At 60.0% G+C, this 56,805-nt stretch carries 58 protein-coding genes and 3 tRNA genes (2 of these 61 cut by a window edge); 31 read left to right on the top strand and 30 right to left on the bottom strand.

The window, feature by feature from the left end; all coding sequences use genetic code 11:
- Nucleotides 1-202 carry the 3' end of a YhgE/Pip domain-containing protein gene (locus G6N83_RS06955; protein ID WP_165140629.1) on the top strand. The gene continues 1,610 nt to the left of window position 1, outside the view, so only the last 202 of its 1,812 coding nucleotides appear in the window; its start codon lies off the left edge, out of view; it ends in the stop codon at nt 200-202.
- A gap of 31 nt (nt 203-233) precedes the next feature.
- Here the strand turns inward: G6N83_RS06955 and G6N83_RS06950 are convergent, their stop codons facing one another.
- Nucleotides 234-1,082 (bottom strand): SDR family oxidoreductase, encoded by an 849-nt coding sequence (locus tag G6N83_RS06950; protein ID WP_165140627.1) that lies wholly within the window; start codon nt 1,080-1,082, stop codon nt 234-236.
- Nucleotides 1,083-1,181: 99 nt separating this feature from the next.
- On the opposite strand from G6N83_RS06950, the gene G6N83_RS06945 reads away from it, so the two are divergent.
- Both G6N83_RS06945 and G6N83_RS06940 read left to right on the top strand, forming a co-directional pair.
- Complete coding sequence (locus G6N83_RS06945; protein ID WP_165140625.1) at nt 1,182-1,571, top strand: winged helix-turn-helix transcriptional regulator; 390 nt, start codon at nt 1,182-1,184, stop codon at nt 1,569-1,571.
- Complete coding sequence (locus tag G6N83_RS06940) at nt 1,540-3,012, top strand: phytoene desaturase family protein (RefSeq protein ID WP_241246114.1); 1,473 nt, start codon at nt 1,540-1,542, stop codon at nt 3,010-3,012. The genes G6N83_RS06945 and G6N83_RS06940 overlap by 32 nt, the downstream gene beginning before the upstream one ends.
- Nucleotides 3,013-3,015: 3 nt before the next feature.
- Here the strand turns inward: G6N83_RS06940 and mnhG are convergent, their stop codons facing one another.
- The 7 genes from mnhG to G6N83_RS06905 all read right to left on the bottom strand — a co-directional run bounded on the left by mnhG (nt 3,016) and on the right by G6N83_RS06905 (nt 10,359).
- Nucleotides 3,016-3,345: a monovalent cation/H(+) antiporter subunit G gene (gene mnhG, locus G6N83_RS06935; protein WP_165143233.1), complete on the bottom strand. Its 330-nt coding sequence runs from the start codon at nt 3,343-3,345 to the stop codon at nt 3,016-3,018.
- A 35-nt stretch (nt 3,346-3,380) separates the two neighbouring features.
- Nucleotides 3,381-3,644 carry an MrpF/PhaF family protein gene (locus G6N83_RS06930; RefSeq protein ID WP_165140621.1) on the bottom strand — a complete coding sequence of 88 codons (264 nt, stop codon included), beginning with the start codon at nt 3,642-3,644 and terminating at the stop codon, nt 3,381-3,383.
- A complete protein-coding gene (locus tag G6N83_RS06925; RefSeq protein WP_165140619.1) occupies nt 3,641-4,213 on the bottom strand; it encodes a Na+/H+ antiporter subunit E in 573 nt (190 codons plus the stop codon). Before G6N83_RS06925 ends, G6N83_RS06930 begins: the two co-directional genes overlap by 4 nt.
- Entirely contained in the window at nt 4,210-5,772 is a 1,563-nt protein-coding gene (locus tag G6N83_RS06920) for a Na+/H+ antiporter subunit D (RefSeq protein WP_165140617.1), read from the bottom strand. Before G6N83_RS06920 ends, G6N83_RS06925 begins: the two co-directional genes overlap by 4 nt.
- Nucleotides 5,769-6,299, bottom strand: a complete 531-nt coding sequence (locus tag G6N83_RS06915) for a Na(+)/H(+) antiporter subunit C (RefSeq protein ID WP_165140615.1) — start codon at nt 6,297-6,299, stop codon at nt 5,769-5,771. Before G6N83_RS06915 ends, G6N83_RS06920 begins: the two co-directional genes overlap by 4 nt.
- Entirely contained in the window at nt 6,296-9,229 is a 2,934-nt protein-coding gene (locus tag G6N83_RS06910; protein ID WP_165140613.1) for a Na+/H+ antiporter subunit A, read from the bottom strand. The genes G6N83_RS06915 and G6N83_RS06910 overlap by 4 nt, the downstream gene beginning before the upstream one ends.
- A gap of 83 nt (nt 9,230-9,312) precedes the next feature.
- Entirely contained in the window at nt 9,313-10,359 is a 1,047-nt protein-coding gene (locus tag G6N83_RS06905) for a LacI family DNA-binding transcriptional regulator (protein WP_165140611.1), read from the bottom strand.
- Nucleotides 10,360-10,429: 70 nt separating this feature from the next.
- Between G6N83_RS06905 and G6N83_RS06900 the strand changes: the two genes are divergently transcribed.
- From G6N83_RS06900 to G6N83_RS06885, 4 genes are read left to right on the top strand one after another with little or no spacing between them, the layout of a single operon-like run.
- On the top strand, nt 10,430-11,674 hold the full coding sequence (locus G6N83_RS06900; protein WP_165140609.1) for an MFS transporter: 1,245 nt from the start codon (nt 10,430-10,432) through the stop codon (nt 11,672-11,674).
- A 54-nt stretch (nt 11,675-11,728) separates the two neighbouring features.
- Nucleotides 11,729-12,424 carry an endonuclease NucS gene (nucS, locus tag G6N83_RS06895; protein WP_165140607.1) on the top strand — a complete coding sequence of 232 codons (696 nt, stop codon included), beginning with the start codon at nt 11,729-11,731 and terminating at the stop codon, nt 12,422-12,424.
- Between the two features lie 21 nt (nt 12,425-12,445).
- The gene (locus G6N83_RS06890; protein WP_165140605.1) at nt 12,446-13,132 is read left to right on the top strand and encodes an HAD hydrolase-like protein; all 687 of its coding nucleotides are present in this window, start codon (nt 12,446-12,448) and stop codon (nt 13,130-13,132) included.
- Between the two features lie 22 nt (nt 13,133-13,154).
- On the top strand, nt 13,155-15,236 hold the full coding sequence (locus G6N83_RS06885) for a bifunctional lysylphosphatidylglycerol flippase/synthetase MprF (protein ID WP_241246113.1): 2,082 nt from the start codon (nt 13,155-13,157) through the stop codon (nt 15,234-15,236).
- Between the two features lie 60 nt (nt 15,237-15,296).
- Here G6N83_RS06885 and G6N83_RS06880 read toward each other — a convergent pair whose 3' ends face one another.
- On the bottom strand, nt 15,297-15,503 hold the full coding sequence (locus G6N83_RS06880) for a cold-shock protein (RefSeq protein WP_165140603.1): 207 nt from the start codon (nt 15,501-15,503) through the stop codon (nt 15,297-15,299).
- A gap of 274 nt (nt 15,504-15,777) precedes the next feature.
- On the opposite strand from G6N83_RS06880, the gene G6N83_RS06875 reads away from it, so the two are divergent.
- On the top strand, nt 15,778-16,431 hold the full coding sequence (locus tag G6N83_RS06875) for a GntR family transcriptional regulator (protein ID WP_208379735.1): 654 nt from the start codon (nt 15,778-15,780) through the stop codon (nt 16,429-16,431).
- Nucleotides 16,432-16,481: 50 nt separating this feature from the next.
- Here G6N83_RS06875 and G6N83_RS06870 read toward each other — a convergent pair.
- Nucleotides 16,482-16,565 (bottom strand) — tRNA-Leu (locus G6N83_RS06870).
- Between the two features lie 182 nt (nt 16,566-16,747).
- Here G6N83_RS06870 and G6N83_RS06865 point away from each other — a divergent pair.
- The 7 genes from G6N83_RS06865 to pknB all read left to right on the top strand — a co-directional run bounded on the left by G6N83_RS06865 (nt 16,748) and on the right by pknB (nt 25,623).
- Nucleotides 16,748-17,491 (top strand): FhaA domain-containing protein, encoded by a 744-nt coding sequence (locus tag G6N83_RS06865; RefSeq protein WP_165140601.1) that lies wholly within the window; start codon nt 16,748-16,750, stop codon nt 17,489-17,491.
- Nucleotides 17,488-18,021 carry an FHA domain-containing protein FhaB/FipA gene (locus tag G6N83_RS06860; protein ID WP_165140599.1) on the top strand — a complete coding sequence of 178 codons (534 nt, stop codon included), beginning with the start codon at nt 17,488-17,490 and terminating at the stop codon, nt 18,019-18,021. The genes G6N83_RS06865 and G6N83_RS06860 overlap by 4 nt, the downstream gene beginning before the upstream one ends.
- Before the next feature lie 12 nt (nt 18,022-18,033).
- The gene (locus G6N83_RS06855) at nt 18,034-19,272 is read left to right on the top strand and encodes a Stp1/IreP family PP2C-type Ser/Thr phosphatase (protein WP_165140597.1); all 1,239 of its coding nucleotides are present in this window, start codon (nt 18,034-18,036) and stop codon (nt 19,270-19,272) included.
- A complete protein-coding gene (locus G6N83_RS06850; protein ID WP_165140595.1) occupies nt 19,269-20,660 on the top strand; it encodes an FtsW/RodA/SpoVE family cell cycle protein in 1,392 nt (463 codons plus the stop codon). Before G6N83_RS06855 ends, G6N83_RS06850 begins: the two co-directional genes overlap by 4 nt.
- Complete coding sequence (locus G6N83_RS06845) at nt 20,657-22,114, top strand: peptidoglycan D,D-transpeptidase FtsI family protein (RefSeq protein WP_165140593.1); 1,458 nt, start codon at nt 20,657-20,659, stop codon at nt 22,112-22,114. Before G6N83_RS06850 ends, G6N83_RS06845 begins: the two co-directional genes overlap by 4 nt.
- Complete coding sequence (locus tag G6N83_RS06840) at nt 22,111-23,853, top strand: serine/threonine-protein kinase (protein WP_165140591.1); 1,743 nt, start codon at nt 22,111-22,113, stop codon at nt 23,851-23,853. Before G6N83_RS06845 ends, G6N83_RS06840 begins: the two co-directional genes overlap by 4 nt.
- Before the next feature lie 78 nt (nt 23,854-23,931).
- Nucleotides 23,932-25,623 (top strand): Stk1 family PASTA domain-containing Ser/Thr kinase, encoded by a 1,692-nt coding sequence (gene pknB, locus G6N83_RS06835; protein WP_165143227.1) that lies wholly within the window; start codon nt 23,932-23,934, stop codon nt 25,621-25,623.
- A 4-nt stretch (nt 25,624-25,627) separates the two neighbouring features.
- Here the strand turns inward: pknB and G6N83_RS06830 are convergent, their stop codons facing one another.
- From G6N83_RS06830 to G6N83_RS06820, 3 genes are read right to left on the bottom strand one after another with little or no spacing between them, the layout of a single operon-like run.
- Nucleotides 25,628-26,260: an anthranilate synthase component II gene (locus tag G6N83_RS06830; RefSeq protein WP_165140589.1), complete on the bottom strand. Its 633-nt coding sequence runs from the start codon at nt 26,258-26,260 to the stop codon at nt 25,628-25,630.
- A gap of 10 nt (nt 26,261-26,270) precedes the next feature.
- Nucleotides 26,271-26,426: a hypothetical protein gene (locus tag G6N83_RS06825; protein WP_165140587.1), complete on the bottom strand. Its 156-nt coding sequence runs from the start codon at nt 26,424-26,426 to the stop codon at nt 26,271-26,273.
- Entirely contained in the window at nt 26,426-27,223 is a 798-nt protein-coding gene (locus G6N83_RS06820; protein WP_165140585.1) for a class E sortase, read from the bottom strand. Before G6N83_RS06820 ends, G6N83_RS06825 begins: the two co-directional genes overlap by 1 nt.
- Nucleotides 27,224-27,277: 54 nt before the next feature.
- Between G6N83_RS06820 and G6N83_RS06815 the strand changes: the two genes are divergently transcribed.
- Nucleotides 27,278-27,517 carry a cell division protein CrgA gene (locus G6N83_RS06815; protein ID WP_165140583.1) on the top strand — a complete coding sequence of 80 codons (240 nt, stop codon included), beginning with the start codon at nt 27,278-27,280 and terminating at the stop codon, nt 27,515-27,517.
- 88 nt (nt 27,518-27,605) lie between these two features.
- Here G6N83_RS06815 and G6N83_RS06810 read toward each other — a convergent pair whose 3' ends face one another.
- Together G6N83_RS06810 and G6N83_RS06805 are read right to left on the bottom strand one after the other, a co-directional pair.
- Complete coding sequence (locus G6N83_RS06810) at nt 27,606-28,487, bottom strand: rhomboid family intramembrane serine protease (RefSeq protein WP_165140581.1); 882 nt, start codon at nt 28,485-28,487, stop codon at nt 27,606-27,608.
- A gap of 9 nt (nt 28,488-28,496) precedes the next feature.
- Nucleotides 28,497-29,054: a peptidylprolyl isomerase gene (locus G6N83_RS06805; protein WP_165140579.1), complete on the bottom strand. Its 558-nt coding sequence runs from the start codon at nt 29,052-29,054 to the stop codon at nt 28,497-28,499.
- A 102-nt stretch (nt 29,055-29,156) separates the two neighbouring features.
- On the opposite strand from G6N83_RS06805, the gene G6N83_RS06800 reads away from it, so the two are divergent.
- Together G6N83_RS06800 and G6N83_RS06795 are read left to right on the top strand one after the other, a co-directional pair.
- A complete protein-coding gene (locus G6N83_RS06800) occupies nt 29,157-29,741 on the top strand; it encodes a DNA helicase (protein ID WP_165140577.1) in 585 nt (194 codons plus the stop codon).
- An 8-nt stretch (nt 29,742-29,749) separates the two neighbouring features.
- Nucleotides 29,750-30,244, top strand: coding sequence for an aminoacyl-tRNA deacylase (locus G6N83_RS06795; RefSeq protein ID WP_165140575.1), 495 nt, complete (start codon nt 29,750-29,752; stop codon nt 30,242-30,244).
- Here the strand turns inward: G6N83_RS06795 and G6N83_RS06790 are convergent, their stop codons facing one another.
- From G6N83_RS06790 to dnaA, 10 genes are all read right to left on the bottom strand, one after another.
- Complete coding sequence (locus G6N83_RS06790; protein WP_165140573.1) at nt 30,245-30,673, bottom strand: NUDIX hydrolase; 429 nt, start codon at nt 30,671-30,673, stop codon at nt 30,245-30,247.
- A 73-nt stretch (nt 30,674-30,746) separates the two neighbouring features.
- A tRNA-Ala gene (locus G6N83_RS06785) sits at nt 30,747-30,819 on the bottom strand.
- 12 nt (nt 30,820-30,831) lie between these two features.
- Nucleotides 30,832-30,905 (bottom strand) — tRNA-Ile (locus G6N83_RS06780).
- Nucleotides 30,906-30,989: 84 nt separating this feature from the next.
- Nucleotides 30,990-31,394 (bottom strand): DUF3566 domain-containing protein, encoded by a 405-nt coding sequence (locus G6N83_RS06775; protein WP_165140571.1) that lies wholly within the window; start codon nt 31,392-31,394, stop codon nt 30,990-30,992.
- Nucleotides 31,391-33,943 carry a DNA gyrase subunit A gene (gene gyrA, locus G6N83_RS06770; RefSeq protein ID WP_165140569.1) on the bottom strand — a complete coding sequence of 851 codons (2,553 nt, stop codon included), beginning with the start codon at nt 33,941-33,943 and terminating at the stop codon, nt 31,391-31,393. Before gyrA ends, G6N83_RS06775 begins: the two co-directional genes overlap by 4 nt.
- A gap of 29 nt (nt 33,944-33,972) precedes the next feature.
- Nucleotides 33,973-36,009: a DNA topoisomerase (ATP-hydrolyzing) subunit B gene (gene gyrB, locus G6N83_RS06765; RefSeq protein ID WP_165140567.1), complete on the bottom strand. Its 2,037-nt coding sequence runs from the start codon at nt 36,007-36,009 to the stop codon at nt 33,973-33,975.
- A 123-nt stretch (nt 36,010-36,132) separates the two neighbouring features.
- On the bottom strand, nt 36,133-36,621 hold the full coding sequence (locus G6N83_RS06760) for a DciA family protein (protein WP_165140565.1): 489 nt from the start codon (nt 36,619-36,621) through the stop codon (nt 36,133-36,135).
- A complete protein-coding gene (gene recF / locus G6N83_RS06755) occupies nt 36,614-37,759 on the bottom strand; it encodes a DNA replication/repair protein RecF (protein ID WP_165140563.1) in 1,146 nt (381 codons plus the stop codon). The genes G6N83_RS06760 and recF overlap by 8 nt, the downstream gene beginning before the upstream one ends.
- A 36-nt stretch (nt 37,760-37,795) precedes the next feature.
- Nucleotides 37,796-38,944: a DNA polymerase III subunit beta gene (dnaN, locus tag G6N83_RS06750; protein ID WP_165140561.1), complete on the bottom strand. Its 1,149-nt coding sequence runs from the start codon at nt 38,942-38,944 to the stop codon at nt 37,796-37,798.
- A 349-nt stretch (nt 38,945-39,293) separates the two neighbouring features.
- Complete coding sequence (gene dnaA, locus G6N83_RS06745; protein ID WP_241246326.1) at nt 39,294-40,634, bottom strand: chromosomal replication initiator protein DnaA; 1,341 nt, start codon at nt 40,632-40,634, stop codon at nt 39,294-39,296.
- A gap of 382 nt (nt 40,635-41,016) precedes the next feature.
- On the opposite strand from dnaA, the gene rpmH reads away from it, so the two are divergent.
- The 9 genes from rpmH (at nt 41,017) to G6N83_RS06700 (ending at nt 46,501) form a co-directional block, all read left to right on the top strand.
- Entirely contained in the window at nt 41,017-41,154 is a 138-nt protein-coding gene (gene rpmH / locus G6N83_RS06740; RefSeq protein WP_165140557.1) for a 50S ribosomal protein L34, read from the top strand.
- A gap of 8 nt (nt 41,155-41,162) precedes the next feature.
- Nucleotides 41,163-41,498: a ribonuclease P protein component gene (gene rnpA, locus G6N83_RS06735; protein WP_165140555.1), complete on the top strand. Its 336-nt coding sequence runs from the start codon at nt 41,163-41,165 to the stop codon at nt 41,496-41,498.
- Between the two features lie 17 nt (nt 41,499-41,515).
- A complete protein-coding gene (gene yidD / locus G6N83_RS06730) occupies nt 41,516-41,854 on the top strand; it encodes a membrane protein insertion efficiency factor YidD (RefSeq protein ID WP_241246325.1) in 339 nt (112 codons plus the stop codon).
- A gap of 54 nt (nt 41,855-41,908) precedes the next feature.
- Nucleotides 41,909-42,931 carry a membrane protein insertase YidC gene (yidC, locus tag G6N83_RS06725; RefSeq protein WP_165143225.1) on the top strand — a complete coding sequence of 341 codons (1,023 nt, stop codon included), beginning with the start codon at nt 41,909-41,911 and terminating at the stop codon, nt 42,929-42,931.
- Nucleotides 42,932-42,943: 12 nt separating this feature from the next.
- A complete protein-coding gene (locus G6N83_RS06720) occupies nt 42,944-43,447 on the top strand; it encodes a Jag family protein (protein ID WP_165140551.1) in 504 nt (167 codons plus the stop codon).
- 23 nt (nt 43,448-43,470) lie between these two features.
- Complete coding sequence (gene rsmG, locus G6N83_RS06715; RefSeq protein ID WP_165140549.1) at nt 43,471-44,091, top strand: 16S rRNA (guanine(527)-N(7))-methyltransferase RsmG; 621 nt, start codon at nt 43,471-43,473, stop codon at nt 44,089-44,091.
- Between the two features lie 127 nt (nt 44,092-44,218).
- Nucleotides 44,219-45,160: a ParA family protein gene (locus G6N83_RS06710; protein WP_183408460.1), complete on the top strand. Its 942-nt coding sequence runs from the start codon at nt 44,219-44,221 to the stop codon at nt 45,158-45,160.
- Nucleotides 45,160-46,110, top strand: coding sequence for a ParB/RepB/Spo0J family partition protein (locus G6N83_RS06705; RefSeq protein ID WP_165140544.1), 951 nt, complete (start codon nt 45,160-45,162; stop codon nt 46,108-46,110). The genes G6N83_RS06710 and G6N83_RS06705 overlap by 1 nt, the downstream gene beginning before the upstream one ends.
- A 43-nt stretch (nt 46,111-46,153) precedes the next feature.
- Nucleotides 46,154-46,501 (top strand): tryptophan synthase subunit alpha, encoded by a 348-nt coding sequence (locus G6N83_RS06700; protein ID WP_165140542.1) that lies wholly within the window; start codon nt 46,154-46,156, stop codon nt 46,499-46,501.
- A 60-nt stretch (nt 46,502-46,561) separates the two neighbouring features.
- Here G6N83_RS06700 and trxA read toward each other — a convergent pair whose 3' ends face one another.
- The 4 genes from trxA to G6N83_RS06680 all read right to left on the bottom strand — a co-directional run bounded on the left by trxA (nt 46,562) and on the right by G6N83_RS06680 (nt 51,839).
- On the bottom strand, nt 46,562-46,885 hold the full coding sequence (trxA, locus tag G6N83_RS06695; RefSeq protein WP_165140540.1) for a thioredoxin: 324 nt from the start codon (nt 46,883-46,885) through the stop codon (nt 46,562-46,564).
- A gap of 79 nt (nt 46,886-46,964) precedes the next feature.
- Nucleotides 46,965-47,948: a thioredoxin-disulfide reductase gene (gene trxB, locus G6N83_RS06690; RefSeq protein ID WP_165140538.1), complete on the bottom strand. Its 984-nt coding sequence runs from the start codon at nt 47,946-47,948 to the stop codon at nt 46,965-46,967.
- Nucleotides 47,949-48,033: 85 nt separating this feature from the next.
- Nucleotides 48,034-49,626 carry a murein biosynthesis integral membrane protein MurJ gene (murJ, locus tag G6N83_RS06685; protein ID WP_165140536.1) on the bottom strand — a complete coding sequence of 531 codons (1,593 nt, stop codon included), beginning with the start codon at nt 49,624-49,626 and terminating at the stop codon, nt 48,034-48,036.
- Nucleotides 49,623-51,839 (bottom strand): DUF6049 family protein, encoded by a 2,217-nt coding sequence (locus G6N83_RS06680; protein WP_165140534.1) that lies wholly within the window; start codon nt 51,837-51,839, stop codon nt 49,623-49,625. Before G6N83_RS06680 ends, murJ begins: the two co-directional genes overlap by 4 nt.
- Nucleotides 51,840-51,957: 118 nt before the next feature.
- On the opposite strand from G6N83_RS06680, the gene G6N83_RS06675 reads away from it, so the two are divergent.
- From G6N83_RS06675 to G6N83_RS06665, 3 genes are read left to right on the top strand one after another with little or no spacing between them, the layout of a single operon-like run.
- Nucleotides 51,958-53,499: a N5-glutamine methyltransferase family protein gene (locus G6N83_RS06675; RefSeq protein ID WP_165140532.1), complete on the top strand. Its 1,542-nt coding sequence runs from the start codon at nt 51,958-51,960 to the stop codon at nt 53,497-53,499.
- Nucleotides 53,499-54,926, top strand: a complete 1,428-nt coding sequence (locus tag G6N83_RS06670; RefSeq protein WP_165140530.1) for a CCA tRNA nucleotidyltransferase — start codon at nt 53,499-53,501, stop codon at nt 54,924-54,926. The genes G6N83_RS06675 and G6N83_RS06670 overlap by 1 nt, the downstream gene beginning before the upstream one ends.
- A gap of 17 nt (nt 54,927-54,943) precedes the next feature.
- Nucleotides 54,944-55,585, top strand: a complete 642-nt coding sequence (locus G6N83_RS06665) for a TMEM175 family protein (protein WP_165140528.1) — start codon at nt 54,944-54,946, stop codon at nt 55,583-55,585.
- A 12-nt stretch (nt 55,586-55,597) separates the two neighbouring features.
- Here the strand turns inward: G6N83_RS06665 and G6N83_RS06660 are convergent, their stop codons facing one another.
- On the bottom strand, nt 55,598-56,575 hold the full coding sequence (locus G6N83_RS06660) for a hypothetical protein (RefSeq protein ID WP_165140526.1): 978 nt from the start codon (nt 56,573-56,575) through the stop codon (nt 55,598-55,600).
- 191 nt (nt 56,576-56,766) lie between these two features.
- Between G6N83_RS06660 and rpsF the strand changes: the two genes are divergently transcribed.
- On the top strand, nt 56,767-56,805 hold the beginning of the coding sequence (gene rpsF, locus G6N83_RS06655) for a 30S ribosomal protein S6 (RefSeq protein ID WP_165143223.1). 318 nt of this gene lie beyond the right edge of the window; only the first 39 of its 357 coding nucleotides appear in the window; it begins with the start codon at nt 56,767-56,769; the stop codon falls past the right edge of the window.

Raw genomic sequence — 56,805 nt, 5'->3', positions numbered from 1 at the left:
GCTTCACCACGTGCTGCCGATGGGCTACGTCGTCGACGCCATGCGCCAGGTGATGTACGGCGGAAATCCCGACCGAGTATGGGTGGACGTCAGCATCCTGGCCGCATGGCTCGTCGGCGCACTGATCCTCTCAGCTATCGGGGTCACCCGGATGACACACAAACGCACCCTGCGTGACCTGCAACCGAGTCTCATCGGGTGAGTCCACGCAGGGTGCGTGTGAGGAATGTCAGCTACGCGCGCAGACTCTCGACGAGCGATGCGGTCGGACGACCGATGAGCTGCGAAAGAGTGTGGTCGGGTGCCACGAGAGCGCCGGCGGCGATACCGGCATCGAGCGCAGCGACAAACCCAGCGGTGCCCTCATCGAGGCCCGCAGCTTCGAGAGCCGCGACGTGGTCGGCGGTCGAGATGGCCGTGTAGACGACTTCACGACCGATGATCTCCGACATGGCCTGGGCAAGCTCTGCGTATGACCAGGCGACATCGCCACCGAGCTCGTAGATCGCGCCCGCGTGTCCGTCACTGAGCACGACAGCAGCTGCGGCATCAGCGTATTCGGCGCGCGTTGCGCTCGAGACCCGTCCGTCACCAGCGCTTGCGACAAGTGTGCCCGTTTCGCGTGCGCGCTCGAGGTCGGCGGCGTAATTCTCGATGTACCAGCTGTTACGAAGGATAACGGCGGGAAGACCGGATCCCGCGATCGCCTTTTCCGTCTCGACGTGCTCGGCAGCAAGCGGCAATGGGCTGTCGGGTCCGCCAAGGAGGCTCGTATAGACGAAGAGCGAAACACCGGCAGCCACAGCCGCGTCAATCACGGCCTGGTGCTGGGCAACGCGCTGACCCACAGCCGAACTCGACACGAGCACAACCTTGTCGACACCATCGAACGCAGCGACCAGAGAAGCGCTATCGCTGTAATCAAGGGCCACGACGCGCACACCCTGAGCGGCGATGTCATCCGCCTTCTCGACGGTTCGCGCTCCCGCCACGATTTCAGCTGGATTAGCTCCGCGCGCTAGGAGGCTGTCAACAACGAGGTGCCCGAGCTGTCCGCTGGCACCAGTCACGAGAATGGTCATAATAAAATCCTTCCGAGGAAATCGGTACAGAGAGTGCAGCATCCGCGAGGCATCAGACATTCCGATCTGGGGGTACCCACCTTTTGGTAAGGTACTCACGTGTCCATCAGTTTTGCGGAAATTCAAGCGTCTCGGCCAGGATCTTTTTCTGTCGCGTGCCCCACGCGCACGGTTCTCGACCACGTCATGAGTCGATGGGGTGTCTTGGTTCTCTGCGCACTCTCGAACGGCACGCGTCGCTGGAGCGAGCTGCGACGCGAAGTTGATGGCATCAGCGAGAAGATGCTCGCGTCCACGCTTCGCACACTGACATCCGATGGAATCGTCGCACGTGCCGCGCTCGCCACAGTTCCGCCCCATGTGGAGTACCGCCTGACAGATACCGGCCGCGAATTGATGGAACGCATGCTTCCTCTCATCGAGTGGATCTCCGCGAACGCGGACGACATCGTCGGCGATGTCGAGAATGCAGATGCCGTCGTCTACTGACGCGAATGTCGTCGGCTCGGGCCCGAACGGACTGGCCGCGGCTGTCACTCTCGCACGTGCCGGCTACACGGTGCGGGTCTACGAAAAGGCCGACACGATCGGCGGCTCCGCACGCACGCTTCCCTTGACTCAACCGGGATTTCAACACGATCTCGGATCCGCGGTTCACCCCCTCGCTCTCGCATCACCGTTCTTCCGCGCGTTCGGGCTCGCATCCCGCATCGACCTCCGCGTCCCCGACATTTCTTTTGCCCACCCGATCGTTGCGGGACGAAGCGCCGTTGCGTACCGCAGTCTCGACCACACTGCGTCACAACTCGGCCGCGATGGCCGGGCATACCGACGGCTTCTCGCCCCTCTCGTGGCGAAAGCACTCGAGATTGCGCGGTTCACGGGGTCTCCGCTGCTCCAGGTTCCCGAGACACCCGGCGTTGCAGCGCAATTCGGCCTGCGTTCACTGCAGCAAGGTACACACTTGTGGAATGCGGGCTTTCGCGACGAAGACGCCCGAGCGCTCCTTTCAGGAGCGGCCGCGCACACCATTTTGCCGTTACCCTCACTCGCCAGCGCTGCGGCAGGTCTCGCTCTGACCACCCACGCCCATGCTGGTGGGTGGCCGGTACCGGTAGGCGGCAGTCAGGCGATCATCGACGCTCTCGTCGCAGATCTCGAGGCGCACGGCGGCACCGTGATCACGGGCGTTGACGTTCACTCGCTCGATGACCTTCCGGCATCCGAAATCACGATCCTCGACGTCACGCCCCGCGCATTCGTGGCTCTCGCAGGAGATCGGATGCCGCCGGCGTACCGTCGCTCGCTCGCACGCTTCCGCTACGGCAACGGTGTCGCCAAAGTAGATTTCGCCCTGCGTGCGCCGGTTCCGTGGACAGATCCCGTGCTTCGAAACGCCCCTACCCTCCACCTTGGCGGAACACGCGCACAGATTGCGCGCGCAGAAGATGCTGTTGCACGAGGTGGGCACCCGGCATCCCCCTATGTTTTGGTGTCGCAACCCTCCGTGCTCGATTCCACACGAGCACCCGCCGGTGCTGCGACCCTGTGGGCGTACACGCACGTTCCCGCCGGATCGACCCTGGATCGCCGCGAGGCTGTCGTCACCGCGATCGAGCGCTTCGCGCCGGGCTTTCGTGACGTCATCATCGACGCGGCAAGCCTCAGCGCCGCCCAGGTAGAAGCCAGCAATCCCAATCTCATCGGGGGCGACATTGGCGCGGGCGCCCCGACTCTTTCTCAGCTGATAGCTCGGCCTCGACTCGCGCGCGACCCGTGGCGAACTCCACTTGACGGCGTATACCTGTGCGGAGCATCAACCGCGCCGGGGCCCGGAGTTCACGGGCTGTCTGGGTGGTATGCGGCTCAGAGCGCACTTCGCACGCACGCACAACTCGGTTCCCCTGATTTGCTGCCGCGCGAGAAGTAGACGTCAGTTCGGTGGAGAATCGTCCACGATCGCCGAATCGCGCAGCTCGTCGACGACGAGATCCGCTTCCGGGATTGCGCCATTGCGGTAGGCCTGCCGCCCGACCATGTGCGCTGAAAGCGGCGCCGTGGCAAGTTGCATCATGATCACCGGAACGAGAAACGCAACGACCGGCCAGGACCGCTGTGAAAGCGCGACCGCGAGGCAGACGAGCACGAGGCCCAGGACCTGAGGTTTGGTCGCCGCATGCAACCGTGACGCGACGTCTCGGAAGCGCACGACGCCGATCGCTGCACTCAGGCACAACAGCGCGCCGACGAGAATGAGCACCATCGAAATTCCGTCGAGCCACGCATCAAGAGCAGGCACTATCGGTTGTCCTTCCTCGCGACGAAACGAGCAATCGAAATAGAGCCGAACACGCCCACCGCAGCGATAATCAGCAGGACCGGCAGCGTGCGAGTGTGATGGTTAATGGCCATGTCGGCTGCGAGCACGCACATCACTTCGGTCAAGAGAACGTCGGATGCCACTGCACGGTCGAGGATCGATGGACCCCGCACGATTCGCCACATCGTGATGAGAGCCGCCGCCGCGAACACGATACAGATGAGCAAGAGCATGACGTTCATACTGAACCCCCGGGCGCTGCCGCAGTGTGTGTACGCATCTGTTCCACTTGCTTTCGAGAACCCACGGCGCGCACGATGCGGCGCTCCCAGAGCTGCACGTGACGGCGCTGCGCATCGATATCTGCGATCGTGTCCACTCCGACCACGTGCACGTACAAGATCCGTCGATCACGATCGACGTCCACGAGGAGCGAACCGGGAACGAGTGATGCCGTGACAGCCGTGTGAGTCATGATCAGGTCGTCATCGATGACGAGCGGCACCGCGATGATTGCCGCACCGGGTTGCCTACGAAAGTCGAAGACCTGCAGCGCGACGACGATCGAACCGCGCACAACTTCGACGGCGAACGTCAGGACGAAAATAAGCCCATACCAGGCATTGATACGTCCCGAAAGCTCGACCGGCGGCAGCCGAAATACTCGCGTGACAAAGATGGCAGCGGCCACTCCCGTGAGAAAAGCGACAAGCGTGAACTGTCCCCACAGCAGCATCCACAGCGCGACGAGCCACACGAAGAACGGCATCTGTCGCCATACCCGTGCCAACCGTTTCGGAGTCGTCGTCATGATCGCGTCTCCTGGTCGACCTGCACGATGTGCACCGGTTCGAGCAGCGCGGCACCAATGCGTTCGCACACTTCGTACAGCGGGCCGGCAAATATCGTGAGCGCCACGGTGATCGCCACCATCCCGGTCGTTGCGGCTGTCATGATCCGCGGAATCGAACGGCGCTCGGTCTGAACTGTCGCCTCGGGCGCATCACCGAGATAGGAGATCCGCGCCTCGACCTCTGCCTCTTCGGGCGCATCGCTCTTTTCACGCCAGAACGAGAGGTTCCACGCGCGCATCAGCGCGTAAAGCGTGAGAAGTGAAGTGACGATTCCCGCCACGATCAGCACCATCATGAGCGGGGTACCGACCGCTGCTGCGGCGTCGAACAGCGCGTACTTGCCGATGAACCCTGAGAACGGTGGCAAGCCGCCGAGGTTCACGGCGGGGATGAAATACAGCACAGCAATCACCGGTGCCGCACGCATCAAACCCTTGACCTTCAATATCGAGGTGCTGCCCGCACGTCGCTCGACGAGGCCGACCGCCAAAAACAGCGTGGTCTGCACGATGATGTGGTGCACCATGTAGTAAATCGTGGCGCCGATCGCTGCAGGGGTCGCTATCGCGAGGCCGAAGACCATATAGCCGATGTGGCTCACGAGCGTGAACGAAAGGATGCGCTTGAGCTCCGCCTGCGCCAGCGCACCCAGGACCCCCACGATCATGGTCGCGAGCGCAACGATCATCAGAAGGTCGTTGACGCTGTTGTCGGAGAACAGCTGTGTCTCAGTGCGGATGAGCGCGTAGACACCGACCTTCGTCAAAAGGCCAGCGAATACCGCCGTTACGGGAGCTGGTGCCGTCGGGTAAGAGTCCGGGAGCCAGAACGAAAGCGGAAAGACCGCGGCTTTGATCGCGAAAGCCAGGAGCAACATGAGGTGCAGAACGAGTTGCAGATCTTGCGGCAACTCCGTCATACGCTCGGAAATCTGCGCCATGTTGACAGTGCCCAGCGCGCCGTAAATCATCGCGATGGCAGCGAGGAACAGGATCGACGAGACGAGCGAGACGACGATGTAGACAGCGCCAGTACGGATGCGTGACTCGGTGCTTCCGAGGGTAATCAACACGAAGGATGCCACGAGCAGGATCTCGAACCCGACGTAAAGGTTGAAGAGGTCCCCGGCAATGAACGCGTTGAAAATACCGGCGGCGAGAATCAGGTACGAGGGGTGGAAGATCGAGACGGGCGTCTCGTCATCGCCGTCTGCTGCACCCTGCCCAACGGAGAACAAGAGGACGGCGAGGAGCACAACGCTCGAAACGAGCACGAGAAGAGCAGAAAGCCGGTCGACGTACAGCACGATTCCAAACGGGATTGGCCATCCGCCCACTGATACGGCGATGGGCGTGCCGGCATCCACTGCCACAAGCAAAATGCCCGAGATCACGAACGTGACTGTCAACGTTATGACCGAGATCGTCACCTGCGCGCGGCGGTGCCGCCCGGCAATCAATGCCATGGCTGCGCCCAGCAGCGGCAGAGTCACGAGGAGAGGGACGAGAGCGCTCATCGATCTCCCTCCGGTCGTTCGTAGCCCTTGTCGGTGGGGGCGTCATCGCGCAGACCCGAGAAATCGGTGCTGTTGAGCACAGTCAGGGGCGATGCTGCGTCACCGACGAAGTCAGTGACCGCTTCGGTGTCTTGCTCCTCAGATTCATCGTCGAGTGTCTCTTCGGTCTCGGCACTGCGCTCACGCAATGCGAGGTCTTCCGCGTCATCCTCGACTGTGTCGGCCTGACCGAGCTGCCAGGAACGATAAATGAGGGCCAGGAGGAACGCAGAGACCGCGAACGTGATCACGATTGCCGTCAGCATGAGCGCTTGAGGGAGCGGGTCGCTAAAGCTCTCCGAGTCCCCGGAGCCGTAAAACGGTGCCACCCCGGGGTCCCCGATCACAATGAGCAACAAGAGATTGGCCGCATTACCGAGCAGCAAGAAGCCAATGAGAACACGGGTAAGACTGCGTTCGAGCATCGCGTAGACGCCGCACGCGAACAGCACTGCCATCACGATGATAAGAGTCAGAGAAACTGTCATGAGGTGGTCACACCCCGCATCCGACTCTGCTGCGTCTGGCGATCGACTTCTGCGCCAAGGCTCCGCAGCACATCGAGCACGAGGCCGATGACGACGAGATAGACGCCGATATCGAAGATCGTCGAACTCACGAACTCGATGTGTCCGAGCAACGGAACCTCTGCCTCGAACACCATGCTCGTGAGCGGATCACTTCCGAAGAACATCGGCACGATCGCGCAAGCGAGGGCAAGCGTCATTCCAATTCCAAGAAGGCGCCCAGCATCGGTCGGTGCGGCCACGCCGAGTTCGTACCTACCGCCCGCGACGTATCGCATAACGAGAGCCATTCCCGCGACGAGTCCGCCCGCAAAGCCCCCACCGGGAAGGTTGTGTCCCGCGAACAGCAAGTACAGCGAAACGAGAATGATCGTGTGGAAGAGCACCCGAACAATTACCTCAAGAACAATCGAACGATTCTCGGGGCGCAACCGCTGCCCGCCCAGAAGCCAGGTACGGGGCTGCTGAATGGGGCCGGTTTGTTGTGGCTTCGAGCCTGATGGTGTTTCAACGAGCGGCCTGCCGTCGCGCACGTGCTGCAGCGGACGAGTGAGCTGCGTCAGAGTATCGGAGCGATGCGTCACGAACACGAGCGAAGCCACACCCGTCGCCGCGAGGATGAGAACCGAAAGTTCTCCCATGGTGTCCCACCCACGCAGATCGACGAGCGCAACATTGACGACGTTTCGTCCGTGTCCAAGCTCATATGCAAGCTCTGGAAAGCTCACCGAAATCGGCGTGGCTTCTCTTGCGGCGGTCGCGACAATGGCGATAAATGCCATCGTGACCCCCACCGCACCGGCCAAGACCGCTCTCGCGAACGGCCAGACTGAGGCATTGTGGTCACCCAACCGTGCGGGGATCCGACGCAAGACCAGCGCAAACGCGACAAGGGTGACAGTCTCGATGAGCACTTGAGTGAGCGCGAGGTCGGGCGCGCCACTCGTCGCGAACAGCACGACCATTCCGAGGCCGGTTACCGAAACAAGAACGACTCCCGTGTAACGCTTCCGCGCCCGCACCGCGATGATGCCGGCGATGATCATGATCGGTGCCACAACGATTTGAGCTGGCGACTGCCACAGTGCGAGATCCGCCTGCCATTCCGCGCTCGAGAGCAGCGCAGTCCCTTCGGCAACCACGAAGACGAGGAAGATCGTGCCGACGTATACCGGCAAAGACCCCCGCTGTGTCGAGCTCGTAGTCACTACGGCAATACGCGCGATCACTCGAAGAGTCGAGTTGTATACCCCGCCCGCGGTGAAGGGCAGTATGCGCCGGCGGTGTTCCCACCGGAGCTTTCGCGCGAACACAAAGACAGCTGTCCCGAGTAATAGAGTTCCGAGCGATATCCCGAGAGCCGGCTCGAGACCATGCCAAAGAGCCAAGTGGTACGTATGGTCAGGAGCGGCGACTCCCTCGGATGCGAGTGGTGCGGTATCGGCGTACTTCTCCAAGGCTGTGCCGACTACCGACGAGGCAAGACCGCCGGCGATCGTGAGCGCGCCAAGAATAGCGGGCGCTGCCATGAAGCCCATGGGCGGCTTTGGCCATTCAGTAGCACTCTTCGCGTGACCAGCGACATCTTTCTTCGCCCAGAACGCGCCCCACACAAATCGGATGCCGTAAGCCGCGGTGAGGACCGACCCTGCCACGACACCGAACAGCGCGATAACGCCCCAGGTCGAGCCACCTTCAGCCTCGCTCAGCAGGGCCGATAGGGCCGCCTCTTTTCCGACGAAGCCGATCGTCGGAATGACCCCGGCCATCGATGCGATCGCCACAATCGCGCAGGTGGCGAGAAGCGGTGCGCGGCGTCCGAGCCCACTGAGGTCATCGATATTTCGAGTGGAGAGCTGCCGGTCGATGATGCCGACGACAAGAAAGAGCGACGACTTGAACAGGGCATGCGCAATGAGAAGCGTCACGCCCGCCAGCGCCGTGTCTCGCGTTCCATAGCCGAGCACGATGGTGAGAAAACCGAGCTGACTGACGGTACCGAAGGCGAGTAGACGCTTCAGGTCGGTCTCTCGTAGCGCTTGGATGCCACCGAGAAGCATCGTGAAGACGCCGAGCGTGATGACGATAGGCCGCCAGGGTTCCGAATCAGCGTAGATCGGGGCAAACCTGGCGATGAGATAGATCCCGGCTTTCACCATTGCCGCAGCGTGGAGGTAAGCGCTGACGGGTGTCGGTGCCGCCATGGCCCCCGGAAGCCAAAAGTGGAATGGGAAGATCGCCGACTTGGAAAGCGCACCGACGAGCAGCAATACCAGCGCGGCATCGATCACGGGGCCGGTCGGGACATCCGCGAGTATCTGCGAAAGGCTCGATGTTCCGGCTTCGACGACAAAGAGCACGACGCCGATCAGCATGACGAGGCCACCGAGCGTCGTGACCAGAAGTGCCTGCAGCGCGGCACGGCGGCTAGCGCCACGCATGTTGTAGAAGCCGATCAGCAGATATGACAACACGCTGGTGATTTCCCAGAACATGACGAGCATGACGATGTCATCCGTCAACACCAGGCCATACATCGCGCCAGCGAACGCGAGCAGGACTGCAGCAAATTGGCCGACGCCCTGCGTCTTACCGCGAAAATACCAACGGCAATAGAGCATCACGAGTGCTCCGACGCCTGTCACGATGAGCGTCATGATCCAACTGAGCAGGTCCATCCGCATCGACAGTTCGATGCCGAGGCTCGGGATCCACGAGTATGACTCGAATGGAATACTGCCGTTGAGGACCTGTGGGGCTTGTGCGATTGCCGCACCGAACGCGATGAGCGGCAAAAGAGCAGTCACATAGAAAGCGCGAGCTCCGATTCTCGCCACGACAGCCGGAACAAGCAGCGGAATTATCGCGAACGCACAAAGGAGGAGAAGCAAGAGTCCTCCTCGGAGTCGTCAGTATTGGCGCAGCTATAGCGTCTCGGGCGATCGGGGTGCGAACCCTATTCTACGGGTCAAATTCAAGATCTTGCCGGGGCTCCCGTTGTGTTCCCTTCACGGAATACACAAGTGAACTCAATTGTCCGGGTTTTCTCGCCGTCCAACATGGCCGTGACAGCACGTCCAGCGGCGCGCCCTTTTTCGGACGCCGGCTGCGACATTGTGGTGAGCCGATACGGCGCGAGTCCATCGACATCGACTCCGTCGAATCCGGTGACGCTCACATCAGCCGGCACACGGAGCCCCGCTTCCTCAGCCGCGCGGATGACGCCTGCTGCGAGCAAGTCACTTTGCGCCACAACCGCTGTAGGGCGTTCAGCCGAGGCGAAGATTACTCTTCCTGCGATGACACCCTCGTCTATCGAGCTCCTACGGGCAGAGAGTGCGGGAGCGTCAGGAAATACCTGGCGCGCGCCCTCGAGGCGATCGCGCATCACGTCGACGGTGATGGTCGCTTCCCGCCGGTGATCGACCCAACCTCGCTCGCCGAGCACATCGGTCGGAAGGGTGACGAGCGCGACCCGACTGTGTCCGAGCTTTTTGAGGTGCTCCGCGACGACCCGCTGCGCAAAAGAGTTATCGAGCATGACGGCTGGAACGCCGGCGCCAGCGTCTCCTTCAATCACGACGACTGGTATTCCGCGAGACAGCACGATCTCCAATGAGGCACGCATACGGGCACTGCAGCCGATCAATACCGCAGCATCGATCGGCGCTGTCGTCAGCGTCGCTCCGCTTTCAACGTCATCCCGCAGGAGCAGAAGTCCTGCCCCTTGCGGGGCAACCGCGTCGGCGAGGCCATCCATCATGGCGCGCGTTACAGGGTCGAGGAACGCACCTCCCAAATGGCCCTCGAAAACAACCCCGACGATCCCGGACCGCCCGCGCCTGAGGGATGCAGCGCGCGGATCGGGTCCGGTGTAGCCAAGGGCGCCCGCTGCATCAAGAACTCGCTGCCTCGTCGCGGGCGTGACCGGGGTCTTTCCGCTGAAGACAACGGATGCTGTTGAGGCCGACACCCCCGCCTCGCGGGCAACGTCGGCGATAGTCGACCGCCGCGAGCTCATGGAGCGATCGTAACGTCCCTTGGCAGTGTCACCTATCGCAGGCATCGAATCGATTCGGTAGGCTTCAGCGGTGGATACCCAGCTCAGCCGATCACGACTACTTCGTTGGCGCGCCGCGATTTTTGCCGTTTTCTTCACGGCGGGTCTTGGATTCGCCACGTGGGCCGCACGTGTCCCCGCTATCAAGATCAATCTCGGCATCAACGACTTTCAAATCGGCCTGCTGCTGGTGTTCTCCGGCGCGTTCTCGATCATCGGACTCTCGCTGGCATCTGTCCTGATGGCCCGTTTCGGTGCGCGCCGGGGAATGCTGATCGCACTGCTGACTTTCGCGACAGGACTTACGCTCGTCGGCATCGGCGGCCAGCTCGTTCCCATGTTCGCCATCGTTGCTCTGGGACTTTCACTCCTGGGTCTTGGGATGGGCTCTGTCGACGTAATGATGAACGTCGAAGGTGCTGCCATCGAGCAGACCACGACCAAGACGTTGATGCCCCTCTTCCACGCGTTCTTTAGTTTTGGCACTGTGATCGGAGCCGGTACCGGCGCCCTGATGGCGCTATGGGGCGTCGACATAGCGCCGAACGCCTTCGGCATTGCAGCGATGATCGTGCTCGTCGCGCTCGTAGCTATCGCGAACGTGCCTCAGCGCGACATCGTGGGCGATCCCGTTTCAGAAGACGGAGAGCGGCGCTGGGTCGAAAGATTTGTTCGCGCTCTTTCTGCGTGGCGTGATCCACGAATCTGGTCGATCGGAATCGTGGTGCTCGGCATGTCCTTTGCCGAAGGCGGTGCAAACGATTGGCTCTCACTCGCCGTCGTTGACGGTCACGACGGATCTCAGTCGATGGGCGCACTAGCTCTCACCGTCTTTTCGATCAGCATGACCGTCGTCCGCGTGTGCGGCGGGCCGCTCGTCGACACTCTTGGCCGGGTATGGACGCTCAGAATCCTCTCCCTCACCGCGGGAATCGGCCTCATCGTTTTCATCCTCGCTCCGACGATCCCTGTCGCGCTCGTCGGTGTCGCGCTCTGGGGCGCTGGAGCGTCGCTCGGTTTTCCACTCGGGATGTCGGCTGCCGCCGATGATCCGACGAAGGCTGCGGCTTCTGTGAGTGCCGTAGCGACCATCGGGTACATCGCCTTCCTCGCCGGCCCCCCAGCACTCGGGTGGGTCGCGCACGAGATCGGCCTGCTCCCAACGCTGTGGATCATCGTTGTTCTGATCGTCCTGTCCGGGCTCTTCTCTGGCGCAGCGAAACCCGTCGCCGGGTCAAAGGTCGGCGCTGCCCACTCCGCAGCGCCCAAGAACTAGACAGCGCCCAAGAACTAGACAGTGCCCAACGAGTAAGACCGTTAAGCTCGTCTAGTGCGTCTCGTCATTGCCCGTTGCTCAGTTGACTACGCTGGCCGGCTGAACGCGCATCTTCCGTTGGCCACACGACTACTCCTCCATAAAAGCGACGGCTCGCTACTCGTTCACTCCGACGGCGGCTCGTACAAGCCTTTAAATTGGATGAGCCCCCCGTGCACATTGGCGGTCGAAGAGCCCGAGCAGGATGCCGTCGACGCCGGTGTCATTCAGCAGTGGCGCGTAACGCATGGCAAGACCGGCGACTCGTTGGTGGTGCGTATCTTCGAGGTCATCCACGACTCGACCCATGAGCTAGGTGTCGACCCGGGACTGATCAAAGACGGCGTCGAAGCAGACCTCCAGCGGCTACTGGCTGAGCAGGTTGATGTGATTGGCGAGAACCTCACGCTCGTGCGACGAGAGTTCCCGACCGCGATCGGCCCAGTGGATCTTCTTCTGCGAGATCCGGCCGGCGGCACGATTGCCGTCGAGGTGAAACGACGCGGCGATATCGACGGTGTGGAACAACTCACTCGTTACCTCGAACTGCTAGGACGGGACTCGCACCTCGCCCCAGTGACGGGAGTTTTCGCGGCTCAGGAGATCAAACCGCAGGCGCGAACGCTGGCGGCCGACCGCGGCATCCGCTGCGTAACCCTCGACTACGAAGACATGAAAGGCATCGAATCAGGAGTGCCTCGACTCTTCTGAGGTGCCGGTAGCGTATTGACTATGCCCGATCGCTCGCCTTTTTCATGTGTCCTCTGGGACGTCGACGGCACCATCGTCGACGCATCGGTCGGAATCCTTCGTCGGTTGACCATCACGATGGAGCACTTCGCTAAACCGGCGCCAACCCGCGCAGAACTCGTGCACTGGATCGGCCCACCGATGCACGACTCGTTCCAAGATAACGTCGGGATGAGTGCCGACGAGGCTGACGAAGCAGTCACTTTCTACCGCACACTCGGCAAAGCCGACGGCTATACGAAGGATGCACGCGTGTACCCGGGTGTCGCCGAGCTCATCCGTGACCTTGCCGCAAGCGGCATCCCCCAGGGGACAGCATCATCAAAACCCGAAGTGCAGGTCGCGGCACTCATGGATCACTTCGATCTTGCCCAGTACCTCACCTCGATCACCGGCGCCACAAGTGACGAGCGCACGCTGAGCGCAAAGTCGGACATCATCGCTGAGGCGCTTCGACGCCTCAGCGCATCGGGCGTCGACACGAGTCGCCCGGTACTGATCGGCGACAGGCACCACGACGTCGAAGGTGGCGCAGAGCAAGGAGTGCCTGTCATCTTCGTACGGTGGGGATTTAGCTGGCCGCACGAGTCCGAGGGTGCGCAGGCCGCCGTTGACAATGTCGATGAATTGCGCGAACTCCTCATCGTCGGAGACACCACCGCCGGCTGACTCGCCCGCTAGTGTGAGCACCATGTCGCAGACCTCCGTCATGGTAGGCCCACGCAGCCTCCTCCGCGCAGTCCTTCGCAGGATTCCGGCAACAATCACCCTTGTTCTCCTGATGATTGTTGTCGGGGTGGCAACGTCGGCCCTATGGCAGCCGTTTGTTAACAACTCCGCCTGGGATGTCGTCGCCTACGGCCTGCCCGCGCTCGAAGCTGGCAAGTGGTGGACGCCACTGTTGGGCACGTTCCTGATCGCCCGTCCGCTGCTCTACATTCCTGGGCTACTCGCCTTCGCCGGAATGGGTTATCTCGAGTACCGCCGCGGCTCTCGTATTGCCCTCGCCTACTTCACAGTCGGGCAACTCTTCGCCGTTATCGGCTCCGCACTGCTGGTGTGGATTCTCGCGTTCACGCCGTCTGATTGGGCACAGAACGTTGCGACGCTTCGAGACGTTGGCCCATCAGGCGGCACCATGGCGTGCATTGCTGCCGCTATTGGCCTTTTCATCTCCCCGTGGCGGGTGCGGGCATGGATCGTTCTACTCGCCTTCGTTTTCACCACAATGCTGTTTTGGGGAAACCTCGACGACATTGAGCATCTTCTCGCCGTCGTGCTTGTTCTTTCTGTTGACCGGACTCTTCGCGTTCAGAAGACCACGGTGCGAGAACAGCGACTCTTGGCGTTCGTTGGTCTTACGACCCTGGTGATTATGGAGATCATTGTTCTCCTCGTTCCCACCAGTGGCCCGTTTGGTGCTACCAGTCCAGAGCGCAATTCGATCATCGATGTGGCGACCGATGTCCTCATCGTGATCTTCGTCGCGAATGGCCTGCGACGAGGCAGGCGCTGGGCTTGGATCGTGTCCATCGTGCTTGCCAGCATCAACGTCGCAACCTTTGTTGTTGTGATCACGCTTGTTGCAGTACTTGGCATGAGCGCAGTCGCAGACCTTTTGTCCTCACCGCCGTCGCTGAGCCTTGCCACAGGAGTGCTCTGGATGCTGATGCTCGGCTATCTTTTCTGGGTTCGAGGTGCGTTCCGTGCGCGGCGAAGCGCTTCCGTGGGGATAGCGCCTACGCCCACGAAGTCCGACGTGGTCGCAGCGCTTCATGAGTCGGGCGGCGGAACGCTGTCATGGATGACGACGTGGGACGGCAACTCTTACGCCCGCACGTCGACCGGCATCGTGGTCTACCAGCGTCGAGCTGGTGTCGCAGTCGCTCTCGGCGATCCGCTCGGCCCGGAAGACGGACGCGCACAGTCAGTGCTGGAATTCATCGCCGCATCAGAGCGCGCCGGATTAGTGCCCTGCTTCTTCAGCTCAAGCGAGGAAACACGCGCCGCAGTGCCGAAAAGCTGGCGAAGTCTCATCGTCGCTGATGACACCATCGTGGATCTCAAGGGTCTTGAGTTCACAGGAAAACGCTGGGCCGCCGTCCGCACTTCTCTTAATCGGGCACAGCGCGAAGAAGTCACGTTCCGCATGACACGGCTTACTGACGAACCATGGGGCGTTCGGCAGCAACTCCGCGCGATCTCGGAAATGTGGGTGGGAGACAAGGGCCTGCCAGAAATGGGCTTCACTCTGGGCACACTCGTCGAGGCGGAAGACCCTGAAGTGCGCCTCGCGCTCGCGATCTCGTCGGAGGGCGACGTCGACGGCTTCTTATCGTGGCTGCCGGTCTACGGCCATGACGGCAAAATCCGTGGATGGACCTTGGATCTCATGCGTCGCCGCGATGGAGGCTTTGCTCCAGTGATGGAGTTCCTCATCGGATCTTCTGCCGCGTATTTCTCGCGGGAGGGGGCTGAGGTGCTCTCGCTGTCGGGAGCGCCGCTCGCGCATGATTATCCCGAGGACGCAGGCGTCATCTCGGATCTCAGCACTCGGTTGGCTGAAACACTCGAACCGGTCTACGGGTTCAAATCGCTGCACAGGTTCAAAGAGAAGTTTCACCCTCGCTACGAAACGATGTATCTGCTATTCCGCGACGAGAGCGACATGTCACGCATCGGCATGGGATTGACTCGCGCCTTCTTGCCCACAGCAACGCTGCGGCAATTCGCCGGCGCAGGCGTAGAGCTGCTGCGCGGCGGAAGTTCTTAAGCGAACGAAATTCCTGGGTGGCGGGAAATCCATCCCGCCACCCAGGACGTCATCGCTCGATTAGATCGGGCGGATCTCAGCTGCCTGAAGACCCTTGGGGCCTTCAGCAACCTCGAACTCGACCCGCTGGTTCTCTTCAAGCGAGCGGAAGCCGCCTGACTGGATCGCCGAGTAGTGCGCGAAAAGGTCCGCTCCCCCGTCGTCGGGCGCGATGAAACCGAACCCCTTGTCCGCGTTGAACCACTTTACGGTGCCTGTCGTGCTCATTGAATTGCCGTTCTATACATCACCCGCGCGCTCTGCGCCGGCTAGCCCCACGTTAGCGGTCAAAGTGGGGTATGGTCTACGCCCTTTGAGAAGGTGACACAAACGTTGCATGAAAATTTCCCATTCGATGCCCGGGCCGAGCCCTGCTCAAAGGCCCGGGCATCGACGGATCCCCCCGGATATGTCACGCAAAACGCGACAGCGACACTCTACTGATTTCCATAAGAAATAGGCAGTACTGCCAAAACAACGCGGGCGTAGAATCGTCAGGCCAATGTCTGACTCAGCAGGCTTCTCACCTCTCGATCCCCGAGGCGTCGTCCTCGGAGACGAAGTATTTGCTGTGCTCGGAAAAGCGATTCTCGACGGAACGCTCATGCCAGGTCAACGACTTCGCGACGTCGACCTCGCTGATCAGCTACGAGTGTCACGCACCCCGGTGAGAGAAGCACTACAGCGTTTAGAGAGATTTGGGCTCGTCGAAATCGCAGCCAACCGATGGACGCGTGTCACCACTCCGAGCCCTTCGGCACTGCGCGACACACTGGAGTTCATCGTGCATCTCGTGCGGGATGCTCTCACGCTGGGATTGCCGCGATGCTCCGATGACCAGCTCGAGCTAGTCGTGTCCGCATCCGAAGCTCTCGTCGACGCCTCCGAAGCGGACAACTCCGACGCGATGCTGGGCACCACGGTCATGATGTATCAGCAAGCTATCAGGGCAACCGGAAATGAAGTCTTCATTCAGATCATGCGAGAAGCCGGTATCGCCTTCCAACGTAATCTTCGCGGGTGGCAGCATCCCAACTCCAACGTTGAAACACGCACTAACAACTACCGGGAGCTCCGCGACGCAATTGCACAGCGCGATGCGGTGGCGGCCGAGCGCGCACTTTTCGCATCAACGAGCGATACACCGGCCACGTAGAAGTGCATAAAAGAACCCCGCCGGTAGGCCGGCAGGGTTCTCTGTCGATGTGCGCGAGGGGGGACTTGAACCCCCACGCCCTTGCGGGCACTGGCACCTGAAGCCAGCGCGTCTACCTATTCCGCCACTCGCGCGAAGCAGCACGCCGTTCAGCGCGCATACACAACTTCACGAGGATATCACGCCACGTGCGCCCGTCTTTTACGAAGAGAAGCACGTTTTCGCCGTCACATGACATGCTTCCAAGCGGTGGTGCACCCCGCATTCAGCCGAGCCAACTACGATATAGCCACCGATCGCCTGCCTGAGGAGTCACGTGGGACTACTTGACAGTTTCGAGAAAGGTCTCGAACGCGCCGTTAACGGCGCCTTCGCGAAGACCTTTCGCAGCGGCATCCAGCCCGTGGAGATCGCCTCTGCCCTCAAGAGCGAGATGGACAAGAAAGCGGCCGTGGTCAGCCGCGAACGCATCCTCGTTCCCAACTCTTTCGACGTGCGGCTCTCTGCCGCCGATGACGCCAAGATGAGTGCGCTCGGCCCGGCTCTTGGTGACGAACTCAACGCCCTCGTCCAAAAACACGCGACATCGCAGGGATACTCGTTTGCCGGGCCCGTTTCAATCACAGTGGCACGCGATGATTCGCTTTCGACTGGAACGCTGCGAGTTGATTCGCAATCCGCAGAAGGCCGAGTCTCTTGGAAAGCGGTCGTCGATATCGCAGGCACTCGTCATCCGCTATCCGCAGCGCGCACTGTCATCGGCCGCGGGAGTGACGCAGACATCACGATTGCCGACACTGGTACAAGCCGCCGCCACGTAGAAATTCTGTGGGATGGGGAGCGCGCCATGGTGCGTGACCTGCAGTCGACAAATGGCACGAAGCTCAATGGGAACCCCGTGAAAGAAGCGGGCCTTACGCCTGATTCGACCGTCACAATCGGGCGCACCAATATTGTCTTCCGCGTCGTGCCGCAAACGACACCGCGCCGGCCCACCGCGGACGGTGTCTCCGATGCCACGCGAGTCTTCACACCAGAAGAAGGAGGTCCGCTCGCATGAGTGAGCTCACTCTTCTCCTGCTTCGCATCGGTTTTCTGCTGCTGCTGTGGTTCTTCGTCTTCGCTGTCGTCTACTCTCTTCGCGCCGACCTGTTCGGCGCAAAGGTGCGACGGATGCCCCAGCCCGCAGCCGCGCCAGCCGCACCGATATCGGGTGCCAAAGATGCGACAGCACCGGTCGCCTCGCCTCCGGCCCCTTCCAGAGAAAAGAACGGGCGACGCGAGAAGGCCACAGCCGAAAGCGTTTCGCGCATCGTGATAACAAGCGGACCTAAGACCGGTCTTGAAATCCCCCTGGGCACCGAGCCGCTCACGATCGGGCGCTCGAGCGAATCTGGACTCGTCATCCGCGACGATTACACATCGAGTCATCACGCGCGCCTTCTGTTGTGGGGCGATCAGTGGATGTTTCAGGATCTGGACTCAACAAATGGTTCATGGCATGACGGAGAACGAGTGACCTCACCCGTTCCGATCACCGCCGGTGCGCCACTCAAAGTCGGAGCGACCACCTTCGAACTGCGGAAGTAGCGGACCTCCTCGATGGTTTTCCAAGGCTCGAGTGCAGCACTTTCCCACACCGGGAAGGTGCGCGCGAACAACCAAGATTCGGGCTATTCCGGCTCGAATCTGTTTGTCGTCGCCGACGGCATGGGCGGTCACGCGGGCGGCGATGTCGCATCAAGCCTGGCCGTGCACCGCCTCGAAGATCTTGATCATCCCTACGGCTCGACGTCCGACGCCGAGCACGCGCTGCAAACCGCGATTGTCGATACCGCAGGCGACATCATCGACACAGTTCAGGTCAAGCCCGAGCTTGCGGGGATGGGCACGACCGTCAGCGCGCTCATCATGGTCGAAAATTATGCCGTCATCGCGCATATCGGCGACTCCCGCATCTATCTCTACCGTGACAACACGCTCACGCAGATCACGACGGATCACACTTTCGTGCAGCGGCTCGTCGATTCCGGCCGAATCACCCCTGAAGAAGCTCGTTACCACCCGCGGCGTTCTGTACTCATGCGAGTACTGGGAGACATGGATCCCGACCCCGAGGTCGACACGTTCATCATGCCTACGCAGCCCGGTGACCGATGGTTGCTGTGCTCAGACGGGCTGTGCGGCGTCGTCGATGACGCGCACACCTCGAAAGTCCTCGAAAACGCCCTCGCCCCGGGCGCCACCGCTGATGCACTACTGAAGCTTGCTCTCGATGCGGGCGCACCAGACAACGTCACCATCGTGCTGGTCGACGTTGGCGGACAACATCCTGTCGTGTCTGGAACGCCTACCGTGGTGGGTTCGGCATCGAATCCCGTCGGTATTGAGGTACCAGCGGCACGTCCCGGCCGATCTTCTTGGCTCCACCCGGCGCGGCAAGCAGCCAACGAGCCGTCGCATTTCGAGCCGGCTCCGGAGTATCTCGAAGAGCTGATCGATGAAGACCGCCGTCGCGCGCGGCGGCGTCGCGGTGTCTGGATCGCTGGCCTCGTGCTCGTGCTTGCGGCCATCGCCGCAGCTCTTTTCGCGGGGTACAGCTGGTCACAGACCCGTTATTACGTCGGCGCAGATGACGACTCGGTCGTCATCTATCGCGGCGTGCAGCAAAGCATCGGCCCCATCGCGCTTTCGAGCCCGTACGAAGAGACCGATATCGCACTGGCCGACCTCAGCGACTTCGACCGAAACAAGGTTGAGAACACGATCTCGGCGCGTTCGCTCTCCGACGCCAAGCTGATCGTCGACCGCCTAGAACCGCAAGAGGAGGCTGCCGGATGACCGCGCCCGTTTCAGACGCACCCGCCGCCGACACCGCGGTCCTGCGAGCACTTCGCAAAATCAGAGTGCCTCAGACGCTTCGCAATCGCGAGATGTGGCTGTTGCTCTTCGCGTTCGTCATCAATGCCGGCGCGGTGGCGCTTGTTCAATTGGGAGCCCTCGGTGCGATAGACGCAAGCTTCCTGATCTATGGCGGCGGCGTCTCAGTACTCACACTCGTCATCCACATCCTGCTGCGCATCTTCGCGCGTGATGCCGATCCGTTCCTGCTCCCGATCGCGACGCTCCTCACGGGCCTCGGCATTGCAATGATCTATCGCATCGACATCGCGAACGGTGCCGACGGCTGGGATTCTTTCGCGATAAAGCAACTCGCCTGGACAACGATTGCACTGGTGCTCGCGATCGCCGTCGTTCTCTTCCTTCGCAACTACCGTGTCCTCTTCCGCTACACCTACGTTGCGGGTTTCGCGGGTGTCGCGCTTCTGATTTTGCCTTTCATTCCCGGCCTCGGTACCGATGCGAACGCGGATGTTTGGGTCTCACTCGGGTTCTTCTCGTTCCAGCCTGGCGAACTCGCCAAGATTGCGCTCGCAATCTTCTTCGCCGGATACCTCGTGCGCACGCGCGAAAGCCTGACCTCGGTCGGCACGCGCTTTTTGGGGATGACGTGGCCTCGAGCGCGCGAGCTCGGCCCCCTGCTGGTGATCTGGTTGGTCTCGCTCGGCACGATCGTGCTGCAACGCGACCTGGGCACCGGTCTCCTCATCTTCGGCATGTTCGTCGCGATGCTGTACGTCGCGACGGGCAAAACGAGCTGGGTTCTGATCGGCCTCAGCCTTGCCGTCATCGGCGCGCTGTTGGCGTCGCAAGTCCTCACCTACGTCGGCTGGCGCTTCAAGAACTGGCTGGATGCCTTCAACCCTGACGTCATCGATGCATCGGGTGGCAGTTACCAACTTGTGCAGGGCATTTTCGGGCTCGCACACGGCGGACTCATCGGCACGGGACTCGGCCAGGGCCGGCCCTACCTGACACCGCTTTCGCAGAGCGACTACATCTTGCCGAGCCTCGGTGAAGAACTCGGGCTCGTTGGAGTGTTCGCAATCCTGTGTCTGTACATGGTTCTTGCCAGCCGCGGACTTCGAATCGGAATTGCCGGTCAAGACGACTTCGGCAAGCTTCTGGCCACAGGATTGTCTTTCACGGTCGCTCTGCAGGTGTTCATCATGGTCGGTGGAGTCACCCGTGTCATCCCACTCACGGGTCTCACCACGCCGTTCTTGGCAGCTGGCGGCTCGTCTCTCATCGCAAACTGGTTGATCGTTGCAATACTTCTCCGCATCTCAGACTCCGTCCGTACCCGGCCGAGAGCGGTGATCGGATGACGAAAGAACTGAAACGGCTCAGCATCCTGATGCTGGCCATGTTCCTCGTGCTGTTCGGCTCAACGAGCTGGATCCAGGTGGTCGAATCAGACTCACTCGCCGACAACGACCGAAACACTCGCGCCCTCTACGATTCGTACGAGGTTCAGCGCGGATCGATTATCGCGAGTGGGAGTGCCATCGCGTCGTCTGAGCAATCCGACGACGTGTTCAGCTGGCAGCGGGTTTATACGGATGCTGAGATGTGGGCGCCCGTGACCGGGTACATCAACCCCGCCTTGGGCTCAGCAACAGGTATCGAGCAGTCGATGAACCAGGAACTCTCCGGTACCGGCGGCTCACAGTTTCTCGATCGTATCGAGCAGATTTTCACCGGGCAGTCACCGCAGGGGTCAAATGTCGTGCTGTCGTTGGACGCCGATGTGCAGCGTGCAGCCTACGAGGCACTGGGTGATCAACAGGGTGCGGTGATTGCAATAGAGCCATCAACCGGTCGCATTCTCGCTATGGCTTCGTCTCCGAGTTACGACACCAATCTCCTCGCCTCGCACGATACCGAGGCTGTGCAAGCGACGTATGCCGACCTCGATGCGGCAGTGAATCATCCGCTTTACAACCGCGCTATCGCCGGAAATCTGAACCCCCCTGGCTCGACCTTCAAGCTCGTTGTCGTTTCTGCTGCTCTTGCTTCCGGCGACTTCACTCCCGAGTCAACCCTCCCCAACCTCGCAACGTACACCCTGCCTGGAACCAGTACATCGATTCGAAATGCTGGCGGCGGGACGTGTGGTGGTGGCGAGACAGTGACCATTGCTGACGCTTTGCGGCTGAGCTGCAACATCCCGATGGCTCAACTCGCGGTGGAATTAGGCGATGACACGATCCTCGAAGAGGCCGAGAAGTATGGATTTAATTCGTCATTCTCACTCCCGCTCGAGTCGACTGCATCGACTTACCCGACCGGTCTCAGCGCGGACAAGACGGCACTCACCGGCTTCGGGCAGGGCGATGTGCGGGCAACACCCTTGCAGATGGCGATGGTTTCCGCCGGCATCGCGAATGACGGCGTCGTGATGAATCCACGGATGGTCGACGAGGTCATCGCTCCCGACCTTTCGGTTCAGAAAACCTACGAAGATAGCGAATATGGCAGGGCACTCGATGAGGACCTCGCCACGGAGATGGTGCAAATGATGATCGCGAATGTCGATAACGGTGCCGCATCGAATGCAAGAATAGATGGCGTCAAGGTGGCCGGTAAGACCGGTACTGCAGAGAATGGGTCAGATGACCCATACACCTTGTGGTTTACCGGCTTTGCGCCCGCAGACGATCCCGAGGTTGCTGTTGCGGTCGTCATTGAAGACGGTGGCGGGCAAGGACAAACGGGCACGGGAAATACGATCGCGGCGCCCATCGCGAAAAAGGTCATGGAGGCGGTGCTAGGTAAATGAGACCGACACAGGGTGTGACCTTCGGCGGCCGCTATGAGCTTGACTCGCGGATCGCAATCGGCGGCATGGGTGAAGTGTGGGAGGCCAACGACCACGTCATTGGCCGTACCGTCGCCATCAAGATCCTCAAAGACGAATACATGGGCGATCCCGGCTTCCTCGAGCGTTTCCGCGCGGAGGCTCGCCACGCCGCACTCGTCAATCACGAGGGCATAGCGAGCGTCTTCGATTACGGCGAAGAAAACGGTAGCGCTTTCCTCGTCATGGAACTTGTCCCCGGCGAAGCTCTCTCGACTGTGCTGGAGCGCGACGGTTCTTTGTCGAGCGACAAGACACTCGACATCGTCGCTCAAACAGCGGCCGCACTCCAAGCCGCGCACGCCGCGGGACTCGTGCACCGAGACATCAAACCCGGAAACTTGCTGATCACGCCGGACGGCCGGGTCAAGATCACCGACTTCGGCATCGCCCGCATCGCCGATCAGGTTCCGCTCACCGCGACCGGTCAAGTCATGGGTACCGTGCAGTACCTCTCGCCTGAGCAGGCATCTGGCCACCCAGCATCCCCTTCGACCGATATCTACTCTCTCGGAATCGTTGCGTACGAGTGCCTCGCAGGCAAACGTCCCTTCACAGGAGAATCGCAAGTAGCCATCGCGATGGCTCAAATTAACGAGCAGGCACCGCCGCTGCCGCCGACGATCGCCGCGCCGGTGCGGAACCTCGTCATGGCGATGATCACGAAGAAGCCCGAGGAGCGTCCATCGACTGCTGCCGCCGTCTCTCGTGCCGCGGCAGCTCTCCGTCGAGGCGACGTAGCAGCAGCCGCAAGTGCAGTCCCAGCCGTCGCCGATGGTGTTCTCGAAACAGACGCGGCAACTCAGCTGCTCACCGCCGCGGGAGCAACGGGGGCCGCCACTCAGCTGATGCCGAGCGCTGACGCGGATGCTGCAACGGGAGAGCCCGTAAAAAAGAAGAAGCGCAGCCCCTGGACGTGGCCGCTAGTCGCGCTGGTGGCTCTCCTGCTTATTGTCTTGGGTGGCACCGTTTTCGCTATCTTCGGCGGTCAGGGTGGCGATGCCGACCCCACAGCCTCAGCCTCGACGTCGAAGCCTGCTCCTTCGAAGACGACCCCGAGTTCGACACCATCGGAGTCAACAGTGAGCGTGAACGCATTGGGCCTCGAGGGCCTGACGTGCGACGACGCCTCGGCTCGGCTCGACGAGGCCGGACTTGCGGCTGATTGCACTACCGGCAACAGCGCGCCCAACGCGGAAAGCGTCGGCGTCGTCTACGAGGTCAACCCCACGGGAAATGTTCCCGAAGGCACGATCATCAAGCTCACTGTTTACGCCGGTGAGGTTGAGCTCGAAGCACCGAGCGCACCCTCGATGCCTGACACCGCCGTGACCGGAACATCGGTGCAGGTAACGTGGGCCGGCTACACCTGCCCATCGGGTACGGGAGCGGTGAGCTCATACGAGTTCACCGCCACAAACGGCGTGTTTCCGACCACGGGGCAGTCCACGGCGAGCTTCGGTTCCGGTGAGCGCAGTGCAGATCTGCAGATCACGGGCACCGAAGGCCAAACGGTGATCGTCAACTACACGGTGACCTGCTCCGGCGGTTCGAGCACTGAAGCACGCACGTCGCCGACTTCAGGTGAAGCGACGCTTCAGGTGCAAGCACCCGAGCCCGCACCAGATCCGTCATCATCACCGTCGGCATCAACGCCCTGATACGCAACCGATATATCGGTTGGGCATACCCTCAGCAGTCGTCCGTTAGGCTGAATACGATCCACCCAGGGAGTGACCGTGACAGCTGATCCGCGACTGCTTTCCGAGCGCTACCGGGTAGATGAACTCATCGGAATTGGCGGCATGGCGAGTGTCTACCGGGGGTATGACGCAACACTTGGCCGTGAAGTAGCGATCAAGCTTTTGAAGCCTGAGCTCGCCGCTGATTCCGCGTTTCGCACGCGTTTTCGGCTTGAAGCGCAAGCGGCGTCCCGCATGGCGCATCCCTCGATCGTTCGAGTGTTCGACGCGGGTGAAGACTCCGAAGTCGACGCCGAGGGCAAGACAGTGCCAGTCCCATACATTGTGATGGAACTCGTCCACGGTGAGCTATTGAAGAACATCATCGCGAGTGGTCCTGTCCCCCTCAGCGACTCTTTGAGTTACGCAGATGGAATCCTTGAGGCACTCGAGTACTCGCACCGGGCGGGTGTCGTTCACCGCGACATCAAGCCCGGAAACGTCATGATCACGGCCTCGGGCAACGTGAAAGTGATGGATTTCGGTATCGCTCGCGCGGTATCCGACTCGTCGTCGACCGTCGCGGAAACGACGACGATTCTTGGTACTGCCGCTTATTTTTCACCAGAACAAGCCAAGGGCGAGTCGGTGGACACCCGAGCCGACCTCTACTCGACCGGTGTTGTGCTGTACGAGCTGTTGACAGGCCGACAGCCTTTCCGTGGCGAATCTCCCGTTGCTGTCGCTTATCAGCACGTGAGCGAGGCCCCTGTCGCACCCTCTGAGATCGTCGAGGACATCCCCCGTGGACTCGATGCTCTCGTGCTGCGAGCACTCGCAAAAGATCCTTACCAGCGCTTTCAGGATGCCGCGAGTTTCCGTGCGGCTCTCGTCGCCGCAGTAGAGGGCAAGAGTCCATCCAAGCGCCAGTTAGGCACGCTCACCAGCGAACTTTATGGCCCCAACCCCCGTCACGCTGCGGAAACTGCTCGTTCTCTCCGCCAGCTCTCCACTGACACCACGATGCCACGCACGCAAGCGGGGCCACCTGTCGCTTGGATTTGGGCCGGCGTTGCAGTGCTCGCTGTGTTGTTGATCTCGGTGTTGATCTGGGTGGTTTCACTGCCCCGCGGTGAATCGGTACCGGAATCGTCACGCGTCATTCCTGATGTGTCGCAGATGGCGGCAGACCGAGCGGTGACAACGCTCGAAGATGAAGATCTCGAGACACTGACTCGTAAAGAGTCGAGCAATAGCGTCGCCGAAGGAAACGTCATCCGGACAGATCCCGCGGCTGGAGTGACAGTGACACCAGGAGAAACAGTCACTGTCTATGTCTCGATCGGCCAAGAGCTTGCAACGGTGCCAACTCTCGAAGGTCTTACTGAAACTGATGCTCGTGCGGCGCTCGAGGCAGCGGGTCTGAAAGTCGGCACCATCACACCTCAAAATGACGCGGAGCTTTCGGCGGGAATTGTCATGTCCGCGTCGGTCCGCGCCGCGAGTGAGGTTCCTCCCGGCACTATCGTGAACATGGTTGTGGCGACCGGCCGAGTGGTCTTGGTTGACGTCACGGGATACACGATCGACGCGGCAACGCGAGGGTTGGAAGATCTCGGACTGCTCGTCGAAACTGCTGACGATCCCGAGTGTGCAGCTACGAACCCCCGAACGGTGTCTGTGCAGTCACTCGCGCCCGGTGAGGTCGGCATTCACTCCACCGTGACACTCACGTCCTGCTCCGGCTAAACAGTCACCTCAGCGGTCTGAGTACTGCGCCTCGACCGGCCGCCCCGGCGACGCCCACAGACTCGAGCCAGTTACCGAGAAGAAGATAGCCGTACTCGGTAAGAACGCTTTCGGGGTGAAACTGCACGCCCTGTATAGGGAGTCTGCGGTGTGTGATTCCCATGATCACGCCGGATTCGGTACGAGCTGTCGTGCGAAGTTCTTCGCCGAGAGTTTCTGGATCAACCGTGAGCGAGTGGTACCTGGTGGCCTCAAAAGGAGACGGGATGCCAGCGAAGATTCCCTCACCGGTGTGATGGATCGGCGACGTCATCCCGTGCACGAGCTCATCAGCGTGTGAGACATCGGCTCCGAACGCAACCGCGATCACTTGATGTCCGAGGCACACGCCCAAAACCGGTGTTCCAGCCTGCGCCGCAACCGCGGCGACCTCGAGTGACGACACGGCAGCTTCGGGCGCACCCGGTCCTGGAGAAATGACGACTGCGGTGTACTGCTCGCACATCGTGCGGATGTCAGCCGGCGACAGAGTGTCAGCTTCAACGAGATCGACGATGGCGCCGAGTTCTTCGAGATAACCGCAGAGAGTGTGGACGAAGCTGTCGTGATTGTCGACAACCAGCACTCGCGCCGTCACGACTCCGCGCTCACTCGACCGTGACCTCCTGCGGGTTCACGAAGGTGCTCACCCAAGGAAATACGTAGAAGAAGAGTCCGTACACCACGGCGGCGAGGAGCATCAAAAGAAGGATGACGCGAAGCCACCAGGGCCCCGGAAGAATTCGCCAAAGCGCCCCGTACATCAGCTGATTCCTTCGGTAAGTGACGCCGGCGCGCCCGCGCTTCGTGGAGTAAACGATTCGAAAACGCTGTACGCAATAATGCGCTCCGTCAGGTTGTACATCGGGCTACAGCTTGTCATGGTCAGGTAACGACCATTCGCCTCGACGCCCTCCTGTTGGGGCACTGGTAGCAACACATCGCTTGAGTCCGGAGTGACGTATTCGAGCGTACGGAACCGGTACGTGTACCAGCCCTCGGGGACCTCGATCACAATCGCATCGCCCACATGCAAGTCAGCGATCTGATTGAAGGGGGCGCCGTACGTCGTGCGGTGACCCGCGAGCGAAACGTTTCCCACCGCCCCCGGCATCGGAGTATCTGAATAGTGACCAACGCGGACAGTGTCGAGGGTACGTGCGCGCGTAACCCCACCAGCAACTTCGTACGCGTAGTCCGAGCCGAATCTCGGGACGTATATCGTCCCGAAAGTCTCAGCATCCGCCGCAATTGGGAGCACTACAGGATCAACAGTCGTCACTGGCGCTTCAGCAGTTTCCGAAGGTGACGGGCTGACCGGTGAAGACTCCTCGTAGTCCTGTTGCCATTGCTCGGAGAGATTTTGTGCTTCTGTCGATGCCTCCGCACCGTAGATGAGATCGCCGATCCACATCTGCCACGCAACGTAAAGCAGAGCGATGAGCCCGACAGTGATGAAGAGCTCACCGATCACACCGAGCACACTCGTTCGACGACGCGGACGACGCGTGGAAGGACGCGTGCGATCGCGTCGAAGAGGTGCGTTCTCGACATCCGTCACAGCTGGATTCTAACCTGAGCAAACTGAACGGACTCTGCCCGATACAATGACTGCATGGCACGACCCGTGAAGGACGACGATCAGTTCGAAGAACGCCCATCCGGCGAAGCCGCACCCAACCCTGTGTGGTTCAAGCCCATCATGCTCGGCTTGATGCTGGTAGGACTCGTGTGGGTGCTCGTCTTCTACCTGAGTGGCACCCTCTTCCCCATTCCTGGAATCGGTGCATGGAATCTCGTAATTGGCTTCGGCATCGCCTTTATCGGGTTCTTGATGACCACAAGATGGCGTTGAGGTGACTTCTCGCGCAACAGCGTGAGAACACCGAATTACACCGGTGTGATTCATCCCCATATGTGGATGAACCTGTGGATAACTCTTGTTATACCCAGATCACGGGCGCGAGCGCGAGTAGACCGATCAGCACTGCAACGAGCAGAATGGTCAGAGCTATCTGCCATCCACGTTGCGAAGCTCGACGCGTCCGCGCGTAGATGAGACCGAGCAGAGCCCCGGCGACAAGACCACCGACGTGCGCCTGCCAGGAGATACCGAACCCAGGCAAAAAGCCGATCACGAGGTTGATTCCCAGCACGATCATGATGCCGGTGACTTCGGCTCCGATGTGTCGGCCGATCACGACGAGCGCCCCGAACAGAGCAAAGATCGCTCCGGATGCCCCGACCACGGGTGTCGTGAACGCCAAGAGCGCCACGGCAACAGAGCCACCCAGCGCTCCCACGACATAGAGCGTCAGGAAACGCCAACGCCCAAGGAGCGGCTCAAGGGATCTTCCTATCATCCAGAGCGCGAGCATATTCAGCCCGATGTGCCAGAAGCCGGAATGGACGAGGGCCCCGGTGAGCACTCGCCACGGCTCGAAAACACCGCTAACGCTGGGGTAGAGCCAGGGCGCATAGAACGCGAGCCACTGGTCGATCGCGTTTCCGGTGAGGAGCTGCAGAAGAAAGACAGCCGCCGTCACTCCGATGATCGAATAGGTGACGACCGGGCGCCCGCCGACGGCGACGACACCACCGCGAGACGGACGGCGATTCCAGCGGCGCTGCGCGGTGCGCTGCGCCGGCGTCTGGGCGCGCTGTTGCTCTTGTAAGCACTCCGGGCAGATGACCCCGACCGCTGCTTGCGTCTGACACTCAGGGCAGATCGTTCGCAGGCACCGTTGACACAGCACAAAACTCTGGCGATCGGGATGCCGATAGCAAAAGTTCTCGGTGTTTCGAGTGAACTCGGTCGAGGTCACGGCCGGGAATCAGACGGTTTCGATGTCGACCGAGGAGAGCACGACCGGGGAAACCGGGCGGTCGCCAGCAGCCGTCGGAACCGCAGCAATCGCATCCACAACAGCACGCGATGCATCGTCCGCTACTTCACCGAAGATGCTGTGCTTGCCCTGGAGCCACGGTGTCGGGTCGGTGGTGATGAAGAACTGCGAGCCGTTCGTTCCTTCAGCAGCCCCGGTGATCGCGTTCCGACGCAGACCAGCGTTAGCCATGGCCAGCTTGTACGGCGCCTCGAACGTGAGTTCGGGGTGAATCTCGTCGTTGAAGTTGTAGCCGGGGCCACCCGTACCCTGACCGAGGGGATCTCCACCCTGGATCATGAAGTTCGGAATGATGCGGTGGAAAACGACGTCGCTGTAGAGCGCTCCTTCACCGGGCTGACCGGTGGCGGGATTCGTCCAGGAGGTCGTTCCATCGGAGAGACCGATGAAGTTCTGCACCGTGCGGGGTGCGTGATCTCCGAAGAGGTTGACGACGATGTCGCCGTGGTTGGTGTGCAAGGTCGCGACAGCGGTATGTGCAGGCATACATACATTCTCTCAGAGTTGGCAGCAAGCCCTGCCGTTTCTACCTGTGAGGTCTGGCAAGATGGGGACACCAACTACCCCCAGCGAGAGGGAGGACACGTCGTGAGCCTCAGCCGCAAGCGCAAGAAAGAGCTCCGCAAGCTTCAAGACCATGCCAACAGGGTGTGGGGATCGCAACAAGTGATCGTGGGGGAGGCTGCTGACGTCGCGCGCGAAGCCAGCCGTCAACTCGGATACTTCGGTCGCGAACAGGTGGCACCTGCCGTCCAGGCTTCATACGATCGCTACGCCGCGCCGTATGTTGACCGCGGCGTCAAGTACTCCAAGCACGTCCTGAGCGACAAGGTTGTTCCCGTCACCGGTTCGGTGGTGGGATCGGCACTGTCAGTGTGGGATGCCGCGAACGACACTCGTCAGCGCATCGCCGCTGGCAAGGGTCTCGCTCTTCCCGATGCGAAGAAGTACCAGAAGCTTGCTGACAAGTACGGCAAGAAGGCGTCTAAGAAGCTGTCAGCAAAGCTGTCAGCTCTCGAACCTCAGCAGAAGGGCATTGGCGCCGGTGGCGTCATCGCCATCATTCTGGGTGTCTTCGCAGCAGCAGGAATTTTGTATGCCGCGTGGCAGACGCTTCGCGCAGATGACGAGTTGTGGGTTGCTGACGACCCGCTTCGCGCCCCTGATGCGTGAGCAGTAATATGACCGAGCCTTCCGCCTCGCCGACGCAACGCGTTGGCGAGGCGGCGGCCGTTTTAGGCCTCGACGTCACTTTCATCGCTCGTCCGCCCGCCGATAGCCTCACGGCTGCCGCGGCTGCGTTGCACATCGAGCCGGGTGACATCATCAAAACGCTTGTCGTCAAGCGCAGCGATGACACCTTTGTTTTTGCTCTTATTCCCGGAGATCGAGTGATCTCGTGGCCGAAGCTCCGAGCGGCCGTGGGTGTAAACAAGCTGCAGCTTCCCCCGGCCACTGTCGCGCTTGCTGCGACAGGTTATGAGCGCGGCACAATTGTGCCGCTCGGAAGTACACATCCTTGGCCCGTCTTCGCCGACGAGCGGATAAGAAACCGCCGTGTCGCGCTAGGAGCCGGTGCTCATGGCTACAGCATGTTCGTCGACGCGAATGCCCTCTTACCGGCACTCAGCGCTACCGTCGCGGATATCAGCACTGAAGCGCCCGCGGCATGCTGATCACAGACCTTTACTCGCCAGGGATAGCGCGATATCAACGAGTGACACTCTGTTCATCGTCGCGATGTGCGAGCGCTCAAACCAGCCGGCACGATCGGTGGATCCCCCGATTTCATTGCGGAGCTCGCCTCCCGTGATGCGTGCACGGTAGACGATACGTAGCGTATGGAGCGGTGCGTTCGCACCGGATGTGATGCGTTTACGCGCCGGGATGACTCGAGAGTCAATTCCTAGCAGATCACCGATTTCAACGTCGTAGCCGGTCTCTTCCCACACTTCGCGACGTGCGGCAACGACAGGGTCCTCGCCGGGCTCTAGGCCGCCACCGGGCATTGTCCACGACGAGTGATGCGCCTCGCGCCAGTGCGCAAGAAGCACGCGATCCTCGTCATCAACAACGACCGCGTATGCCGCAACCCGGATATCCATGCCACTCAGCCTAAATGCGAGTGGCATAGATGCGACGCGCACCGAGATCTCTCTCGCCTGGGAAAAAGTATTGTGGAGCCTAGGAGATTCGAACTCCTGACATCCTGCTTGCAAAGCAGGCGCTCTACCAACTGAGCTAAGGCCCCCGGGAAACGGGGTGGGGCTACCTGGACTTGAACCAGGGACCTCTTCATTATCAGTGAAGCGCTCTAACCGCCTGAGCTATAGCCCCGTTTTTCTTGACGATTCTCACCGTCAACCTCCAAGACTTTACCTGAAGGAAGAGGGTTTTTACTAATCGTGTCGAGGAGTCGATCTAGTTGGAGGTGAAACCCACCAAAAGACCGCCCGTCACCTTGACAGCAAGGTTGTAGATACCCGCGACGACGGCCCCGAGCACCGTCACAACCACAAGGTTGAGTATGGCGACCACGGCAGCAAACGCCATGACTTGCGGGAGTCCAATGAAGTCACGCAGTGACGCCCCACCCTCGGCGACGCTCTGGAAAATCTCATCACCTTTGTCGATGAGTCCCGTTGTCTGCACGATCATGTAGATCAAGAAGAAGGTAACGACTGTCACGATAGCGAGAGCTACAGCTGCGAGAAATGACAGCTTCACCGCCGACCAGAAGTCGATGTACACAAGGCGCAGGCGTACCTGCTTTGCGGCAGTTTTACTGCCCGACTTCTTTGCAAGCTTGTCGGCTACCGTGCTCATTCGTCAGTGCTTTCCTCGGGGATGGGATCGGTGGCGTCCGTTGCGCCTTCCTCGGCTGAAGGCTGAGATTCATCAGCGAGACCACGCTCAGAGTTCCGTGCGATGGCAATGATCTTGTCATTTGCACCGACTCGGGCAAAAACAACACCCATCGTGTCGCGTCCCTTCGCTGGCACCTCAGCCACGGCAGAGCGTACCACCTTGCCGCTGCCAAGAACCACCAAGACCTCGTCCTCTGCAGCAGCGATCAAACCGCCGGCAAGGTTGCCGCGATCATCATTCAAACGTGCGACTTTAATCCCCAAGCCACCGCGGCTCTGCGTGCGATATTGGTCAACAGACGTGCGTTTTGCGTACCCACCTTCGGTGACGACAAAGACGAATCCATTTTCGGAGACAACCGACGCCGACAGCAGCGAGTCATCATTGCGGAACGACATTCCCTTGACGCCTTCGGTTGCGCGTCCCATCGGCCGAAGCGACTCGTCCGTCGCCGTAAAGCGCAGAGACATGCCGTGGCGGCTGATCAGGAATACGTCATCTCCCTCGTCGACAAGAAGGGCACTCGTAACTTCGTCACCCTCGCGCAGGCGGATCGCTATGACTCCGCCCTGCCGGTTCGTGTCGTATTCGGTCAGGCGTGTCTTCTTCACGAGACCGCCCCTGGTCGCAAGAACCAGGTACGGTGCAACCTCGTAGTCTCGAATATCGAGGATCTGCGCGATCTCTTCATCGGGCTGCAGTGCGAGCAAGTTAGCGACATGCTGACCCTTGGCATCGCGCCCAGCCTCTGGCACCTCATAGGTCTTGGCACGGTAGACGCGTCCGCGGTTGGTGAAGAACAGCAACCAGTGGTGTGTTGTCGTGACGAAAAAGTGCTCCACAACGTCGTCAGAACGCAACTGAGCGCCCTTGACGCCACGGCCGCCACGGTGTTGTGAGCGGTAGTTGTCGCTGCGTGTCCTCTTGATGTAGCCGTCACGCGTGACGGTCAACACCATCTCTTCCTCAGGGATGAGATCTTCGATCGACATGTCACCGTCGAAACCAGGCATGATCTCGGTACGACGATCATCTCCGAACTTCGCGACGATCTCGCTCAGCTCTTCTCGGACAATCGATCGCTGCCGCTCCGGATCAGCCAAGATGGCTTGGAAGTCAGCGATCTGCGCCTCGAGGTCCGTAGCCTCATCGATGATCTTCTGGCGCTCGAGGGCTGCCAGACGACGAAGTTGCATTGCCAGAATCGCATCGGCCTGAATCTCGTCGATCTCAAGCAGGCTCTTCAGCCCGGTTCGAGCCTCGTCGACCGTGGGGGAGCGCCGGATGAGGGCAATGACCTCGTCGAGCGCATCAAGAGCCTTGAGGTACGCGCGCAAGATGTGCATACGTTCTTCTGCCTTGCGCAGACGATATGTCGTGCGCCGGACGATGACCGTGATCTGGTGCGTGATCCAGTGCGAGATGAAGCCGTCGAGGGGGAGGGTTCGGGGGACGCCATCAACGATGGCGAGCATGTTCGCGCCGAAGTTCTCCTGCAGCTGCGTGTGCTTGTACAGGTTGTTGAGAACAACCTTCGCGACAGCGTCACGCTTCAGGACAATCACCAGGCGCTGACCCGTACGGTCTGATGTCTCATCGCGAATGTCAGCGATGCCCGTGATCTTACCTTCGCGAGCAAGATCACTGATCTTGACCGCGACGTTATCGGGGTTGACCTGATACGGGAGCTCGGTGATAACGAGGCAGTTTCTGCCCTGGAGCTCTTCCACATTGACGACGGCGCGCATGGTGATCGAACCGCGGCCCGTGCGATATGCCTCACGGACGCCGCGCACGCCGAGAATCTGCGCACCGGTAGGGAAGTCCGGCCCCGGAATCCGCGCCATCAGAGCTTCAAGCAGCTCTTGACGCGAGGCATCCGGGTTTTCGAGAGCCCACAGCGCACCGTTCGAGACTTCCCGAAGGTTGTGGGGCGGAATGTTCGTTGCCATTCCGACAGCGATTCCCACAGACCCATTGACCAGAAGGTTCGGGAAACGCGCCGGAAGTACGACCGGCTCCTGCGTCTGACCGTCGTAGTTGTCTTCAAAATCGACGGTGTCTTCTTCGATGTCGCGCACCATCTCGAGCGCGAGTGGAGCCATCTTGGTCTCGGTGTAACGAGGAGCCGCGGCGCCCTGGTTACCGGGGGAGCCGAAGTTTCCCTGTCCCAGCGCGAGCGGATACCGCAGCGACCAAGGTTGTACGAGACGTACGAGTGCGTCGTAGATGGGAGAGTCACCGTGCGGGTGATACTGCCCCATCACTTCTCCGACAACGCGCGCGCACTTCGAGAATGACTTATCGGGCCGGAAGCCACCGTCGTACATTCCGTAGATCACGCGGCGGTGCACGGGCTTCAAACCATCTTCTACGCGCGGGAGCGCTCGACCAACGATGACACTCATCGCGTAGTCGAGATAGCTCCGCTGCATCTCAGCTTGGAGATCGACCTGGTCGATATTTCCGTGGTTGTGAATGGGCTCGGGGCGCTCTTCGTCAGCCATATCTCGTTCTCAGTTCTGTCGCTGCTCGATCAAATGTCGAGGAAGCGAACGTCCTTGGCGTTGCGCTGGATGAAGCTCCGACGCGATTCCACGTCTTCGCCCATCAAGATGGTGAAAATTTCGTCTGCCGCTGCAGCATCGTCGATGGTGACCTGACGGAGCGTCCGGGTTTCGGCATCCATCGTCGTTTCCCACAGTTCTTTGGCATTCATCTCGCCGAGACCCTTGTAGCGCTGGATGCCGCTGTCCTTCGGGATGCGTTTGCCCGACGCGAGCCCATCGGCCAGCAGCGCGTCGCGCTCTTGATCGCTGAAGACGTATTCGTGAGGCGAGTTCGACCACTTCAAGCGGAACAGCGGAGGTTGGGCGAGGTACACGTAGCCTGCTTCGATCAGACCTCGCATATATCTGAACAGAAGTGTCAGAAGCAGAGTTGTGATGTGCTGACCGTCAACGTCAGCATCAGCCATCAACACGATCTTGTGATATCGCGCCTTCTCAATCGTGAATTCTTCACCAATACCGGTGCCGAACGCCGAGATCATTGCCTGAACTTCTTTATTGCCGAGGGCGCGATCGAGACGCGCGCGTTCGACGTTCAGGATCTTTCCTCGAAGCGCAAGGATCGCCTGAGTGTGTGGATCGCGTCCCTGCACCGCAGAACCGCCGGCCGAGTCGCCCTCGACGAGGAAGATCTCACTGATAGAGGGATCCTTGCTCGTGCAATCCTTCAATTTGTCGGGCATCGCTGCCGATTCGAAGACGCTCTTGCGCCGCGCGGTTTCGCGTGCCTTGCGTGCTGCCATGCGAGCGTTTGCGGCGTCAATTCCCTTACGCACAACGTTTTTGGCCTGTGAGGGGTTACGCGCAAACCAGTCGCCGAGGCGATCTCCCACTGCCTTCTGGACGTACGCTTTTGCCTCGGTGTTTCCGAGCTTCGTCTTCGTCTGGCCCTCGAACTGCGGCTCCGACAGCTTCACCGAGATGACCGCGGTAAGTCCCTCGCGAACATCATCGCCCGTGAGGTTGTCGTCCTTCTCTTTCAGAAGACCCTGAGCGCGCGCGTATTTGTTGACGAGGGCGGTGAGTGCAGCACGGAAGCCTTCCTCATGGGTTCCACCCTCGTGCGTGTTGATGGTGTTCGCGAAGGTAAATACGCTCTCGGTATAGCTCGTGGTCCACTGCATGGCCATTTCGAGCGCGATCTTCCGCTCGGTGTCTTCAGACTCAAAATCGATGATGTCTTCGTTGACAACCTCGCTTTTACGCATCTTGTTGAGGTATTCGACATAGTCGACCAGACCGCGTTCGTAGAGGAAGCTGTCGTGACGCTGACGGACGACCTCCTCGCCGGCCTCTTCTTCTACCGCGACAGCATTCTCGCGCTCGTCACTCAGAGTGATTCGAAGGCCCTTGTTCAAAAACGCCATCTGCTGAAACCGAGTACGCAGGGTGTCGTAGTCGAAATCGACGGTGTCGAAAATCGTCTCATCAGGCCAGAACGTGATCGTGGTTCCTGTGAGATCGGACTCTTCGCCCTGGACGATAGGAGAGACCGGGTTGCCGCCGTCTCGGTAAGTCTGGCGCCATACGTGGCCCTGGCGACGGACCTCAACTTCGAGCTTCGAAGACAGAGCATTCACGACCGATGAGCCAACGCCGTGAAGCCCACCAGAGACGGCATACCCGCCGCCGCCGAATTTTCCACCTGCGTGAAGGACCGTCAAGACAACTTCAAGAGTTGATTTACCTTCCGTACGGTGCATGTCGACAGGGATGCCTCGCCCATTGTCGACCACTCGTACGGCGCCATCTTCAAGAATGGTTACTTCGATCGCATCGCAGTAACCCGCGAGGGCTTCATCAACAGAGTTGTCGACAATCTCGTAGACGAGGTGGTGAAGACCCCGCTCTCCCGTCGAACCGATGTACATACCCGGGCGCTTACGAACGGCCTCGAGTCCTTCGAGCACCTGGATCTCATCAGCTCCATATGCGTGGCGTTCGTCGACGGGGACCGCTGATTCGGGTTCTTGAGGAACGCTTGCTGAATTGTCTGACGTCATGTGTTTTCGAGCGCTCCGAATCGATGGGCGGGTCACCCCCACCCTATCAAGCGGAGCGCCTTACCGCGGCATTGTGCGGTCCTGTGACGCGATGAAATCTATTTACCCAAGACGGAAGACGGTTTACCCATAGGTATCTCGCGGACCACGCCCTGAAACCGTTCTGGGACCCCATTTCCAGGAGGGGACGTCAGGGCCGATGAAGCGGATAGATTCCACACCCGCGTCAGGGAACCGGCGAATGAGTTCGGTGAGGATTTGAGACCGCATCAATTGCAACTGCTTTGCCCACGCCGTGGAGTCACACTGAACCGCGAGCGTCCCGTCATTGAGTCCAACGGGTCGCGTGTGCCTAGCCGTATCTCCGCCGGCGACGTCAGCCCACTGCAGCACGATGTCTTCACGAGCCAGTTGCGGTTCCCATCCGGCTTCGCGCGTGAGTGTCGCGAGTACATCTCCCACCCCGTGCGGGTCGCGACCTGCGGTGAATGGCCCGTGCTCATCATCTTCTGGATTGCGTCGCCGTCGCCGTTTCGCCCGCGCTGACGGCTGCAGACCGCGCAGCCTCAGATACGTGGCGATCGTTTCTGGGATGGATTCGGCGTCACTCATCAGCAATGCCCACGATGCGACCAGCGTCGACTCGAACCGTATGTGCCCGTAGTGCTGACGGAACATCTGCCTCAACAGCAGCGGTAACGATGACCTGCTCGTAGGCGCCGACGAGTTGGGCCAGTCGGGCACGTCGCTGCACATCGAGTTCAGCAAACACGTCGTCGAGAATCAGTACCGGATCACCGAGTCGAGAGTCGGCGCGGAGAAGCTCGGCGGATGCTAAGCGCAACGCGAGCGCGACCGACCATGATTCTCCATGGGAGGCGTATCCCTTGACGGGTAAGTTTCGAATACTCAATATCAGGTCATCACGATGGGGCCCGACGAGCGTGACACCTCTCTCAAGTTCCGCGGCACGACGTTCCCGCAATGCACCTCGAAACGCTGCTTCGGTGGGCCCTACACTCAGCGCACTTTCGAGGGAAACTTCGGTCTCTCCATGGACCGATAGGTTCCACGACGCCGTCGGGTTGTGATCTGCTCCGGCAATTGCGGCATACGCCGAAGTGAGGGGGAGAGCGAGAGCAGCCGTCATCTCGGCACGAGCGTTTATTACCTGAGTACCGAGAGAAACAAGTTTGTCGTCCCACACATCGAGGGTTGTGAGCGACTCTGCGCGCAGTCCCCGGGCACGGGCGGACTTCAACAGGGCCGTGCGCTGTTTTACGACACGCTCATAATCGGAGAGAACGGAAGCGAGCCGTGGCGTGCGCTGGATGAGAAGCTGATCGGCGAACCGTCGGCGAGCTGATGGATCACCGCGAACGATATTGAGGTCTTCCGGCGCGAAAAGGACGACCTGCGCGTACCGCGGTAGTTCCGATGTTTTGACAGGTGCACCATTGACGCGAGCTTTGTTTGAGCCCGTTTTATTGATTTGCACGTCAAGCGAAATTTGACGCTCGCCGTGTCCCAAGCGAGCCCGCACGATGGCAGCATCAGCGCCATCTCGAACCATGGGCCCATCAAGTGAGACGCGGTGGGATCCGAGTGTTGCAAAGAAGGCGATCGCCTCGACCAGGTTCGTTTTTCCTTGGCCGTTGCTCCCGACAAACACATTCGGTCCGGGGCGCAGCTCAACGTCGGCTTCCGTGTAGTTACGGAAGTCCGTCAGAGTCAACCTTTCGACGATCACTTCAAAACCCTAAAGAGCGCCACCGACGCTGGGGAATTAGCGCAGCAGAAGATTTGGCTGCAACAGGTACTTGAATGTGTCTTCGCCTGACTTATCCACAGACGTCTGTGGAGTGACGAGGACGGGACTCAGCTTGTTCGCGTTATCACTCGAGGTGAATGTCACCCGAGCGAACTCGCTCCGTACAGCGCTCAGAGACTCGAGTAGATACTGCGGATTAAGCCCGAGCGTGACATCCTCACCGATCAAGGTGGAGTCCACGGACTCGGTCGCACGGGCCTGCTCAGTTCCGGCGGCGTCCATCGACACTGATTCGGGCGTGAACGTGAAACGAAGCGGCGCTGCGCGGTCGAGTACGAGTGATACACGGCGTACCGCTTCAGCAAGTTCAGCCGTATTGACGACTGCGTGGTGCTCGGTCTGCTCAGGGAAAAGACGCCGTACCGGCGGGAAATTGCCCTTGATCAGGAGAGAGGTAACGGTCTTATTTGCCGATGTGAACGCGATTATCTCGCGGTCTCCGGCACCGGAGAACGAGATCGATATGTTGCCCCCGTGCGCAAAAGTCTTTCCGACTTCTTGCAGCGTGCGCGCTGGAACGAGCGCCGTCATCGTGCTGTTCTCGTCGGACGCCGGGCCGTCCCACGGAATCTCACGGAGCGCGACGCGATAACGGTCTGTGGCGACAAGGCTCAACCGATTACCGGTAACTTCAAGCTGGACACCCGTGAGTACCGGCGTGACATCATCGCGCGATGCAGCAAACGCGACCTGCGAAATAGCAGTGGCGAAGTCCTCTGCAGGAACCACACCGGTCTCGGCGGCCACATCAGGGATCGCAGGGTATTCCTGGACAGGCATCGAAGAGAGCGTGAAACGTGCTGACCCGCAAGTGAGAACAATTCCGTCGTCTCCCGTGGCAACCTCGATCGGTGCATTCGGAAGACGATTAGCAATATCCGACAGCAGCCGGCCGTGGACGAGAATCGTGCCTGGCTCATCGACAGTCGCGTCGATCGTCGTACGCGCTGACGCTTCGTAGTCGAAAGCTGCGAGCGACAGACCGTTGGATCCGGCTTCGATCAGAACTCCGGCCAGAATCGGCTGCGGATTGCGCTGGGGCAATAGCTTGACAACGAACGATACGGCGTCGCTGAAGACATCGCGATTTACCTGAAACCTCACGGGCTCTCCCTTGACGTCGAGTTGGGCTCTCTCATGCTAGTGCCGTTGTTGTTCGCTTCTGTGCGAGGTGGCACGAAACGGTGAAGGTGATTGCATCAGCTTTCAATAGAGAGAGATCTGTCATGGTGTTAACACCTGTGGATAATGTGGATAACTCTGGGGATGCTTGTTCTGCATTGGGAACTACATTCATGTGAGTTGTGGAATCGCTGCGTGAAGTCATCCATCGTTGTCGAACACTCGGATGCGAATACCTTGGTTCATCCACAGGGTCCGGTCTGCAGTTGAACAATTTGTCCGCAGCCTTTCGGAGTTCTCCACAAGTTATCCACACTGTGGGAAAACGCGATTACCGGGCGTTTCGCCCGAGCTGAGCAGTGATTTCGGTCACCTGGTTGTAGATCGAGCGTCGCTCTTTCATGAGATCGCTGATCTTTTTATAGGCGTACATGACCGTCGTGTGATCGCGGTTGCCGAACAGCTGACCGATTTTCGGGAGCGAGAGGCTGGTGCGCTCTCTACAGAGGTACATGGCGATCTGCCGCGCTATGGCTATTGCTTGGGACCGGCTTGAACCGTAGAGGTCGTCGACGGAGAGCTTGAAGTACTGTGCGGTCGCAGTGATGATGTCCGTTGGCGAGATGACGTTGGAGTCATCTTGATCGATGATGTCGCGCAACACTTGCTGTGCGAGGGAAATATCGAGATCTGACCGATTGAGGCTCGCGAACGCTGATACCCGGATGAGCGCACCTTCCAGCTCTCGGATATTTGAAGAAACCACTGTTGCTATGTACTCGAGTACTTCATCGGGGATCTGCAGACGCTCGCTCTGAGCCTTTTTTCTCAGGATGGCGATACGAGTTTCGAGGTCGGGTGCTTGGACATCTGTGATGAGGCCCCACTCGAATCGGCTCCGCATGCGATCTTCGAAGCCGGTGAGATGTTTAGGGGGAACATCACTGGTGATGACGACCTGCTTGTCATGATCATGCAGGGTGTTGAAGGTATGGAAAAAGGCTTCCTGAGTCTCGGCCTTGCCCTGCAAGAACTGGATGTCATCGATCATGAGAATGTCGACATCGCGGTAGCGAGCCTGAAACGCGGAGCCCCGGTTGTTCGCAATCGAGTTGATGAAGTCGTTAGTGAATTCTTCGCTCGAGACATATCGAACGCGAATACCGGCATAGAGGCTGAGCGCGTAGTCGCCGATCGCATGAAGAAGGTGAGTTTTACCCAACCCCGAGTCGCCGTAGATGAACAACGGGTTGTACGCCTTGGCCGGCGCTTCGGCAACCGCGACGGCGGCCGCGTGTGCGAACCGGTTGGACTGTCCGATCACGAAGTTGTCGAACGAGTATTTCGCGTTCAGACGGGTGTCGCTGCGATTGGCGCCGGTGCTCGGCGGCTCGATGGGTTCTTCCAACGGAACGCGATTCGCGAGAGGAAGCACATTCGGGGCGGTTGAGACGTGCGAAGGGGCGTGCAAATGGGCGTCCGCGAGTTCCGGGTTAACGACTGTGCGAAATGTGGAAGCCTCCGGCTCACTCTCGACGTGAGCCAGCGCCTCCATGATTGCTGCGCGCATGCGCTTATTGAACTGGGCGGCTGTGAGCTCGTTGGGTACGTCGAGATAGAGCGTGCCAGCCATGACGCCCTGAGGCACAGCAAGACTAAGAAAACCCTGCATCTGCGGAGTGATGCGAACGTCGTCGACGAGTACGTCGAGCACGTCGTTCCAGACGGGGACATCCGGCGTGTCGTGCTGTGTCATATTTTCCCCGTGTGAAGTCGATTCGGAGCCCTTGTGGGGCGGGCAGCTAACCTGTGGAAAACTGCCGGAGCTACGCTAGCCAGCGAGTGGCGCTGGGGCAAACTCCACTGTAGATCCGGGGGCGTGTCACTTCCAAGGCCTGACAAAGCCCTGTGGATAATGACAACTTCTGCATTCGGTTTGAGTTCTGGGGATCGGCGTCGTAGTCTTAGTCGGTTGACTTATGCCCTTGAGGCAGTCCCGTTTTCCTGTCACCGGTCTGAAGCGTTCCGGTGATAAACCGATCCGGAGTGATCCTATGACCAAGCGCACATTTCAGCCCAACATCCGTCGTCGTGCCAAGAAGCACGGCTTCCGTGCCCGCATGCGCACTCGTGCCGGCCGCGGCATCCTTTCTGCTCGTCGCTCCAAGGGGCGCACCGAGCTCTCGGCTTGATCTAGCGCGTGCTGGCCAAGCCGAACCGACTTACCGACGGCGCGGATTACAAGGCCGTCGTCCGTCGCGGTGCCCGGGCTTCTGGCGCGCATACGATTACCTACGTCGTATCGCGTGAAGCTTCTACGAGCCCGAGGTTTGGCTTCATCGTCAGCAAACAGGTTGGTTCCGCCGTCACGCGTAACCGTGTTCGTCGGCGGTTGAAGGCTGTGTGTCTCAGTGCGCTCCCGCACGTGCGAGCCGGATCAGAAGTCGTCATTCGTGCATTGCCTTCAGCAGCAAAAGCCAGTTTTGCGTCGTTGGAGAGCGAAGTAATGTCTTCTCTCGAGCGGAGAGCAGCATGAGTTCTTCGACACTTCCGATGTCGGCAACGGGGGAAGCGAAACTTTCTGCATCGCGAGTTCCGCAATCTCTTCCACTTCTTCCACGTAACGTGCTTCTTGGCTTTCTACATGGATACCGCGCGACGATTTCTCATACATACGGCGATGTATGTAAGTACTATCCGTCGTGTTCTGCCTATGCTGTCGGCTCGGTTCAACAGCACGGTGCACTGAAGGGTTCCATCATGGCGGCAGCCCGTATCGCGCGCTGCCATCCGTGGGCGGAGGGCGGTATCGATGATGTGCCGTTGAAACCTCGCTACCGATATGAACTAACGCGGCACGGATTCGTCGTGCCGACTGCGAGAAAGGACTGATCCTTGCCGGATCTGTTGGGGTACGTCCTCTGGCCGCTTAAGTGGCTCGTCGAAATGGTGCTGGTTGCCTGGCACTATGTCTTGACCTTCCTCGGTATGCCTCAGGCCGCCGGAATCACCTGGGTTCTCGCCATCGTTGGTCTTGTGATCGTGGTTCGCGCGGCGCTCATTCCGTTGTTTGTGCGGCAGATCAAGAGTCAGCGCAAGATGATGGAACTCGCGCCTGAGATGAAGAAGATCCAGGCGAAGTACAAGGGCAAAACGGATCAGCTCTCTCGCGAGGCGATGAGTCGCGAGACCATGGCTCTCTACAAGAAGCACGGAACAACACCGCTTTCGAGTTGTTTGCCACTGCTGGTGCAGATGCCCATATTCTTCTCGCTCTACAGCGTCTTGAGCGACGTGAAGAAGCACGCCGAAAGCGGCGTGGGTGGTGTCGGGCTCCTGAGTCCGGAGCTCACCCAGGAGTTTTACGACGCCAAGCTCTTCGGCACTACATCGATGCACACGACTCTCGTCGAGGCGTGGGGACAGCCCGACGGCACCGGTACCGTCATCCTTCTGATCACACTCGTTGTCTTGATGATTGCGTCGCAGTTCTTCACGCAGCTCCAGATCATCTCTAAGAACCTTTCGCCTGAAGCCAAGACTGGCCAGGCGTATCAGATGCAGCGCATCATGCTCTTTATCCTCCCGTTGGGCTTCGTGTTCTCTGGTGTCTTCTTCCCACTTGGTGTCGTTATTTACTGGTTCACAAGCAACATCTGGACCATGGTGCAGCAGTTCATCGTCATTCGCGAGATGCCCACACCGGGGTCGGATGCAGCGAAGGCCCGCGAAGAGCGCCTTGCCCGTAAGGGGAAAGCGGTGGACGCCAAAGGTAAAGTCATTCCGCTAGAGAAGTACCAGGCTGAGCAGCAGCGCCTTCTTGAAGAGGCTGAGCGCGCTCGCGCATCGGCGCCCAAGCGTCAACAACCCGTCAGCAAGCAACGCGCGAAGAAGCAGGGCGCACGTCCGAGTGGCACAGCGGCTCCGAAGTCGAGCCCTGACTCCCCCGACACTTCGAAGAAATCCTGAGAGCGAGACATCATGACGCAGGTATCCCCAGCGGAGTCCGACACGACCGAGTCGTCTGTTTCTGATCTAGAAAAAGAAGGCGACATCGCCGCCGATTTTCTCGAGGCACTCTTGGATATTGCCGACATCGGCGGTGATATGGCTCTCGACGTGAAGAATGGTCGAGCCTATGTGTCGGTCGAATCTGATGATGACGATTCGATTCGTCTGCTTTCACACCCGGATACCGTGCAGGCGCTTCAAGAACTAACGCGCCTTGCCGTGCAGAATAAGACTGATCAATTTTCACGACTGATCCTCGATATCGCTGGATCTCGCGACGTGCGTCGGCGAGAGCTGGAGACGTTGGTTGACCGGGCTGTCGCTCGTCTCGACGAAGGTTCAACTCAGGCATCATTGCCGGCGATGACGAGTTATGAGCGCAAGCTCATCCATGACATCGTCTCTGATCGTGGGTTGATCTCCGAGTCTTATGGCGAGGGTGCTGACAGGCACACGGTCATCCGACGCGCGTGAATGTTTCACGTGAAACAGGCACGATGATCGAAGAAGAACCGAGTGCCGCTGCGGAAATATTCGGCGAGCATATTCACGTCGCACGTCGTTTCGTCGAGAGTCTCTCGGTGGAGGGTGAAGTGCGTGGCCTCATTGGGCCACTCGAGCTGCCGCGTCTGTGGAGTCGGCACATCTTGAACTGTGCTGTTGCAGCGCCGCTCTTCAATGGTCATGTCGGTGATGTGGGTTCTGGAGCGGGTCTTCCCGGGCTCGTTCTCGCTATCGCGAGACCCGACGCGGAGTTCACGCTTATTGAGCCCATGGAGCGACGAGTTATCTGGCTGCAAGAACAGGTCGACTCGTTGGAACTCGCTAACACCACAGTCGTGCGCGCCAGAGCGGAAGAGTGGGCCGGTGGTCGTGATTTCGACGCGGTGACTGCTCGAGCGGTTAGCGCTCTCCGCACACTTATTCCGCTCACAGCACCCTTGGTCAGACCAGGGGGAGAACTTATTCTCTTCAAGGGTGCGAACTCTCCCACAGAGATCGAAGCTGCGCAGAAACAGATTCGGCGAGCGAGACTTCAGGACGTTCGTGTTGAACTCGTAGGCGAGAGCGTTCTCGAGGAGCCGACCCGGGTTGTCCGCGCGCTCGTGAGCGCGTGACACGACGGAGTTCGCTTTCACGCTTCGTTTCACGTGAAACATCGATGCTCGGTTCCTGGTTTGGACCGGCCGTGTCGGTCCTGACGGTTAGAGTGGTAGGTCGAGGAGCAAGGCTCGGAAAGGGAGAGTGTTTCACGTGAAACAACCCGATCAAGGAGCAGCCACTGCATCCTTTGAGGACACCCCACTCGCGCGAGAACTTGCAGATCTAAGTTCGCGTCGTCGCGCGCTTGAAAAGGTGCAAGTTTCACTGCCGGAGCGAACGCGGATCGTTACCGTCTCGAATCAAAAGGGCGGCGTTGGAAAGACGACGACCGCCGTGAATCTGGCAGCCGCACTCGCAAGTGTGGGTGCTCGCGTGCTCGTCATTGATCTTGATCCTCAGGGAAATGCCTCGACAGCTCTCGGAGTGCCTCATTCGGCGGACATTCCAAGTGTCTACGACGTTCTCATCGATGAATTTCCACTAGAGGACGTCATACAGCCGAGTCCGGAGTCTCAAAATCTCTTTTGTGCGCCGAGCACGATCCACCTCGCTGGTGCCGAGATTGAACTTGTCTCCCAGGTCGCGCGCGAACACCGCCTTCGAGGCGCACTGGAGGGATATCTGGATACCGTTGCTGTCCCGCCGCACTTTGTGATCATCGATTGCCCACCATCGTTGGGTCTGCTTACGATTAATGCTTTTGCGGCCGCTGATGAAGTTCTCATTCCCATCCAGTGTGAGTATTACGCGTTAGAGGGCTTGAGTCAGCTGCTTGGGAGTGTGCGGATGATTCAAAAGCACCTCAACCCCGCGTTGCATGTGTCGACCATTCTGCTGACGATGTACGACGGGCGAACGCGACTTGCGCAGCAGGTTGCCGAAGAAGTGCGGACTCATTTTTCTGACGAGGTACTTGAGACAGTCATTCCGCGTTCAGTACGCGTCTCGGAAGCACCGAGCTTCGGGCAGACAGTTATTGCTTACGACGGCCAATCCGCTGGAGCTGTTGCTTATCGCGAAGCCGCAGTCGAAATCATGGCACGCGGTGTCCACGCCGCCGCCGGAAAAGAAGGAGAAGCCTGATGGCTAAAAGGACTGGGTTGGGTCGGGGCATTGGTGCGCTGATACCGACAACAGATGCGAGCGAATCGCGTCCAGTTGATGTCTTCTTCCCGGGAGCGTCGTCCGACGCGCCAACCACGTCGAATGAGGATGCCGATCTTGTGACGGTTCCTGGCGCTCGACTGGTCTACATTGATCCGCACGAGATCGTGCCAAACCCGCGTCAGCCGCGCACGAATTTCGACGCGGATGATCTCGCCGAACTTGTGCACAGCGTCCGGGAGTTCGGTGTCTTGCAGCCGGTCGTCGTGCGTCGCAACGATGAGGGCTCGTACGAGCTCATCATGGGTGAGCGACGCACTCGTGCGGCCCGCGAAGCCGGGCTGGAGACGATGCCTGCGATCGTTAGGGAGACCGACGATGAGAATCTCCTGCGTGACGCTCTTCTCGAGAACCTTCATCGTTCGCAGCTAAACCCACTCGAAGAGGCATCGGCATACCTGCAGCTACTTGAAGACTTCGGGATCACACAAGAAGAGCTCGCGACGAGGATCGGAAGGTCCCGGCCTCAGATCTCCAACACCATTCGTCTGTTGCGTCTACCAGTACCGGTACAGCAACGTGTTGCAGCTGGCGTATTGAGTGCCGGTCACGCGCGCGCCATTCTCTCGGTCGACGGTCCGGAGAGGATGCAGCACCTTGCGGACAAGATCGTCAACGAGGATTTGTCTGTTCGTGCCGCCGAGGCTGCGGCAAAACAGGCAGTCGATCCGCGACGTAGCGCACTGAAGGCGGGGTCTCGCCGAGGTCACCTTGATGAGGTCGCCGCGCGAATCGGGGATCACCTGAATACGCGCGTGAGAATCTCTCTGGCAGCCAAAAAAGGCCAGATCACAATAGATTTCGCGACGATTCAGGATCTTAATCGCATTGTCAGTGAACTCGGTGTCGACGGGTACTCCACACACTGAGAATTTCGAGCCATCCGAGCCGTTCTGAGCTTAGGCTAGAACGGTGACGGAAGGTTTTGGGAGCGCCCCACGGCGCGCGAGTCTCGAATTGTTGCGAGCCGAAGCGGCCGACGAGCTTGCCGTCCTGGTGCACGAGCGGTTACGTGATGGGGAAGACCCTTGGGACTTCATGGAAGATCTGCCCACTGTTGATGAACTCGTTGTTTTGACGCTCCGGGCTGAGAACATTGCTGCGAACGGTGGTGTGAGGCCGAATTCCGCGCGTCACTACCGGGTGCTTCGCCAGATTTCTTTTGACTATCCGCAGCTGACTCCCGCAGTCTGGCGTCTGCTGGGGGAGCCGAATACCCATCGACGCTGGGATTCCGTCGTCAACATCGACGCTCAATAGCGCCCCGTGCAAAAAATGCCCCCAACGACAGAGTCGGCGGGGGCATTTCAGTTTCGGCTATTAGCTGAGGTATGCCGCGAGGTCCTGCTCGAGGGCGAATTTCGGCTTAGCGCCGATGATCGTGGTCTTTACCTCGCCGCCCTGGAACACCTTCATCGCGGGAATTGAGGTGATCTGGTATTGCATTGCAAGGTCGGGGTTTTCGTCGACGTTCAGCTTAAGAACGGTGATCTTTCCGGCGTTCTCCGCTTGAATCTCGTCGAGAACGGGGCCGACCATGCGGCAAGGGCCACACCATTCCGCCCAGAAATCAACGAGGACAGGACCCTCTGCATCGAGTACGTCCTGTTTGAAAGTGCTTGACGTCGTGGAACTAGCGGTCATGATTTCTCCTCTGAGAGTCTGCTTTCTATCCAAAGTCACTGACACAAACGCTGAAGCGGACCGAGTTGTTCCCGATTCGCTAAACCTCGGCCCCGCTGCGTCCTTCGATCTGGTCAGCGTCGGGCTCAGGCGCACCAGCTTCGTCGAGCGCCGCCAGATAGTGCTCAGCATCCAACGCGGCGACAGTTCCGCTGCCCGCTGCAGTGATGGCTTGACGGTAGGTCGGGTCGATGACGTCACCTGCGGCGAAAACCCCCGCGAGTGACGTGTGAGATGAACGACCGTTGACCCAGATCGTGCCCTCAGGAGTCAGATCGAGCTGATTATGCACGAGGTGTGTGCGTGGGTCGTTACCGATCGCTACGAAGAGTCCGTCGAGGGGGAGTTCTGAGGATGCGCCATCGACAAGTGAGCGAAGTTGAACACCAGAAACGGCGGCATCTCCGAGAATGTCGACGACTTCGGTGTTCCAAATGAACTCGATCTTCTCGTTGGCAAACGCGCGCTCCTGCATGATCTTTGATGCGCGCAGCTCGCCGCGGCGGTGAATGACGTACACCTTGGAAGCAAAACGAGTGAGGAATGTCGCCTCTTCCATCGCGGAATCGCCGCCACCGACCACAGCAATCGTGCGGTCACGGAAGAAGAATCCATCGCACGTCGCGCACCATGAAACGCCGTGACCTGAGAGTCGCTCCTCGCCTGCAACGCCGATCTTGCGGTAGGCGGAACCCGTGGCGAAGATCACGGCGGCGGTCTCGTGCTCTTTTTTACTGCCGAGAACGACTTTCTTTACGGGACCCGTCAGATCGAGCTCGGTAACGTCGTCATAGACGATCTCCGCACCGAACTTCTCTGCCTGTTCTTGGAGCTTGGTCATGAGATCAGGCCCTTGAATTCCCTCCGGGAAACCGGGGAAATTCTCCACCTCTGTCGTGTTCATGAGTTCTCCGCCGGCCTCGACGGAGCTCGCGATAACGAGTGGGTTGAGATTCGCACGGGCCGCGTAAATTGCGGCCGTATAGCCCGCAGGCCCCGAACCAATGATGATGAGCTGTCGCACGTACTTCTCCCTCGTGAGTTCCAGGGTGCTCAACACATGCTAGCCGCGTGGCATTCCTTTGCCGCACGATGCGAGCGGTGATCGCTTAGCGCGCACCTGGAATGAATCGTCGAACAATCGCCAGAGCCGGTGTGAGTTCGGGAGCGCGCAAGACGGCCAGTGCGCCGCCGTATACGACCAGCATCACGACTCCGATCAAAGCGAGAGTCGCAACGCCGGAGAAGATTGTCGCAGAGGGCCAGCCAGCAGGTCCTCCCAGTAGCAGCAGCACTGCCCACCCTGCCGCTGCGGCTGGCACGGCAGCGACAGCGAAGCGTAGGAGCGCGGTTGCCCAGCGTGCGAACCCAATCCCGCCGAGTCGACGGTGGAGTAGCCACGTGGCAATGATCAGCTGCACGATCGACGCGAACGACTGTCCGAGCGCAATTCCCGCGGCGACGTCTGCGTCTCCGAGAGTTGCCCCGGCGATGAGCGCGGTGATGACGACGAGTGAGGCCTGCACGAGCGTGAAGAAAAAGGGTGTGCGGGTGTCGTCGTACGCATAGAAGGTGCGCTGAATAACGAAGAGAACCGCAAGTGGCACCAAGCCAATCAGAAAACATTGGAGCACGGGAGCTACGAGAAGGGCATTCGCACTGTTCGTCGCAAAGATCCGGGATGCAGGTACAGCGCCGACCGATAGAGCGACGGTTGCGATCACGATGAAGACACCGACGGTGCGGATGCTTGAACCGATGTCATCGCGCACGTCGGTGTGACGTCCAGCAGACGCATTCTTGCTGAGACGTGTGAAGTAGGGTGTGCCGATCGAAATCACGATTATCGAGTAAGGCAGCATGAAGAGCAGCCACGCATACTGAGTGGCAGCCACTCCCGGGCTTCCCTCGGGTGGGAGTTGTCGAGACTGAACGGCGGCGGCGAGCTGACCGACCACCACCATCAGAAAAGTCCAGCCCGCGAGTCGACCGATCTGCCCGAGCCCCATTCCCCGCCAGCGAAAATCAGGCCGTACCCGAAGGCCAGCACGTCGCCAGAAGAATAGGAGCATGCCGGCTTGCACCGCAATCCCGAGCGTAGAAGTGCCGGCGAGCAGGGCAATCATGGCGGGAGTCCACCCGGTTACGGCACCCGTCGTTCCGAAGATCAGGAAGAAGAGACCAAAACCTGCAATTGAAACGACGTTGTTGACGATCGGTGCCCAGGTGAACGGCCCAAAAATGTTACGAGCATTGAGGGTTTCACCGAGCAATGCGTACATACCGTAGAAGAAAATCTGCGGCAGACACCAATAGGCGAACGTCGTGGCGAGAGCCGCCTGATCAGCAGAAAAATCGGGCTGATAGAACGTTACGAGCTGGGGCGCGAGCGCGAGCGCGAGCGCGGTCGCACCGAGGAGCGTGACAGTTCCGACGGTGAGGAGCTTTGAAACGAATGCGCTTCCTCCGTCTGCGAGGTGTGCCGAACGAGCGATCTGGGGCACGAGAACAGCTGTGAGCAAGCCCGTGGAGATAATCGCAAACACGTTGTTCGGTAGCTGGTTGGCGATTCCGAAAGCATTCGCAGCCCCCGATATCGAACCAACCGCGGCGACGAGCACGATAGATCGCACGAAGCCGGAAAGGCGCGAAGCGATCGTCCCCGCACCGATGATGAGGCTCGCACGACCGATACCGCTCACTGTGCTGAATCCTCGTCGCTCGTCAGTGCCGATTCTTTCTGTGCCGATTCTTTCGGTGCCGGTTCTTTCGGCGCCGCACTTTTCGCGCGGCGCCGGAGCACAGTCCGAATAATCCCCACCACGAGAAGACCGCCGATCAGAGCGATCAGGACAACGACGCCGATGCCCTCCCACTCCGCGCGGACGTTGACATCAACGGACTCTGTCGACCCGATGTGAACGCCTGTTGGGCTTTCGAGCCGGAGCGCGATCGTGACCTCACCGCTCGCGATACGTGCCTGGACCGGAATCTCGGCGCGGGTATTGCTGGCCGGTTCCGCCTCGACAGTGGTGACGGGTTCGACTTCGAGCCTCAGATCGTCGGGCTCAGCGTACAGCGACACCGAAACGGGGTAGGGGAGGTCGTTCTTCACCCAGAACCCGAGTCCCGCGCCAGACGTTAGGAGATTGATGTTACTGGGGGGCAATATGCTCACGGACGTGAGAGTCGTCAGTGTTTGCTCGTGATGAGCATCGAATCTTGCACGCCACCCTTCGTCCGCGATCAGGCCGACGCTGAGCACCTGCAGCTCGCTCGCGCGTTGGGGGCCGGTCAGTAGCACAGCATCGTCGAGGATCGTTGCGAACTGCGCGATCTGCGTTTCTTCTTGCTGCATCGCGTTGACGGCCGCGACACGGGCATCGCCAGCGGAGACCTCGTTCAATGTCTGTTCTTGGGGAGTTTGCGCGAGAAGTGCGTCGAGCGAGATTGATGAGGTCGCGGGGGCGTCGGTAACTGCATCGACAGCCGCCTCGAGGCCCGCGGCAGATCTGCTGAGGTCACGGTCGAGAACAACAAGCACCGGTTGCCCTGCTGCGGCATTCTGGGCAAGCGAGAGGTAGGCGGTGGCCGCCGAGAGTGGGGCGCCGCGGAGGGTGAGGTCGTCTGTGCGCGCAGCATCCGTTAGAGCATCGGAAACTTCGGAGTTGTACACCAGTACATCGGAACCATCGACCGTAGCTCGCGCTGACGTGTCGGGCTCGTCGGTGGAAGCCGACGAAACGAGGGTGACGGTGTCTTCATCGCCCGTGAGCGAAACCAGGGATGCCACGGTCGCGCTATCGACTGACCCTGAGGCCGGCCACAAGATGTTCGAGTGAGTAGCACCGATGTCGGTGAGCGCAGCGAGGTCGGGGACGGCAGTGTCTGTGTCTGTGTCTGTGTCTGTTGTGTTCAGATCCGTGCTGTCGGCGGCGGGAGTGCCGGAGGGTGATTCGGTGGGCGACGCAGTAGCAGTCGGCTCTGGCTCGTTTTCGAAATCAGCGGCGTCCATATAGGCCGTCAGATCGAGCGGGGAAAGGAGAGATGTCAGTCCCGCATCCGCCTGCACCGCGACGTCAGCGTCAGCGAACTGCAGCGCGAAGCGGTCGTTGGGCAGAAGATCCAGTCGATCCAGCCATGCGCTGGCAGAACTCGGTGCGCTCGCCCCCAACACTCGAATAGAGGCGAGCACCGCAGGATCTATCGCAAGGATTGCAGCCGTGCCGTCCACGGCGTCTAATTGCGCGGTGAGCGCTCCATTGCGACCGGTGAGCGTTGTGAGTTCTGACGAACTAAGCAGACCACCACTCGACGCCGTCGCGGTGATCGGTACTACTACTGCGACGGGACTCGCTGATGACGTTTCGTCGGTGATCGTGATGACACTGGTCGATACGGTGGAGTCAGACGCGGTCTCTACCGCAACGCGAATCGGGTACACACCGGCGGCACGATCTGCAATGAGTGGGTCTGAACCCGGCTTCGTCACGACAATTGCGTTCGATTCCCCTGACGGAATATTTGCTGAAGCGGTATCCACCACAGTGAAATCGCCACTCGAATCACCGCCGGCTAACCACTGCGAAAGCTCGTCACTCTTAGAGATAGGCGCGCTGCCGATTGAGAGCGTCACTGTCGCATCGGTGAGGTCTGAGTTTGTGCCGTTGCTGACATTCGCCCATACGGTAAGGGCGTCGCCCGCAGCGATCACGCCATTCGAAACGGGAGCTAGCTGGACATCTATCTCACCGCTCAGCCCACTTGGTGTCGGGCTGGGGGTGGACTCACTGGCCTCCGCGGGTAGCGCTGTGAGCATCGAACTTGCGGCAAGAAGGGCGGCCGCAAGTACGGCAAATATGCGTGCGCGGCGGCGTGGCGCGGGTGTTCCCGGCAAGGGAAGAATCTCGGTCATGTCGTTGCTCCTATGCGATACATGACCGCACGAATCAGATGTGAGTCTAAGGGTGCTCGCTCTGAGCATCCGGTAGACGCCCCGTGCACACAGCTGCGGGGCGAGGTTGAATAGAGCAATGCCCCACGTCTCGTCTGCCCTCGCGCGATCGCTCGCTCACAATCTCTCTCGCGCTGACTATACGGTGGCTGCCCTGACAGAAGCCTTTGGCTTATCTGCAGTATCTGCGCTGCAACAGGGGGATGCTGCGCCCGTGCGGCGATCACTTTGCACCATTGCGCGGCACACCGCCGTCGCGATCCGGCTGTTCTGGCTGGGAGATTCGTGTTCGCGGGAAGACGTCGAGGAGATGTTGTCTCCCACGCACCTGGAAGAGCTTCTCTCCGGCGGGATTGTGTCGATGGCCGGGCCACAAGTAAAAGCGCTAATAGCAATTCGCCCGTATGCGTACCATGATGCGCGCGGTACGGGGGAGTGGTGGATCGCGAGCGATCTAGATGAAATCGCTGGCGTCGCGCCGCTGCGCACCGATCATGTGCTCGGTGTGGGCGGGGCAGGCCGCACGCTCGCTGGGCTGATCCCACCGTTGCACGTGAAACATTCGCTCGACATGGGGTGCGGATGCGGCATCCTGAGCCTCCATTTACATCGCTTTTCGGACCAGGTCACTGCCACCGATATCTCTGAGCGCGCCGTCTGGTTCACCAATTTGACGGCAGCCCTCAACGGAATCGAGAACATCAACACTCGGGTAGGTAGCCTGTTCGAACCCGTCGCCGGGGAACGGTTCGGCCTCGTCGCATCGAATCCTCCGTTCGTCGTGACGCCTCGCGCCGAGGGCGTGCCGACCTACGAGTATCGCGACGGGGGTTTCGCTGGCGACGCGTTGATGGCGGAAGTGTTGAGTGGCCTGGAGTCGGTCTTGGAGGAGGGCGGGCTCGCAGTCCTTCTCGGCAACTGGGAGGAGCGGTCCGATCTCTCGGGCGTCGACCGTGTTGTGGAATGGACCGGCAATCTCGACAGCTGGGTGATCGAACGAGAGCACGTAGATCCCGTTGGCTACGCGCGCTTATGGGCACGCGACGGTGGCTCGCACCCGGGCGCTGATGACTACAACACCCTCGTCGCTGCGTGGCTCGACGACTTTGATTCCCGAGACGTCTCGGGGGTGGGTATGGGATGGGTGATTGCACGACGCTCCACGATCCCAAAGACGCTCGGTCGCACAGAACGTCTTTCCCACCAGCTCCCGATCCAAACGCCCGGTGCGCACCTGTTGTACGCAATCAACGCCCATGACGAACTGCGCGACTTGGCGGATGACGAACTGGCGGCATCGCTGCTCATGGTGAATGAAGACGTGACCGAGGCACGGCACCATATGCCGGGCGCGGAATCTCCCAGTGTGATCGAGCTGCGCCAAGGGGGGAATTTTGGGCGAAGCATCGAAGTGGACCCGGCACTCGCAGGATTCGTTGGTGCGTGCGACGGTGAACTGAGCGTGGGATCGATTATCGGAGCAATCGCTCACATTCTCGAGGTTGACCGAGCCGAACTCGCTGCTGATCTCCTCCCGCGCGTGCGCGAACTGATCTTTACGGGATTCCTGTCGCTTCCGAGCGCGCCGAGCTCAGAGAGTGAGATCGGTAGGCTCGAATGATGCTCAATATGGCCGAGGGAATCGCCCGCCTCAGCGCGCTCGCCCAGTCACCCGTGATTTCGACGCTCGCTGACGCCTTCGCGGCCGCGGGGTTCGACCTCGCCGTCGTGGGCGGACCCGTGCGCGATGGTTTGCTTGGCCGAGCCACCCACGACCTTGACTTCACGACGAATGCTCGACCAGACGACATCCTGCGCATCGTCACTCCCGTGAGCACCGCTCAGTGGGACATCGGACGGGAGTTCGGCACTATCGGTGCCCGGGTACGCGGCGAACAGGTGGAGATCACGACTTACCGCGCCGATAGCTACGACGGCGCGACACGGAAGCCCACCGTGGAATTCGGCGACACTCTCGAAGCTGATCTCACACGGCGCGATTTCACGGTTAATGCAATGGCGCTTCGAGTGCCAGCTATGACTCTCGTTGATCCGTCCGGCGGAGTTGAAGATCTCATCGCTGGAGTACTGCGTACCCCCATCGATCCCGCTGTCAGTTTCGGCGATGACCCGCTCCGAATGCTTCGTGCGGCGCGCTTCTCAGCGCAGCTTGGCTTCGAGATCGAAGAGAACACATCTCGCGCCATGAAGGAGCTGAGGGACACCCTCAGAATCGTGAGTGCAGAACGAGTGCAGTCGGAGCTCGTTCGTTTGCTTCAGACAGATGATCCCATTCGTGGACTTCGGACGCTCGTCGATACCGAACTGATGGAACAGTTCCTGCCCGAGATCCCAGCGCTTCGTCTGGAGATCGACGAGCATCATCATCACAAGGATGTCTACGAGCACTCGCTCACCGTCGTACGTCAGGCAATCGAACTCGAACACGAGCGGCACCCCGGCGCAGCTCCTGACGTACCGCTGCGGCTCGCAGCTCTTCTTCACGACATCGGAAAGCCCGCGACCCGCCGCCTTGAGGCGGGGGGAGCCGTCACCTTTCACCACCATGACGTGAAGGGTGCACGGATGGCGCGAAAGCGCCTCAAAGAGTTGAAGTTTGATTCGGCAACGATCGCCTCGGTCACGACGCTCGTCGAACTGCACCTGCGGTTCTTCGGATATGCCGAGGGCACATGGACGGATTCGGCCGTGCGGCGTTACGTGCGCGATGCCGGAGCGGAGCTTGAGCGCTTGCACATTCTCACTCGCGCCGACGTGACGACCCGAAACAAGCGGAAATCGACCCGACTGCGGAACGCCTACGACGACATAGAAAACCGCATTGCAGCACTTCGCGAGCAGGAGCAACTCGAAGCGATCCGGCCAGAAATCGACGGGAACCGCATCCAAGAAATCCTCGGCATCGGGCCGGGACGCGAAGTGGGCGAGGCCTATCGCTTTTTGCTCGAACTTCGGCTCGATGAGGGTGTCTTGGGAGACGAGGAAGCCGAAGCGCGCTTGCGTACATGGTGGGCCTCACGACCCTGAAACGCTACGCTCGCACCGTGATCGATAAGCGCATGCCGCAGCCTGAGAATCTGCTTTCTTCTGAGCGCTTCAAAGCATTCACCGACGCGGTGGTGGCAATTGCTCTCACACTTCTGATCTTGCCGCTCATGGAGAGCGTCGGCGACTACGCCGACAAGTTCACCACCGGCGAATGGCTCGGAGAAGAGTCTGCGAAGATCGCAAGCTTTCTCATCAGCTTCGCGGTGATCGCTGTCTTCTGGATGGGCCATCACCGCATGTTCGCGCACGTGGCGCACGTGGACGGTTCGCTGATGTGGCTGACGTTTGCCTGGATGCTGACGATCGTCATGCTCCCGGTCGCGACCGCGATATCGACGGCTTTCACAGCTGACATCATGCAGCTCCTGGTGTACATGGGAGTCATGACAGCGTCGAGCGTTCTGCTTTTCATTACACGGATCTACCTGCTGAGACATCCCCACCTGCGAACGTCGGATGTTGGATTCACGCGTCGAGGGATCGCTGAGGGTGCGGCGGTACCGATCATCTTCGCGCTCGCCATGGCGCTATCGATCGTTTTTCCGGTGCTGAGCTACTGGACGCTGACGTTGCTCTGGCTGTCGAGATATGCTGCGCGGCTCACCGTGCGAATATTCGCACCGGGCACTCGGCGTTGAAAGTGAGATTCGCTACTGATTGATTTCGTCGGCGTCCCACTGCAGTGAGGATCCCTCGGCTATTGGAAGCGCTTCGATGTCGGGGTTAGCGCACACGGCGCGGATGAGTTCGCTCGACCCCGCGAGGATCGTCGAGTCGAAGTCGACTTCGCTGGTAAGTGCCCAGGAATGATCGGCCGGCCACACAAGGCTGGGCGAGTGTGCGGACGGCGCAAAACCGGCGCTCTCTGCCTCGAGGTCCCGCCACGGCACGTTCTCGAACCAATTGGCATCGGTGAAGCCGGATATGTCGCCGCGAAAAAGTACATAGTCGCGACCCGGAAGGTTGAGCCGGCCCCCGCGCGAGACCTCGTCAGCAAGGATGCCGGGTTGCCATCTGGGTTTGCGAAACGCGTCGTCGATCGGGCTGCTGATGCTGCGAGCAAGCATTTCGTTATGTCGATCGTCATCGGTCACGGAGTAAAAAACGCGGGAGGGGGTCACCCCTAAGTGGCCAACGAGGTCGCCCCAACCTTCCCAGAGTGCGACGAATCCGTCATGTGGGATGCTCGTGTGCGCGGCGAGATCGCGAGCGAGGTGTGAGAGTACTCCAGGATCAAGCTCACCGAGCATCGGGCTCGAATAGCGCCATCCGTCGCTGTCGCGCGGTTTGTCTTCGTGTTCGACGATGACGCCTGGAGCGACGAGTCGCTGCCACTGAGCTTCGGAGTGCATCTGCGTGCCGTGGGCGCGGGCAGTTTCGGTCCACGTGACGTTTTCGGTATCGATCTCGGGTGCCGAGTGCTGAAACGCTTCCCATTCGCGCTCATGGGACCGGTAAGGAAGGGGCGGCCAGGGCTGATCCACGGGCCGGTCGCGAAATCCAGGGTGAAAAATGCGCGCGTAAGCCGGAAAGCCGCGAGGTGAGACGTCGTGCATCGTCCCGCGCCACGGCTCATCGATACGGTCACGTAGCCATGCACCCGCTGTGTTGTCGCTCACCCAATCCATAACCCCAACGGTAGCGTTACGAATCGCCAAGAGCCGAGGCATCCGTTATGCTGAAAAGGTTGTGTGGGTAAAAGCCACCCGGTTCGACCTCACACCAACGTGCATCAACCCTCCTGCTGCTGGGAAACGCCCGGTAGCCGTTCTAGTCCGAAGGAGGTGGGTTAGTGACGCACTCACACCAGTACGAACTTATGGTCATCCTCGACCCCGAGATCGACGAGCGCCTGGTC

The organism is Microbacterium endophyticum (assembly GCF_011047135.1).
GTDB lineage: Bacteria > Actinomycetota > Actinomycetes > Actinomycetales > Microbacteriaceae > Microbacterium > Microbacterium endophyticum.
This window is presented reverse-complemented; position numbering and strand designations above follow the sequence as displayed.

Bases quoted from the DNA above. Each gene is read 5' to 3' on its own strand.
- G6N83_RS06950 (WP_165140627.1), bottom strand. From the start codon at position 1,082: ATGACCATTCTCGTGACTGGTGCCAGCGGACAGCTCGGGCACCTCGTT.
- G6N83_RS06940 (WP_241246114.1), top strand. From the start codon at position 1,540: ATGTCGAGAATGCAGATGCCGTCGTCTACTGACGCGAATGTCGTCGGC.
- mnhG (WP_165143233.1), bottom strand. From the start codon at position 3,345: ATGGTGCTCATTCTCGTCGGCGCGCTGTTGTGCCTGAGTGCAGCGATC.
- G6N83_RS06930 (WP_165140621.1), bottom strand. From the start codon at position 3,644: ATGAACGTCATGCTCTTGCTCATCTGTATCGTGTTCGCGGCGGCGGCT.
- G6N83_RS06925 (WP_165140619.1), bottom strand. From the start codon at position 4,213: ATGACGACGACTCCGAAACGGTTGGCACGGGTATGGCGACAGATGCCG.
- G6N83_RS06920 (WP_165140617.1), bottom strand. From the start codon at position 5,772: ATGAGCGCTCTCGTCCCTCTCCTCGTGACTCTGCCGCTGCTGGGCGCA.
- G6N83_RS06915 (WP_165140615.1), bottom strand. From the start codon at position 6,299: ATGACAGTTTCTCTGACTCTTATCATCGTGATGGCAGTGCTGTTCGCG.
- G6N83_RS06905 (WP_165140611.1), bottom strand. From the start codon at position 10,359: ATGAGCTCGCGGCGGTCGACTATCGCCGACGTTGCCCGCGAGGCGGGG.
- G6N83_RS06890 (WP_165140605.1), top strand. From the start codon at position 12,446: ATGCCCGATCGCTCGCCTTTTTCATGTGTCCTCTGGGACGTCGACGGC.
- G6N83_RS06885 (WP_241246113.1), top strand. From the start codon at position 13,155: ATGTCGCAGACCTCCGTCATGGTAGGCCCACGCAGCCTCCTCCGCGCA.
- G6N83_RS06880 (WP_165140603.1), bottom strand. From the start codon at position 15,503: ATGAGCACGACAGGCACCGTAAAGTGGTTCAACGCGGACAAGGGGTTC.
- G6N83_RS06875 (WP_208379735.1), top strand. From the start codon at position 15,778: ATGTCTGACTCAGCAGGCTTCTCACCTCTCGATCCCCGAGGCGTCGTC.
- G6N83_RS06860 (WP_165140599.1), top strand. From the start codon at position 17,488: ATGAGTGAGCTCACTCTTCTCCTGCTTCGCATCGGTTTTCTGCTGCTG.
- G6N83_RS06855 (WP_165140597.1), top strand. From the start codon at position 18,034: ATGGTTTTCCAAGGCTCGAGTGCAGCACTTTCCCACACCGGGAAGGTG.
- G6N83_RS06850 (WP_165140595.1), top strand. From the start codon at position 19,269: ATGACCGCGCCCGTTTCAGACGCACCCGCCGCCGACACCGCGGTCCTG.
- G6N83_RS06845 (WP_165140593.1), top strand. From the start codon at position 20,657: ATGACGAAAGAACTGAAACGGCTCAGCATCCTGATGCTGGCCATGTTC.
- G6N83_RS06840 (WP_165140591.1), top strand. From the start codon at position 22,111: ATGAGACCGACACAGGGTGTGACCTTCGGCGGCCGCTATGAGCTTGAC.
- G6N83_RS06825 (WP_165140587.1), bottom strand. From the start codon at position 26,426: ATGTACGGGGCGCTTTGGCGAATTCTTCCGGGGCCCTGGTGGCTTCGC.
- G6N83_RS06815 (WP_165140583.1), top strand. From the start codon at position 27,278: ATGGCACGACCCGTGAAGGACGACGATCAGTTCGAAGAACGCCCATCC.
- G6N83_RS06805 (WP_165140579.1), bottom strand. From the start codon at position 29,054: ATGCCTGCACATACCGCTGTCGCGACCTTGCACACCAACCACGGCGAC.
- G6N83_RS06795 (WP_165140575.1), top strand. From the start codon at position 29,750: ATGACCGAGCCTTCCGCCTCGCCGACGCAACGCGTTGGCGAGGCGGCG.
- G6N83_RS06790 (WP_165140573.1), bottom strand. From the start codon at position 30,673: ATGGATATCCGGGTTGCGGCATACGCGGTCGTTGTTGATGACGAGGAT.
- G6N83_RS06775 (WP_165140571.1), bottom strand. From the start codon at position 31,394: ATGAGCACGGTAGCCGACAAGCTTGCAAAGAAGTCGGGCAGTAAAACT.
- gyrA (WP_165140569.1), bottom strand. From the start codon at position 33,943: ATGGCTGACGAAGAGCGCCCCGAGCCCATTCACAACCACGGAAATATC.
- gyrB (WP_165140567.1), bottom strand. From the start codon at position 36,009: ATGACGTCAGACAATTCAGCAAGCGTTCCTCAAGAACCCGAATCAGCG.
- G6N83_RS06760 (WP_165140565.1), bottom strand. From the start codon at position 36,621: ATGAGTGACGCCGAATCCATCCCAGAAACGATCGCCACGTATCTGAGG.
- dnaA (WP_241246326.1), bottom strand. From the start codon at position 40,634: ATGCAGGGTTTTCTTAGTCTTGCTGTGCCTCAGGGCGTCATGGCTGGC.
- rpmH (WP_165140557.1), top strand. From the start codon at position 41,017: ATGACCAAGCGCACATTTCAGCCCAACATCCGTCGTCGTGCCAAGAAG.
- yidD (WP_241246325.1), top strand. From the start codon at position 41,516: ATGTCGGCAACGGGGGAAGCGAAACTTTCTGCATCGCGAGTTCCGCAA.
- yidC (WP_165143225.1), top strand. From the start codon at position 41,909: ATGGTGCTGGTTGCCTGGCACTATGTCTTGACCTTCCTCGGTATGCCT.
- G6N83_RS06720 (WP_165140551.1), top strand. From the start codon at position 42,944: ATGACGCAGGTATCCCCAGCGGAGTCCGACACGACCGAGTCGTCTGTT.
- rsmG (WP_165140549.1), top strand. From the start codon at position 43,471: ATGATCGAAGAAGAACCGAGTGCCGCTGCGGAAATATTCGGCGAGCAT.
- G6N83_RS06705 (WP_165140544.1), top strand. From the start codon at position 45,160: ATGGCTAAAAGGACTGGGTTGGGTCGGGGCATTGGTGCGCTGATACCG.
- trxA (WP_165140540.1), bottom strand. From the start codon at position 46,885: ATGACCGCTAGTTCCACGACGTCAAGCACTTTCAAACAGGACGTACTC.
- G6N83_RS06680 (WP_165140534.1), bottom strand. From the start codon at position 51,839: ATGACCGAGATTCTTCCCTTGCCGGGAACACCCGCGCCACGCCGCCGC.
- G6N83_RS06675 (WP_165140532.1), top strand. From the start codon at position 51,958: ATGCCCCACGTCTCGTCTGCCCTCGCGCGATCGCTCGCTCACAATCTC.
- G6N83_RS06670 (WP_165140530.1), top strand. From the start codon at position 53,499: ATGCTCAATATGGCCGAGGGAATCGCCCGCCTCAGCGCGCTCGCCCAG.
- G6N83_RS06660 (WP_165140526.1), bottom strand. From the start codon at position 56,575: ATGGATTGGGTGAGCGACAACACAGCGGGTGCATGGCTACGTGACCGT.